Origin of the sequence: Lelliottia sp. RWM.1 (assembly GCF_016859735.1) — a bacterium.
Lineage (GTDB): Bacteria > Pseudomonadota > Gammaproteobacteria > Enterobacterales > Enterobacteriaceae > Enterobacter.
In genome coordinates this window covers 1-56,428 of the sequence record NZ_WLVC01000011.1, presented here as the reverse complement: position 1 = coordinate 56,428, position 56,428 = coordinate 1, and the positions used below count along the sequence as shown (strand labels likewise).

At 51.0% G+C, this 56,428-nt stretch carries 59 protein-coding genes and 2 pseudogenes; 32 read left to right on the top strand and 29 right to left on the bottom strand.

The genetic code is table 11. The features are described from left to right. Positions 1-29 precede the first annotated feature (29 nt). The 3 genes from ycfP to GF617_RS10970 all read left to right on the top strand — a co-directional run bounded on the left by ycfP (position 30) and on the right by GF617_RS10970 (position 2,843). Positions 30-572: an alpha/beta hydrolase YcfP gene (gene ycfP / locus GF617_RS10980; protein WP_181623083.1), complete on the top strand. Its 543-nt coding sequence runs from the start codon at positions 30-32 to the stop codon at positions 570-572. 237 nt (positions 573-809) lie between these two features. After that, positions 810-2,114 (top strand): NAD(P)/FAD-dependent oxidoreductase, encoded by a 1,305-nt coding sequence (locus GF617_RS10975; RefSeq protein WP_181623084.1) that lies wholly within the window; start codon positions 810-812, stop codon positions 2,112-2,114. A gap of 189 nt (positions 2,115-2,303) precedes the next feature. Then, positions 2,304-2,843: a glycine zipper 2TM domain-containing protein gene (locus GF617_RS10970; RefSeq protein WP_181623085.1), complete on the top strand. Its 540-nt coding sequence runs from the start codon at positions 2,304-2,306 to the stop codon at positions 2,841-2,843. Positions 2,844-2,904: 61 nt separating this feature from the next. Here GF617_RS10970 and GF617_RS10965 read toward each other — a convergent pair whose 3' ends face one another. Both GF617_RS10965 and comR read right to left on the bottom strand, forming a co-directional pair. Continuing rightward, positions 2,905-5,106, bottom strand: coding sequence for a TonB-dependent receptor (locus GF617_RS10965; RefSeq protein ID WP_203451673.1), 2,202 nt, complete (start codon positions 5,104-5,106; stop codon positions 2,905-2,907). Positions 5,107-5,309: 203 nt separating this feature from the next. Then, entirely contained in the window at positions 5,310-5,945 is a 636-nt protein-coding gene (gene comR / locus GF617_RS10960; protein ID WP_181623086.1) for a TetR family copper-responsive transcriptional repressor ComR, read from the bottom strand. Positions 5,946-6,190: 245 nt separating this feature from the next. On the opposite strand from comR, the gene bhsA reads away from it, so the two are divergent. After that, positions 6,191-6,448 carry a multiple stress resistance protein BhsA gene (bhsA, locus tag GF617_RS10955; RefSeq protein ID WP_181623087.1) on the top strand — a complete coding sequence of 86 codons (258 nt, stop codon included), beginning with the start codon at positions 6,191-6,193 and terminating at the stop codon, positions 6,446-6,448. A 77-nt stretch (positions 6,449-6,525) separates the two neighbouring features. On the opposite strand, the gene GF617_RS10950 is transcribed toward bhsA, so the two are convergent. The 3 genes from GF617_RS10950 to GF617_RS10940 form a co-directional block, all read right to left on the bottom strand. Beyond that, positions 6,526-7,491 carry a L,D-transpeptidase family protein gene (locus GF617_RS10950; RefSeq protein WP_203451672.1) on the bottom strand — a complete coding sequence of 322 codons (966 nt, stop codon included), beginning with the start codon at positions 7,489-7,491 and terminating at the stop codon, positions 6,526-6,528. Positions 7,492-7,648: 157 nt separating this feature from the next. After that, positions 7,649-11,095, bottom strand: a complete 3,447-nt coding sequence (mfd, locus tag GF617_RS10945; RefSeq protein ID WP_203451671.1) for a transcription-repair coupling factor — start codon at positions 11,093-11,095, stop codon at positions 7,649-7,651. A 151-nt stretch (positions 11,096-11,246) separates the two neighbouring features. Next, positions 11,247-12,317 carry an acyltransferase family protein gene (locus tag GF617_RS10940; RefSeq protein ID WP_203451670.1) on the bottom strand — a complete coding sequence of 357 codons (1,071 nt, stop codon included), beginning with the start codon at positions 12,315-12,317 and terminating at the stop codon, positions 11,247-11,249. A gap of 257 nt (positions 12,318-12,574) precedes the next feature. Between GF617_RS10940 and lolC the strand changes: the two genes are divergently transcribed. Genes lolC through cobB form a run of 5 tightly spaced genes read left to right on the top strand, consistent with a single transcriptional unit; the run spans position 12,575 to position 17,514 of the window. After that, a complete protein-coding gene (gene lolC / locus GF617_RS10935; RefSeq protein ID WP_203451669.1) occupies positions 12,575-13,774 on the top strand; it encodes a lipoprotein-releasing ABC transporter permease subunit LolC in 1,200 nt (399 codons plus the stop codon). Further along, positions 13,767-14,468, top strand: a complete 702-nt coding sequence (gene lolD / locus GF617_RS10930; RefSeq protein WP_181623092.1) for a lipoprotein-releasing ABC transporter ATP-binding protein LolD — start codon at positions 13,767-13,769, stop codon at positions 14,466-14,468. The genes lolC and lolD overlap by 8 nt, the downstream gene beginning before the upstream one ends. Further along, positions 14,468-15,712 carry a lipoprotein-releasing ABC transporter permease subunit LolE gene (lolE, locus tag GF617_RS10925; RefSeq protein WP_203451668.1) on the top strand — a complete coding sequence of 415 codons (1,245 nt, stop codon included), beginning with the start codon at positions 14,468-14,470 and terminating at the stop codon, positions 15,710-15,712. The genes lolD and lolE overlap by 1 nt, the downstream gene beginning before the upstream one ends. A gap of 54 nt (positions 15,713-15,766) precedes the next feature. Continuing rightward, entirely contained in the window at positions 15,767-16,678 is a 912-nt protein-coding gene (gene nagK, locus GF617_RS10920) for an N-acetylglucosamine kinase (protein WP_203451667.1), read from the top strand. 14 nt (positions 16,679-16,692) lie between these two features. Continuing rightward, complete coding sequence (gene cobB, locus GF617_RS10915; protein ID WP_181623095.1) at positions 16,693-17,514, top strand: Sir2 family NAD+-dependent deacetylase; 822 nt, start codon at positions 16,693-16,695, stop codon at positions 17,512-17,514. A 71-nt stretch (positions 17,515-17,585) separates the two neighbouring features. Here the strand turns inward: cobB and GF617_RS10910 are convergent, their stop codons facing one another. Then, positions 17,586-19,517, bottom strand: a complete 1,932-nt coding sequence (locus tag GF617_RS10910; protein WP_181623096.1) for a methyl-accepting chemotaxis protein — start codon at positions 19,515-19,517, stop codon at positions 17,586-17,588. Between the two features lie 238 nt (positions 19,518-19,755). Between GF617_RS10910 and GF617_RS10905 the strand changes: the two genes are divergently transcribed. Next, the gene (locus tag GF617_RS10905) at positions 19,756-20,985 is read left to right on the top strand and encodes an EAL and HDOD domain-containing protein (protein ID WP_203451666.1); all 1,230 of its coding nucleotides are present in this window, start codon (positions 19,756-19,758) and stop codon (positions 20,983-20,985) included. A gap of 43 nt (positions 20,986-21,028) precedes the next feature. Here the strand turns inward: GF617_RS10905 and potD are convergent, their stop codons facing one another. From potD to potA, 4 genes are read right to left on the bottom strand one after another with little or no spacing between them, the layout of a single operon-like run. Then, positions 21,029-22,075 (bottom strand): spermidine/putrescine ABC transporter substrate-binding protein PotD, encoded by a 1,047-nt coding sequence (gene potD, locus GF617_RS10900; RefSeq protein ID WP_203451665.1) that lies wholly within the window; start codon positions 22,073-22,075, stop codon positions 21,029-21,031. Position 22,076: 1 nt separating this feature from the next. Continuing rightward, positions 22,077-22,883 carry a spermidine/putrescine ABC transporter permease PotC gene (gene potC / locus GF617_RS10895; RefSeq protein WP_181623099.1) on the bottom strand — a complete coding sequence of 269 codons (807 nt, stop codon included), beginning with the start codon at positions 22,881-22,883 and terminating at the stop codon, positions 22,077-22,079. After that, positions 22,880-23,737 carry a spermidine/putrescine ABC transporter permease PotB gene (potB, locus tag GF617_RS10890; RefSeq protein WP_181623100.1) on the bottom strand — a complete coding sequence of 286 codons (858 nt, stop codon included), beginning with the start codon at positions 23,735-23,737 and terminating at the stop codon, positions 22,880-22,882. The genes potC and potB overlap by 4 nt, the downstream gene beginning before the upstream one ends. After that, the gene (gene potA, locus GF617_RS10885) at positions 23,721-24,839 is read right to left on the bottom strand and encodes a spermidine/putrescine ABC transporter ATP-binding protein PotA (protein ID WP_181623101.1); all 1,119 of its coding nucleotides are present in this window, start codon (positions 24,837-24,839) and stop codon (positions 23,721-23,723) included. Before potA ends, potB begins: the two co-directional genes overlap by 17 nt. 266 nt (positions 24,840-25,105) lie before the next feature. Between potA and pepT the strand changes: the two genes are divergently transcribed. Further along, a complete protein-coding gene (pepT, locus tag GF617_RS10880; protein ID WP_181623102.1) occupies positions 25,106-26,329 on the top strand; it encodes a peptidase T in 1,224 nt (407 codons plus the stop codon). Between the two features lie 66 nt (positions 26,330-26,395). On the opposite strand, the gene GF617_RS10875 is transcribed toward pepT, so the two are convergent. From GF617_RS10875 to rluE, 8 genes are all read right to left on the bottom strand, one after another. Further along, positions 26,396-27,517, bottom strand: a complete 1,122-nt coding sequence (locus GF617_RS10875) for a cupin domain-containing protein (RefSeq protein ID WP_203451664.1) — start codon at positions 27,515-27,517, stop codon at positions 26,396-26,398. Between the two features lie 91 nt (positions 27,518-27,608). Further along, positions 27,609-29,072 carry a two-component system sensor histidine kinase PhoQ gene (phoQ, locus tag GF617_RS10870; RefSeq protein WP_181623104.1) on the bottom strand — a complete coding sequence of 488 codons (1,464 nt, stop codon included), beginning with the start codon at positions 29,070-29,072 and terminating at the stop codon, positions 27,609-27,611. Beyond that, positions 29,073-29,744: a two-component system response regulator PhoP gene (gene phoP / locus GF617_RS10865; protein ID WP_181623728.1), complete on the bottom strand. Its 672-nt coding sequence runs from the start codon at positions 29,742-29,744 to the stop codon at positions 29,073-29,075. A 124-nt stretch (positions 29,745-29,868) separates the two neighbouring features. Then, the gene (gene purB, locus GF617_RS10860) at positions 29,869-31,239 is read right to left on the bottom strand and encodes an adenylosuccinate lyase (protein WP_203451663.1); all 1,371 of its coding nucleotides are present in this window, start codon (positions 31,237-31,239) and stop codon (positions 29,869-29,871) included. 19 nt (positions 31,240-31,258) lie between these two features. Then, positions 31,259-31,888: a high frequency lysogenization protein HflD gene (gene hflD, locus GF617_RS10855; protein WP_181623106.1), complete on the bottom strand. Its 630-nt coding sequence runs from the start codon at positions 31,886-31,888 to the stop codon at positions 31,259-31,261. A gap of 27 nt (positions 31,889-31,915) precedes the next feature. Then, on the bottom strand, positions 31,916-33,028 hold the full coding sequence (gene mnmA / locus GF617_RS10850) for a tRNA 2-thiouridine(34) synthase MnmA (RefSeq protein ID WP_181623107.1): 1,113 nt from the start codon (positions 33,026-33,028) through the stop codon (positions 31,916-31,918). A gap of 40 nt (positions 33,029-33,068) precedes the next feature. Next, entirely contained in the window at positions 33,069-33,542 is a 474-nt protein-coding gene (locus tag GF617_RS10845) for an NUDIX hydrolase (RefSeq protein WP_203451662.1), read from the bottom strand. A gap of 10 nt (positions 33,543-33,552) precedes the next feature. After that, positions 33,553-34,206 (bottom strand): 23S rRNA pseudouridine(2457) synthase RluE, encoded by a 654-nt coding sequence (gene rluE / locus GF617_RS10840; RefSeq protein WP_203451661.1) that lies wholly within the window; start codon positions 34,204-34,206, stop codon positions 33,553-33,555. Positions 34,207-34,323: 117 nt separating this feature from the next. Here rluE and icd point away from each other — a divergent pair, with 117 nt between their 5' ends. Next, positions 34,324-35,574: an NADP-dependent isocitrate dehydrogenase gene (gene icd / locus GF617_RS10835; protein WP_181623110.1), complete on the top strand. Its 1,251-nt coding sequence runs from the start codon at positions 34,324-34,326 to the stop codon at positions 35,572-35,574. A gap of 110 nt (positions 35,575-35,684) precedes the next feature. On the opposite strand, the gene GF617_RS10830 is transcribed toward icd, so the two are convergent. The 7 genes from GF617_RS10830 to GF617_RS10805 form a co-directional block, all read right to left on the bottom strand. Further along, positions 35,685-36,812, bottom strand: coding sequence for a site-specific integrase (locus GF617_RS10830; RefSeq protein ID WP_203451660.1), 1,128 nt, complete (start codon positions 36,810-36,812; stop codon positions 35,685-35,687). After that, positions 36,793-37,038, bottom strand: coding sequence for an excisionase (locus GF617_RS10825; RefSeq protein WP_203451659.1), 246 nt, complete (start codon positions 37,036-37,038; stop codon positions 36,793-36,795). The genes GF617_RS10830 and GF617_RS10825 overlap by 20 nt, the downstream gene beginning before the upstream one ends. 52 nt (positions 37,039-37,090) lie before the next feature. Continuing rightward, complete coding sequence (locus tag GF617_RS10820; protein WP_203451658.1) at positions 37,091-39,565, bottom strand: exonuclease; 2,475 nt, start codon at positions 39,563-39,565, stop codon at positions 37,091-37,093. Between the two features lie 139 nt (positions 39,566-39,704). Continuing rightward, entirely contained in the window at positions 39,705-40,046 is a 342-nt protein-coding gene (locus tag GF617_RS10815; protein WP_181619925.1) for an Rrf2 family transcriptional regulator, read from the bottom strand. Positions 40,047-40,132: 86 nt separating this feature from the next. Continuing rightward, entirely contained in the window at positions 40,133-40,315 is a 183-nt protein-coding gene (locus tag GF617_RS10810) for a DUF1482 family protein (RefSeq protein WP_203451657.1), read from the bottom strand. Beyond that, positions 40,312-40,434 (bottom strand): hypothetical protein, encoded by a 123-nt coding sequence (locus tag GF617_RS27370; protein ID WP_255547645.1) that lies wholly within the window; start codon positions 40,432-40,434, stop codon positions 40,312-40,314. Before GF617_RS27370 ends, GF617_RS10810 begins: the two co-directional genes overlap by 4 nt. Positions 40,435-40,719: 285 nt before the next feature. Then, entirely contained in the window at positions 40,720-41,127 is a 408-nt protein-coding gene (locus tag GF617_RS10805) for a helix-turn-helix domain-containing protein (protein WP_203451656.1), read from the bottom strand. Positions 41,128-41,230: 103 nt separating this feature from the next. Between GF617_RS10805 and GF617_RS10800 the strand changes: the two genes are divergently transcribed. From GF617_RS10800 to GF617_RS10735, 15 genes and pseudogenes are all read left to right on the top strand, one after another. Beyond that, on the top strand, positions 41,231-41,443 hold the full coding sequence (locus GF617_RS10800; protein WP_203451655.1) for a helix-turn-helix transcriptional regulator: 213 nt from the start codon (positions 41,231-41,233) through the stop codon (positions 41,441-41,443). Positions 41,444-41,452: 9 nt separating this feature from the next. Continuing rightward, on the top strand, positions 41,453-42,007 hold the full coding sequence (locus GF617_RS10795; RefSeq protein ID WP_203451654.1) for a toxin YdaT family protein: 555 nt from the start codon (positions 41,453-41,455) through the stop codon (positions 42,005-42,007). A gap of 49 nt (positions 42,008-42,056) precedes the next feature. Then, positions 42,057-43,010: a DnaT-like ssDNA-binding domain-containing protein gene (locus GF617_RS10790; protein WP_239006423.1), complete on the top strand. Its 954-nt coding sequence runs from the start codon at positions 42,057-42,059 to the stop codon at positions 43,008-43,010. Next, on the top strand, positions 42,922-43,467 hold the full coding sequence (locus GF617_RS10785) for a replication protein P (protein WP_239006422.1): 546 nt from the start codon (positions 42,922-42,924) through the stop codon (positions 43,465-43,467). Before GF617_RS10790 ends, GF617_RS10785 begins: the two co-directional genes overlap by 89 nt. A 14-nt stretch (positions 43,468-43,481) precedes the next feature. Then, the gene (locus tag GF617_RS10780; protein WP_181619919.1) at positions 43,482-43,901 is read left to right on the top strand and encodes a PerC family transcriptional regulator; all 420 of its coding nucleotides are present in this window, start codon (positions 43,482-43,484) and stop codon (positions 43,899-43,901) included. Next, a pseudogene (locus GF617_RS27105) lies at positions 43,874-44,041 on the top strand (DUF977 family protein); the annotation flags it as partial. The gene GF617_RS10780 and the pseudogene GF617_RS27105, both read left to right, overlap by 28 nt. A gap of 21 nt (positions 44,042-44,062) precedes the next feature. Next, positions 44,063-44,311: pseudogene (locus GF617_RS27100) on the top strand (SAM-dependent methyltransferase); the annotation flags it as partial. 272 nt (positions 44,312-44,583) lie between these two features. Then, complete coding sequence (locus GF617_RS10770) at positions 44,584-46,521, top strand: DNA cytosine methyltransferase (RefSeq protein ID WP_203451651.1); 1,938 nt, start codon at positions 44,584-44,586, stop codon at positions 46,519-46,521. Between the two features lie 532 nt (positions 46,522-47,053). Beyond that, on the top strand, positions 47,054-47,287 hold the full coding sequence (locus GF617_RS10765) for a DinI-like family protein (RefSeq protein WP_181619913.1): 234 nt from the start codon (positions 47,054-47,056) through the stop codon (positions 47,285-47,287). Between the two features lie 40 nt (positions 47,288-47,327). Beyond that, positions 47,328-47,573, top strand: coding sequence for a hypothetical protein (locus GF617_RS10760; RefSeq protein ID WP_181619912.1), 246 nt, complete (start codon positions 47,328-47,330; stop codon positions 47,571-47,573). Between the two features lie 142 nt (positions 47,574-47,715). Further along, positions 47,716-47,916, top strand: a complete 201-nt coding sequence (locus tag GF617_RS10755) for a hypothetical protein (RefSeq protein WP_181619911.1) — start codon at positions 47,716-47,718, stop codon at positions 47,914-47,916. Beyond that, positions 47,907-48,275 (top strand): RusA family crossover junction endodeoxyribonuclease, encoded by a 369-nt coding sequence (locus GF617_RS10750; RefSeq protein WP_181619910.1) that lies wholly within the window; start codon positions 47,907-47,909, stop codon positions 48,273-48,275. Before GF617_RS10755 ends, GF617_RS10750 begins: the two co-directional genes overlap by 10 nt. Continuing rightward, a complete protein-coding gene (locus tag GF617_RS10745; RefSeq protein WP_203451693.1) occupies positions 48,275-49,294 on the top strand; it encodes a DUF968 domain-containing protein in 1,020 nt (339 codons plus the stop codon). Before GF617_RS10750 ends, GF617_RS10745 begins: the two co-directional genes overlap by 1 nt. A 14-nt stretch (positions 49,295-49,308) precedes the next feature. Beyond that, the gene (locus tag GF617_RS10740; protein ID WP_203451650.1) at positions 49,309-49,887 is read left to right on the top strand and encodes a DUF1133 family protein; all 579 of its coding nucleotides are present in this window, start codon (positions 49,309-49,311) and stop codon (positions 49,885-49,887) included. A 150-nt stretch (positions 49,888-50,037) separates the two neighbouring features. Continuing rightward, complete coding sequence (locus GF617_RS10735; protein WP_203451649.1) at positions 50,038-50,403, top strand: hypothetical protein; 366 nt, start codon at positions 50,038-50,040, stop codon at positions 50,401-50,403. Positions 50,404-51,203: 800 nt separating this feature from the next. Here GF617_RS10735 and GF617_RS10730 read toward each other — a convergent pair. From GF617_RS10730 to GF617_RS10720, 3 genes are read right to left on the bottom strand one after another with little or no spacing between them, the layout of a single operon-like run. Then, positions 51,204-52,796: an IS66-like element ISKox1 family transposase gene (locus GF617_RS10730; protein ID WP_023307215.1), complete on the bottom strand. Its 1,593-nt coding sequence runs from the start codon at positions 52,794-52,796 to the stop codon at positions 51,204-51,206. Positions 52,797-52,826: 30 nt separating this feature from the next. Continuing rightward, the gene (tnpB, locus tag GF617_RS10725; protein WP_004189161.1) at positions 52,827-53,177 is read right to left on the bottom strand and encodes an IS66 family insertion sequence element accessory protein TnpB; all 351 of its coding nucleotides are present in this window, start codon (positions 53,175-53,177) and stop codon (positions 52,827-52,829) included. After that, positions 53,174-53,614, bottom strand: coding sequence for a transposase (locus GF617_RS10720; protein WP_023307217.1), 441 nt, complete (start codon positions 53,612-53,614; stop codon positions 53,174-53,176). The genes tnpB and GF617_RS10720 overlap by 4 nt, the downstream gene beginning before the upstream one ends. Before the next feature lie 151 nt (positions 53,615-53,765). Here GF617_RS10720 and GF617_RS10715 point away from each other — a divergent pair, with 151 nt between their 5' ends. The 4 genes from GF617_RS10715 to GF617_RS10700 all read left to right on the top strand — a co-directional run bounded on the left by GF617_RS10715 (position 53,766) and on the right by GF617_RS10700 (position 55,355). Next, positions 53,766-53,942: a hypothetical protein gene (locus tag GF617_RS10715; RefSeq protein WP_203451648.1), complete on the top strand. Its 177-nt coding sequence runs from the start codon at positions 53,766-53,768 to the stop codon at positions 53,940-53,942. 90 nt (positions 53,943-54,032) lie between these two features. Continuing rightward, positions 54,033-54,374, top strand: coding sequence for a phage holin, lambda family (locus GF617_RS10710; protein WP_203451647.1), 342 nt, complete (start codon positions 54,033-54,035; stop codon positions 54,372-54,374). Continuing rightward, on the top strand, positions 54,361-54,801 hold the full coding sequence (locus GF617_RS10705) for a lysozyme (RefSeq protein WP_203451646.1): 441 nt from the start codon (positions 54,361-54,363) through the stop codon (positions 54,799-54,801). Before GF617_RS10710 ends, GF617_RS10705 begins: the two co-directional genes overlap by 14 nt. After that, on the top strand, positions 54,798-55,355 hold the full coding sequence (locus GF617_RS10700) for a hypothetical protein (protein WP_203451645.1): 558 nt from the start codon (positions 54,798-54,800) through the stop codon (positions 55,353-55,355). Before GF617_RS10705 ends, GF617_RS10700 begins: the two co-directional genes overlap by 4 nt. A gap of 27 nt (positions 55,356-55,382) precedes the next feature. On the opposite strand, the gene GF617_RS10695 is transcribed toward GF617_RS10700, so the two are convergent. Next, positions 55,383-55,595 carry a hypothetical protein gene (locus tag GF617_RS10695; protein ID WP_203451644.1) on the bottom strand — a complete coding sequence of 71 codons (213 nt, stop codon included), beginning with the start codon at positions 55,593-55,595 and terminating at the stop codon, positions 55,383-55,385. A 293-nt stretch (positions 55,596-55,888) separates the two neighbouring features. Between GF617_RS10695 and GF617_RS10690 the strand changes: the two genes are divergently transcribed. Then, positions 55,889-56,152 (top strand): hypothetical protein, encoded by a 264-nt coding sequence (locus GF617_RS10690; protein WP_239006420.1) that lies wholly within the window; start codon positions 55,889-55,891, stop codon positions 56,150-56,152. Positions 56,153-56,428: the final 276 nt, after the last annotated feature.

The following is a 56,428-nucleotide window of genomic DNA, read 5'->3' as shown; positions in this document are numbered from 1 at the left end:
CCCGGAGGGTGTAGCGTGGTGAGAAGACGATGATCATCTATTTACACGGTTTTGACTCAAATAGCCCTGGTAATCATGAGAAGGTGCTGCAACTGCAATTTATCGATCCGGACGTACGGCTGATTAGTTACAGCACGCGTCATCCGAAGCATGATATGCAGCATTTACTTAAGGAAGTCGACAAAATGCTGCAGCTCAATGTTGACGAGCGCCCGCTGATTTGTGGCGTTGGGCTGGGCGGGTATTGGGCAGAACGTATCGGATTCTTGTGTGATATGCGTCAGGTGGTATTCAATCCTAATCTGTTCCCGTACGAGAACATGGAAGGAAAGATAGATCGACCTGAAGAATATGAGGACATCGCGACAAAATGCGTCAGCAACTTCCGTGAGAAGAATCGCGATCGTTGTCTGGTGATATTATCGCGCAATGATGAAGCGCTTAGCAGCACGCGTGCTGCGGAACTGTTACATCATTACTATGAAATCGTCTGGGACGAAGAACAGACGCATAAGTTCAAGAATATCTCCCCGCACCTGCAACGCATCAAAGCCTTTAAAACGCTAGGCTGAGCAATCCTTGCGACCTTATCAGGCCCGGTAAGTTTTACTTACCGGGCCTTCTTTTTTCTGAAGCTGTATGATTTTTAGACATCAAAACTTGATGCATATCAATTTTGGTATGACCAATGCGCCTGACGTGTTATTCTCAATGCACCTGAATGGTTTCAGTGCTGTAACTTGTTGTTAATTAAGGGTTATGTTTATAACTTTTAATTAACAATTGGTTAATAATTTGAGGGGGTCACGTTGACTACGCCATTGAAAAAGATAGTGATTGTGGGTGGTGGTGCTGGCGGGCTGGAGCTGGCTACACAACTGGGTAAAAAGCTGGGTCGCGGCAAAAAAGCCAAAATTACGCTGGTGGATCGTAACCACAGTCACCTGTGGAAACCGCTGTTGCACGAAGTGGCTACAGGATCGCTGGATGAAGGCGTTGACGCGCTGAGCTATCTGGCGCATGCGCGTAATCATCATTTCCAGTTCCAGTTGGGTTCGGTTGTTGATATCAATCGCGAAAGCAAAACCATTACGCTTGCGGAACTGCGCGACGAAAAAGGTGATCTGCTCGTACCGGAACGCAAGCTGCCTTACGATACGCTGGTGATGGCATTGGGAAGTACGTCAAATGACTTCAACACCCCGGGCGTAAAAGATCATTGTATCTTCCTCGATAACCCACATCAGGCGCGTCGCTTCCATCAGGAGATGTTGAATCTGTTTCTGAAGTACACCAGTAATATGGGTGCGAATGGCAAGGTGAATATTGCCATTGTTGGTGGTGGCGCAACGGGCGTTGAACTCTCAGCAGAACTGCATAATGCGGTGAAGCAGTTGCATAGCTACGGATACAAAGGGCTGACTAACGAAGCGCTGAATGTGACGCTGGTTGAAGCCGGTGAGCGCATTTTGCCTGCGTTGCCTCCACGTATTTCTGGCGCAGCACATAACGAACTGACCAAGTTGGGTGTACGCGTGCTGACTCAAACTATGGTGACCAGTGCTGATGCCGGTGGTCTGCATACCAAAGATGGTGAGTACATTGAAGCGGACCTGATGGTCTGGGCTGCAGGCATTAAAGCGCCTGATTTCATGAAAGATATCGGCGGCCTGGAGACTAACCGTATCAACCAGTTGGTGACGGAACCGACACTGCAAACCACGCGTGATCCTGAGATCTACGCGATTGGTGACTGCGCGTCCTGTGCCCGCCCGGAAGGGGGATTTGTCCCTCCGCGCGCTCAGGCTGCACACCAGATGGCAAGCCTCGTGCTGCACAATATTCTGGCGCAAACCAAAGGCAAACCGATGAAATCCTACGTCTACAAAGACCACGGCTCTCTGGTTTCGCTTTCCAACTTCTCCACGGTTGGCAGCCTGATGGGTAACCTGATGCGTGGCTCCATGATGGTGGAAGGGCGTATCGCGCGCTTTGTGTACATCTCGTTGTATCGCATGCACCAGATCGCGCTACACGGTTACTTTAAAACCGGGCTGATGATGCTGGTGGGCAGAATTAACCGCGTGATCCGCCCGCGTCTGAAGCTGCACTAATCTCTTCGCCCCACCGGCTTCTGGTGGGGCTTTTAGCATATCATGCTGGTTTTCCCTGTTAGCGTGCTTAAGAGTTCTCTTAAATACGATATATTCCCGAAATCACCCGTATTTTGATCCTTATTCTGATTGGCGAAATCTGTCCTGACTTGCAGAATTGTTACCAATAGCAACAAAGGAGGAAGTCCCGTGAATAAATCAATGTTGGCGGGTATAGGGATTGGCGTAGCTGCCGCGTTAGGTGTGGCTGCGGTTGCCAGTCTCAACGTACTTGATCGTGGTCCGCAGTATGCGCAGGTTGTTTCGGCAACCCCCATTAAAGAAACCGTCAAAACGCCTCGTCAGGAATGTCGTAACGTCTCTGTTACACATCGCCGTCCTGTACAGGATGAAAACCGTATCGCCGGGTCTGTTCTCGGCGCAGTTGCGGGTGGTGTGATTGGTCACCAGTTTGGCGGTGGACGAGGCAAAGACGTCGCTACCGTTGTGGGGGCGTTGGGCGGCGGTTATGCTGGTAATCAGGTGCAGGGCGCGATGCAGGATAATGACACTTACACCACGACTCAGCAGCGTTGCAAAACGGTATACGACAAATCAGACAAAATGTTGGGTTACGACGTAACCTACAAAATTGGCGACCAGCAGGGCAAAATCCGCATGGACAAAGACCCTGGCACACAAATTCCGTTGGACGGGAATGGCCAGTTGATACTGAATAACAAAGTGTAAAAAAGCGGTTCTCTGAACTTAGCTCCTCAGGCGCTCAGGCTGAGGAGCTTTTTTTATGGATTCAGAAGGTCAGGGCGTAGTTCAGACCGAAGGTACGGCCTCGGCCCTTATACTCGTAAAGTGCTGCATTGCCATAGGTTGGGCTGTACAGCAGCGGAGCGCGTTGTCCCCAGACGGTGGTGTATTGTTTATCCAGCAGGTTTTCGATGCTGAAGGATAATTTACCCAGCGGTAATTGGTAGCTGCTGAGGAAATCGAGGGTGTTATAGCCGTCAATTTTATTCCCTGCGGCATCGCTCAGGTCGAACGTTTGTTGCGTCTGAAGACGCAACGTCCAGGGTTCAGGCGACCAGCCAACATACGCAGTGGCTTTAGACGGTGATGCCTGCGTGACATCCCATTTCTCCCATGCCCCCTTAGTTTTGATCTCGGATTTCAGGACGTTGAAATTCCCGCCAATGCTCCAGGTGCTATCCGGGATGAAGTAATCCACTGCACCTTCCACGCCATAGATACGCCGCTCCTGCGGATTAACATCGATAGTCATATCACTGCGGTTGATATCAATAGATTTGTCTGACAACGAGTAGTAAGCCGCAATTTGGGTTCGCAGGTTGTTTCCTGTGTAACGCCAACCCAGCTCATAGGAGTCAACCTTGATACCCTCAAGTTTTGCGTCATTCGGGTTTACACTTTTGCCGAGCGCCAGGTGGCCCTGCGCATCTGCGGCTTTATAGGCCCCATTGCCGTAATATTTTCCTGGGTCGGGAAGTTCAACCCCCTGAGAGAAGTTAAACCAGACTTGCTGACGCTCTGTCAGATGCGCAAGGATCCCGGCGTTAAACAGCAGATTGTCGTAATCCGTTTTACCACCAGGAATGGCATCAGCGGAGGATGCTTTACCATTGGCGATTGCCTGCTGCTGGGCATAGCCAATAAAGTCATCGACGCGGTTTTCTGTCCACTGGTAGCGAACACCGCCGCTCAGGGTGAAAATGTCATTGATGTCATAGCTGTTTTGCAGGAATGGCGCGATGTTAGTGATGCTATACCCCGGATAACGGCCGGTAGTGTAGACAGAGCGGTTCGTCATACCGCCAGAAGGGACGGAGTTGGCAAGGTCAAAGAACATCTGGTTTGAATCAAATGTCTCGTGATCGGCATCAAGACCCCAGGTAACCTGCCAGCCATTCAGCGGTGTACTGTTCAGTGTCAGCTTGGCTCCGTATTGATCGGTATTTTGTTCAGAGGCCGCGAAACTGGTGATGTTTTTATTTTTATCGACGGTCGGGAATGGATAGAAACGTAAGGATTCATCGCGGTAGTAAACTTGCCCAACCAGCTCCTGTCCCCAGAAATCGGCATCAGAATATTGCAGGCTGATCAGATGGCGCTCTGTCCCGGGAATACGGTCTGAACTGAAACCATTGCGAGTACGGGCTGTTCCAGTCCCTGTAACTGCACTCATATTTTTATCGAGATAAAGCCCGTAGTCATCATCGCCCTGGCTTTTATAATACTGGGTCACAACCTGCAACTGGCGAGTATCGTCGATTTCAATTGTACCTGTTCCCATCACATCAAGACGATCCGAATGCTGCAAACCCGTCTGGGTGTTATCAAAGGTTAAGGCATCACCGTTGCCATCGTACCAGCCCCCGAAGCGTTGATACGCAACAGAAAGTCGGCCAGAAGCATGGTCGTTACCGCCGCTGACGGCTGTGGCAACGCGTTCATCGTGATCGTTGCTATTGTTGAACCCCGTTTTGCTTCCCAACTCAAGATCGACCTGAGTCTCAGGTTGACCCTTTTTCGTGACGATGTTGATCAATCCTCCTGTACTGCCTCCGCCATATAACGCGGTCGAGCCCGAAATGACTTCAATGTGATCGACGTTAAACGGATCAATAGAGTCAAGCTGACGGCTGTCAGTGCGAGAAGAGTTGAGGCGCACGCCATCAATCAATACCACGATAGAACGGCCACGCATGTTCATTCCATAGTTGGTACGTCCCTGGCTACTCACATCCATTCCGGGAATCAATTGTCCCAGAACATCCTTGAACTCTTTTCCGCCCTGAACCTGTTGTTCAATTTCCTGGCGTTCAATGATCCACGTTGTCTGTGCCATTTCGGCAACGGTACGGTGACTGCGGTTGGCACTGACGACCAGGTTATCTTCATTGGTCTGGTCGGCGTAAAGCGGCATGGCGATTGCCAGCAATACAGGATTGAGCACCCAGAGGCTCTTCTTTTTCATCATCATTCCTTGTTGAGCATTCGCTCTTTTTTATGGGCAGGTCAAAACACCACGTGGTGCAGTGTGAAATAGATGTAAAACGCAAATGCGAATACTGCCGATAAAGAATCTCATTATCAACCCAGAGAAATGAGGGGGTTAGAGAGGGAAGAGACTTAACAATGGCGAGGAAGAAAAGGGGGAAGGGCGGCGAACCGCCCTGATTATCATGCTTTAAGCAATTCTGGCCACAGTCGAAGTGTGGTATGCGTGATGTTTTGCAGTTTTTCCAGGCTAGCTCCTTCACGGGCACTGATTGACATGCCCTGTAAGATGCAGCTCAGGTACTGCGCCAGCTCCTGAGGATGACAGTGCGCAGGTATTTCACCGCGCTGTTGACGCTGGGTCAGAAACGAACTCAGCGTCTCTTCTTGCATGGCATGGCGCGATTTCACCGTATTGGCGATGTCTCTGGATGATGCCGCAAGGGTGGCCGACGTGTTGATCATAAAACATCCGGCCGGTGTCTCTTTGCTGGTAAAGCAGGTGGCGACGGCGGTGAAATAGTCACGCAGGGCCTGCTCAACGGTTTTCTCTTCACAGAAGAGCTGGGCTTCGTGTTTTGCGGCAAAGCGCGAGATATAGCGGTCCAGAACAGCCCTGAACAGCCCTTCTTTATTTGTGAACTCTGCGTACAACGTGGGAGCTTTCGCGCCAGTGGCTTCCACCAGATCGGAAAGTGATGTCGCTTCGTACCCATGTTGCCAGAAGAGTGTCATGGCCTTATCGAGCGCCGCTTCCCTGTCGAACACTTTTGGTCGGCCACGGCTTTTTTTTGCGCAACTCGTCATATCGGTTGTCATTTGCCGTTGGTCCTCTGTTGGTTTGTTGAACGACCATTATAAAAATATTCCTGAGCCACGACCAGCGCTGATTGCTTAAAAATAAATTAATCATATGGGTATGAAAATTAACGGAATTAAAATTAATTTAACGGTCGTTATAAAAAGATATTGACGCGTGACGTGGATCACACTTATTATTTATCTATCGATCGTTAAGTAAATAACTTACGACCTTCAAAATCATCTGCCTAAAGGTAAAAATCATGAAAAACGTAAAAACCCTGATCGCTGCTGCTGTGCTTAGCTCACTCTCTTTTGCAAGCTTTGCTGCTGTTGAAGTGCAATCCACTCCTGCAGACCAACACAAAGTAGGAACAATTTCTGCCAACGCAGGGACTAATCTCAGCTCGCTGGAAGATCAACTGGCACAAAAAGCAGAAGCTATGGGCGCAAAATCTTTCCGCATTACGTCTGTGACAGGTCCTAACACCCTGCACGGTACTGCTGTGATCTACAAATAAGCACGGCTAAACCCTCATTTATGCCACTGCAATAAAAAAGGCCCTGCTTGCGCGGGGCCTTTTTTTATCGTCGTGCCTTACAGGGATTGCTGAGCAATATCATGATGCCGGGTCACATCCACTGGCATACCAGAACGCGCTTCCATTGCTCGCTCCATCACGTCACCTTCTGTACCGGCGCTGTTTTTAAAGCGGTACATCGCGTCATTCAGGGTAATCGGCAGGGTTTGCGGATCGTCACCGATGTTTTTCGACAATGGTTGGTGGATCTCGACCAACCGCGTGCCATCAGGTTCTTCAGACACCTTGATCGGCGTATTCACAATATTCACTTTTGTCCCTGGTGTGATCACGCTGTAGAGCGTTTTGATATCGTCATCACGCAGGCGAATACAGCCAGAACTTACGCGCATACCGATACCAAAATCGGCATTCGTGCCGTGCAGCAGGTACACGCCTCCGAAGGCGGCGAGGCGAATAGCATGATGCCCCATTGGGTTATCCGGGCCTGCGGGAACAACCGCCGGTAGGTCAATACCCTGCGCTTTGTAACGGGCGCGGATGTTCGCTGTTGGTGTCCATGTTGGATTAGCCCGTTTATCCGAGACCGTTGTGATCATTGTTGGCGTCAGCGTATCGCCACCCAACTGGCCAATACCTATTGGGTAGACGGTGACTTCATTCTTGCCCGGCGGATAATAATAAAGGCGCAGTTCAGCAAGGTTGATCACAATGCCTTCGCGTGGCGCATCAGGAAGCAACGTTTGCAGCGGAATGGTCAGCACGCTTCCTGCGCGGGGAACATAGGGATCAACGCCCGGGTTTGCCTGCAGTAACGCCAGGAATCCGACGTTATATTTTTTTGCAATCGCTTCGAGTGAACCACCATTGTTTTCAACGACGTGAAAACGGTTTTCGCCCACCATCCGACTCCCCGACGGGGGAAGTGGCCAGGTGTTAGCGCGTGCAGGAAGCGCAATCGCCACCGTAGCGGCCAGCGCAAACAAGGTTATCCAGCGAGTAAAACGTGAAGGTGTCATCATCACCATAATCAATATAAATAATAAGGTTATTGTTATCTAAGGGGGGTAATGATAATTATGGCGAATGGGAGTGTCGGGAAATCCAGGTGGATTGCAAAGAGTTTGTAAATTGTAACCCCCGGTATCACTGTGTTACCGGGGGCATAGGCTGAGCCGGTTAAGCGATGGCGTTCTCTTCCAGTTGACGCATAAAGTGGCGAACCCATTCCATGCGGGTTTTGCGCTCTGCCAGTTCCTGGGTGAACTTCAGACGGGTTGGTCCGTCCAGCCGGAAATGTTGAGGTTGTTTCTGGAGCAGGCCAATCAACCACATTGGATTGACGTGGTTTTTCTCGGCAAACTCAATCACACCGCCTTTTTCATTCCCTTCGAGTTTACAGATCCCCAGTTTTTGTGCCTGCTGGCGAAGACGGGCGATATCCAGCAGGTTTCGGGCGGCATCTGGCAGCAGACCAAAGCGGTCAATTAACTCCACTTTGATCTCCTCCAGCTCGCTTTCGTTTTTCGCGCTGGCGATCCGTTTGTAGAACGAAAGACGCGTGTTGACATCCGGAATGAAATCATCCGGAAGCAGGGAAGGCATCCGCAACTCGACTTCGGTCTGCTGGCTGGTCAGATCTTCCAGCGACGGTTCACGTCCGTCTTTAAGGGCATCAACGGCATTTTCCAGAAGCTCCATATAGAGCGAGAAGCCGATGGTTTCCATTGAGCCGCTTTGATCTTCGCCCAGCAATTCACCTGCACCGCGGATCTCAAGGTCGTGCGTAGCCAGCGCAAAGCCTGCGCCCAGATCCTCCAGCGAGGCGATGGCTTCCAGACGTTTTTGGGCGTCGGTGGTCATTGCTTTTGGATGTGGCGTCAGCAGCCAGGCGTAGGCCTGGTGGTGCGAACGCCCGACGCGGCCGCGCAGCTGGTGGAGCTGTGCCAGACCAAAGTGATCGGCCCGTTCAATAATGATGGTATTGGCCGTCGGAATATCGATACCGGTTTCAATAATGGTGGTACAGACCAGCACGTTAAACCGCTGGTGATGGAAATCGTTCATCACCCGCTCCAGTTCGCGCTCGCGCATTTGCCCGTGACCAATGGCGATGCGGGCCTCAGGAACCAGCTCTGCCAGCTTGTCGGCCGCTTTCTGGATGTTTTCTACGTCGTTGAACAGGTAATACACCTGTCCCCCACGCAGCACTTCACGCAGAATGGTTTCGCGTACGACCAGGCTGTCGTACTCGCGAACAAAGGTTTTAACGGCCAGACGACGTGCCGGAGGCGTGGCGATAATTGACAGATCGCGCATTCCGCTCATCGCCATATTCAGCGTACGTGGGATCGGTGTTGCGGTTAACGTCAGGATGTCGACGTCAGCGCGCATCGCTTTAATCCGCTCTTTATGACGCACCCCGAAACGGTGTTCTTCATCGACAATTAGCAGCCCCAGATCTTTCCACTTCACGTCGCTTTGCAGCAGCTTGTGTGTGCCGATCAGAATATCAATTTTCCCTTCGCTGGCCTGTTCCAGGATTTGCGTCTGCTCTTTGGCACTGCGAAAACGTGACAGCATTTCAATCCGTACGGGCCAGTTGGCAAAACGGTCGCGGAAGTTGTCGTAGTGCTGTTGGGCAAGCAGCGTCGTTGGCACAAGAACCGCAACCTGTTTGTTATTCTCAACGGCCAGGAAGGTAGCACGCATCGCCACTTCGGTTTTACCAAAGCCAACATCACCGCACACCAGCCTGTCCATAGCCAGGGGCTGGCACATATCACTCAATACGGCATTAATGGCCTGTGCCTGATCCGGTGTGGTCTCAAATGGGAAGCTGTCGCAGAACAACTGGTATTGCTCTTTATCATGCTTAAAGGCATATCCCTCTTTCGCGGCTCGCTGGGCATAAATATCCAGCAGTTCCGCTGCCACATCACGGACTTTTTCCGCCGCTTTTTGCCGCGCGCGCGCCCAGGCATCGCCGCCCAGTTTATGCAAGGGGGCGTTATCTTCTGCACCGCCTGCGTAGCGGCTAATCAGGTGTAGCGATGACACTGGAACATACAGTTTGGCGTCGTTGGCATAGGTGAGCATCAGGTATTCGCCTTTGATGCCTCCGGCTTCAAGGGTTGTCATGCCAGCGTAACGCCCTACGCCGTGTTCGAGGTGAACAATTGGCTGGCCCGGATGAAGCTCAGCGAGGTTACGGATCAGCGTGTCCGGGTTGATAGTGCGGCGACTGTCCTGGCGGCGGCGTGCTACCCGTTCGCCGAGCAGATCGCTTTCACAAATCAGCGCCCGGTTGTTCAGCGTATCGATAAAGCCATGTTCAGCCGAACCTATCATCAGGTAGCGACCATTATCGGTGGCTTCGCTCAGGCGTAAAATCCGCTTCGGGGCGAGCTTAATGCGACCAAGCAGTTCACCCAACGCTTCACGCCGGCCTTCGCTTTCAACAGAAAAAATCACCGGCCCGGTAAAGGCTTCAAGGAATTTTCTCAGGTTATCCAGCGGGGATTTCTGCTGTGCCTGAACCGCCAAATCGGGAAGCTTCTGGAACGCCAGATTGGTGTTGGCGGCTTTATCTGCAAGGGTTTCGGTTTTGAGCTGGATACGCGGCCAGCGTTTGAGTTCAGTATTAAGCTCATCACTACGCAACCACAGTTGTTCTGGTGGCAACAACGGGCGCATAGGATCCACGCCACGGTTCTCAAAACGTGCGCGGGTTTCGCTTTCAAAGCGGCTGGCGCTGTTGTCCACATCTCCGGTGTTTACAATCAGCGTATTGGCCGGGAAATAACTGAACAGGGCTGGCAGTGGCTCGTTAAAGAACAGCGGCTGCCAGTATTCAATACCGGCAGGCAGAGTGCCTTTGCTGACCTGCTGATAAATATGTTCTGCATCACGCTTCACATCGAATTTGTCGCGCCACTGGCTACGGAACAACTCGATGGCGGTTTTGTCTGTCGGAAACTCATGAGCCGGCAGCAAGTTGATGGATCCCACTTCTTCGAGCGTGCGTTGCGTGTCGGCGTCAAATACACGCAGACTGTCGATTTCATCATCGAAGAAATCCAGACGGTAGGGCTGATCGCTCCCCATCGGATAAAGATCCAGCAATGCGCCGCGGGTGGCATATTCACCGTGCTCCATCACCTGGTCGACGTGACGATAACCGGCACTGTCGAGTTGCGCGCGCAGAGCGTCGCGGGACAGGCGTTGGCCTTTTTTCATCACCAGGGCGTGTCCATGCAGATAACTGTGCGGACAGACGCGCTGCATCAGAGTATTCACCGGAACAATCAATACACCACGCTGCATGGTCGGAAGCTGATACAGCGTGGAGAGGCGCGAGGAGATGATCTCCTGATGCGGGGAGAAGCTGTCGTATGGGAGTGTTTCCCAGTCGGCCAGGCTGAACACCAGATTATCTGTGAACTGGCGGATTTCATCGTGCAGGCGTAATGCATTTTGCATATCCGGGGTGACCAGCACCACGGGACCTGGATGCCGCTCCGCGATTTCGGCAACGAGCGTGGCACAGGCCGCACCGGTGAGTTCTCCCAACTGGCGTTGGTCACCCGCTTTGCCGGGCAAGGAATAACGATAGTGTTCAGGCATGGCTATGTCAGAATCTCTTATGGGTATACCACAGTATTGGGGCATATCACTGATACGCAATGTCTTTATTATCCTCGATCGTTTTACATTAGCAAACCACAACCGCACGAGAGGCAAACACGCCCTCGCTAGAGGGCGAAAGGCTGGATTATCAGGAAGCCTGTGCCGGGGAGAGGCGGGCGGGGGGTGAGAAGAAAACATCGCCAAACAGGGTCGTGGAGAGCTTGCGCGCGCCGAGCCCGACAAGGGTGCAAATCAGAAGACTGGCAAAAGGATAGAGAACAATCAGCGTCAGCTCTGCCCAAATGGGCCAGGAGGCTGCATTCAATTCACCGATCAGGATGAGACTAAATGCCTCAATTAAAATTCGATGGGTGGTGTAAATGGCGATGGTGTTCGAGCCGATGACATTGAACAGATTATTGGGCCGTACAGCATAATGCAGCTCAACGGTGTAGAAGAGTTTCATGGTCAGTACGATTGACAGCAGAGAGAGCAGGATCGGGATGTTTGCAAACCAAAGCATTACCGATGCTGACGCGAAAAGGGTAATAGGCAGCCTGCGTTGGCGCAGCGACATGTTCTTCATCCAGGTCATAAGCTGTGCGCCATACCACGCGCCAAGACTGTAATAGATCATGTTACGCACCACGCTGTTTATTCCCCACCAGGGAAGGGGCAGGATGTTAATCGCAATACTTGCCAGGGCCAGAATTCCCAGCAGCGGCAACTTCCAGCGGCTCAGCATTTTGCACAACAGGAAATAGACCACCAGGGCGTACAGATACCACAGGCTGGTACTGGCGGTGAGCATGCCCAAAAGAAAACCGCTCACTGAGTCGGCATAGGCCGCGTTGGATGAGGTGGCCAGTTGGCGGGCAGGGGCCAGCCAGTCATTCAGGTGACTCAGCGCCTGCCACTGCAAGACTCCCCACAGTGCCAGTACCCAGACAATGCTCCAGATCCGCTTATCTAGGCTGATTCGCCAGCCTACGTCATCAATATAGCGGCGTATCAGATATCCGGAGATAAAGAAAAACACTGGCATGCGGAATGGGGCGAGATAGAGGTTAAAGTAGATCCAGCATTTGGCGAGGAGGCCGGACATCGGGTGTTGTAACCCGCTAAGGTGAGGATAAAAGGTGATCACTGAGTGATAAACTACCACAAGGCAGATGCACAGCCCTTTTATCTGATTAATCCATAATGCTTTTTGTTTCATCGGGAACCGATACCTGTATTGCCATAAACGAACCGTTAATCCTGGGTGAAGGGGGAGGGGTTGTAATGGGTAACAGTCTGTATCAGCACGATTTTCAGAAAAGGTGGAGGTTATGTGTCGCGGAATCTGCAGATAGCACTATGATTTATCTGGTTTTTTCGACGAGATGATTACCAAAGCTTACGGTTTCAGTCATTTACGCTTCATAGATTCGCTTATATAATCGTGGGTCTGCTATCAGCAAACAGACGGATTTCATGTATCAACCTGTCGCACTCTTCATAGGCTTACGTTATATGCGTGGGCGCGCAGCGGACCGTTTCGGTCGCTTTGTCTCCTGGCTTTCGACCATCGGCATTACGCTTGGCGTGATGGCTCTGGTGACGGTTCTCTCCGTCATGAATGGCTTCGAGCGCGAGCTGCAAAACAATATCCTGGGGCTAATGCCGCAGGCCGTTCTCTCGTCCTCCTCCGGTTCCGTTAACCCGCAGCAACTGCCTGAAAACGCAGTAAAATTGCAAGGGGTTACGCGTGTTGCGCCGTTAACAACAGGTGATGTGGTGCTGCAAAGCGCGCGCAGTGTTGCGGTGGGCGTAATGCTGGGTATCGATCCTGCTCAAAAGGACCCACTGACGCCGTATCTGGTTAACGTTAAACAAACGGACCTGGAAACGGGTAAGTACAACGTCATTCTGGGCGAGCAGCTTGCCGGGCAGCTGGGAGTTAATCGTGGCGATCAATTGCGTGTGATGGTTCCGTCGGCCAGCCAGTTTACCCCGATGGGACGGATCCCAAGCCAGCGTCTGTTTAACGTCATTGGCACGTTCGCGGCTAACAGTGAAGTCGATGGCTATCAGATGCTGGTCAACATTCAGGATGCGTCGCGCCTGATGCGCTATCCGGCTGGAAACATTACCGGCTGGCGGCTATGGCTCGATGCACCGCTCAAGGTGGATGTGCTTAGCCAGCAGACGCTGCCTGAAGGGACGAAATGGCAGGACTGGCGTGAGCGTAAAGGCGAGCTTTTCCAGGCCGTACGTATGGAAAAAAACATGATGGGGCTGCTGTTGAGCCTGATCGTCGCGGTGGCGGCCTTCAATATCATCACGTCGCTGGGGCTGATGGTGATGGAAAAACAGGGCGAAGTTGCGATTCTGCAAACCCAGGGGCTAACGCCTCGCCAGATCATGGCCGTGTTTATGGTGCAGGGGGCGAGCGCAGGTATCATTGGTGCACTGCTCGGTGCTGTTCTGGGGGCGCTGCTTGCCAGTCAGCTTAATAATTTAATGCCGATCATTGGCGCATTGCTTGATGGCGCGGCATTGCCGGTTGCTATCGAACCGTTGCAGGTGATCGGGATCGCACTGGCTGCGATGGCCATTGCGCTGCTTTCAACGCTTTATCCTTCCTGGCGCGCTGCCGCCACTCAACCCGCTGAGGCTTTACGTTATGAATAAGATCCTGTTGCAATGCGACAACCTGTCCAAACGCTATCAGGAAGGCAATGTGCAGACTGATGTTTTGCATAATGTCAGTTTCAGCGTGGGGGAAGGGGAGATGATGGCGATTGTCGGCAGCTCAGGGTCCGGCAAAAGTACTTTACTGCACCTGCTGGGCGGGCTGGATACGCCGACTTCCGGTGATGTTATTTTCTCTGGTCAGCCGATGAGCAAAATGTCCTCGACGGCGAAGGCCGAGTTACGTAACCGCGAGCTGGGTTTTATCTATCAGTTCCACCATTTATTACCCGATTTCACCGCGCTTGAAAACGTGGCAATGCCGTTGTTGATTGGCAAAAAGAAACCAGCAGAAATTAACGCCCGTGCCAGCGATATGCTGAAAGCTGTGGGGCTTGGGCATCGTGGAAATCACCGTCCATCCGAGCTGTCAGGGGGCGAACGCCAGCGTGTCGCCATTGCTCGTGCGCTGGTGAATACTCCGCGCCTGGTGCTGGCAGATGAACCTACGGGTAATCTGGATGCGCGCAATGCGGACAGTATTTTCCAGCTTCTGGGCGAGCTGAACGCTTCGCAAGGAACGGCATTCCTGGTGGTGACGCACGATCTGCAACTGGCAAAACGAATGGGACGTCAGCTTGAGATGCGTGATGGCCATCTGAATGCGGAACTGACGCTGATGGGAGCGGAGTAATGGCTTCACCGTTATCGTTACTCATCGGCCTGCGTTTTAGCCGTGGCCGTCGTCGTGGCGGCATGGTCTCGCTGATCTCCGTCATTTCAACCGTCGGGATCGCGCTAGGCGTGGCGGTGTTAATCATGGGACTGAGTGCCATGAACGGCTTCGAGCGTGAGCTCAATAACCGTATTCTCGCGGTTGTAGCACACGGTGAAATCGAGCCGGTGAACCAGCCCTGGACAAACTGGAGTGAGGCTCTGGCGAAGGTGGAAAAAGTGCCCGGCATTGCTGCGGCCGCTCCTTATATCAATTTTACCGGGCTGGTGGAGAGCGGTGTAAACCTGCGTGCCATTCAGGTGAAAGGGGTTAATCCACAACAGGAAGAACGTTTAAGCGCATTACCAAAATATGTTCAGAATGACGCGTGGGCGAATTTTAAGCCTGGTGAGCAACAGATCATTATGGGCAAAGGCGTGGCAGATGCCCTGAAAGTGAAGCAGGGTGACTGGGTATCGATCATGATCCCTAACGCCAGTGCCGACCATAAATTACAGCAGCCTAAACGTGTCCGACTCCACGTGACCGGTATTTTGCAACTCAGCGGTCAGCTCGATCACAGTTTTGCCATGGTTCCGCTGGAGGACGCGCGCCAGTATCTGGACATGGGCGATAGCGTGACGGGGATTGCCATCAAGGTGAATGATGTCTTTAACGCCAATAAACTGGTGCGGGATGCGGGCGGCGTGACGAATAACTACGTCTACATCAAGAGCTGGATCGGGACATATGGTTATATGTACCGTGATATCCAGATGATCCGCGCCATCATGTATCTGGCGATGGTGCTGGTGATCGGCGTAGCATGCTTCAATATCGTGTCGACGCTGGTGATGGCGGTCAAAGACAAGAGTGGCGATATTGCCGTGTTGCGTACCTTAGGGGCGAAAGACGGTCTTATTCGCGCCATTTTCGTCTGGTATGGTTTGCTGGCGGGGCTGTTTGGCAGCCTTTGCGGCGTGGTGATTGGCGTGGTGGTATCGCTACAGCTTACCCCGATCATCAACGGTATTGAAAAGCTCATCGGCCATCAGTTCCTGTCGGGTGATATCTATTTTATTGACTTCCTGCCATCAGAATTACACTGGCTGGACGTTATTTATGTGCTGGTTACAGCACTTTTACTGAGTCTGCTGGCAAGCTGGTATCCAGCGCGTCGCGCAAGCCGGATTGATCCGGCGAGGGTGCTAAGTGGCCAGTAATTACGTCATGGTTTAGCGGTTTTCGGGCCGCTAAATCAGAAAGAGGAATGCGTTATGTATTATGGATTTGATATTGGCGGCACTAAAATTGCGTTGGGCGTATTTGATGACGACCTCAAATTACAGTGGGAAACCCGCGTTCCCACTCCGCGCGAAAGCTATGATGCGTTTTTGACAGCCATTGCGACGCTGGTGGCGCAAGCCGATTCGCGCTTTGGCGTGAAAGGCTCTGTCGGCATTGGCATTCCTGGGATGCCAGAAACAGACGACGGAACACTTTACGCCGCCAACGTTCCGGCGGCCAGCGGCAAACCCTTGCGTGCCGATCTCTCCGCCCTTCTTGAACGCGATGTCCGTTTAGATAACGATGCCAACTGTTTTGCCCTCTCTGAAGCCTGGGATGATGAGTTTCGCCAGTATCCTCTGGTGATGGGGCTGATCCTCGGTACGGGCGTTGGGGGAGGCATTGTTTTTAACGGCAAACCGATTACCGGGCGCAGTTACATTACCGGTGAATTTGGCCATATCCGCCTGCCAGTGGATGCGCTGGAGGTGGTCGGGCGTGATTTTCCGCTCACACGCTGTGGCTGTGGCCAGCATGGCTGTATTGAGAATTATCTCTCTGGTCGTGGGTTTGCATGGCTATACGAACACTTCTATCATCAGAAACTTGACGCGCCACAAATCATCACGTTGTGGGAGCAAGGCGATGAGCAGGCGTGCGAACATGTTGAGCGTTATCTCGATCTGCTGGCGGTCTGTCTGGGCAATATCCTGACCATCGTCGACCCTCATTTACTGGTTATTGGGGGCGGGTTGTCAAACTTTACAGCGATCACGGAACAGTTGTCCGGGCGTCTGCCCCGACATTTATTGCCGGTCGCCCGCGTGCCGCGTATTGAACGAGCGCGACACGGGGATGCGGGAGGAATGCGTGGAGCCGCGTTCCTTCATCTCACCGATTAGTCTACGAGGTTACTATGCTGTCGCGTCGGTTAGGTCGACTCAGCCGTTTTCGTAAAAATAAACGCCGTTTGCGTGAGCGCTTGCGTCAGCGGATTTTTTTCAGAGACAGGACGATGCCAGAATCAATGGACAAACCAAGAGTCGTGGTGCTGACGGGGGCAGGGATCTCCGCAGAATCAGGTATTCGAACGTTTCGTGCGGCCGATGGCTTGTGGGAAGAACACCGCGTTGAAGATGTCGCGACGCCGGAAGGGTTTGCCCGCGATCCTGAGCTGGTTCAGGCGTTTTATAATGCGCGACGTCGTCAGCTTCAACAGCCGGAAATCGCCCCTAATGCGGCTCATCTGGCACTCGCCAGGCTGGAAGAGGCGCTGGGTGATCGTTTTCTGCTGGTGACACAAAATATCGACAACCTGCATGAACGCGCCGGAAACCGCAACATCATCCATATGCACGGTGAACTGCTGAAGGTACGCTGTTCCTGGAGCGGCCAGGTTCTGGACTGGACTGATGACGTCCTGACCGATGATAAATGCCACTGCTGTCAGTTTCCCGCGCGACTGCGCCCGCATGTGGTGTGGTTCGGTGAAATGCCGCTGGGAATGGATGAAATTTACAGTGCACTGGCAATGGCGGATGTATTTATCGCCATTGGTACGTCAGGGCATGTCTATCCGGCGGCCGGTTTTGTTCATGAAGCGCGATTACAGGGCGCACATACCGTGGAGCTGAATCTGGAACCCAGCCAGGTTGGCAGTGAGTTTGAAGAGAAGCACTACGGTCTGGCAAGTGACGTCGTCCCGGCGTTTGTGGACAAACTTCTGAAAGGGCTGTGACGGTTTATTTGTCTGACACCTGTTGAAAGCAAAAGCACCCAAAAGTCGGGTGCTTTTTTTTATCTCACTGCTTACGAATTAAAGAATGCCAGCGTTTTCTCCAGTGATTTTGCCTGTTCCTCCAGCGACATCGCGGCAGCCGAAATCTGCTGTACTAGCGAGGCATTCTGCTGTGTGGTGCTGTCCATCTGATTAACCGCAGTGCTGACCTGATTAATCCCTCGGGTCTGTTCATCCAGCGCCTGTACGATCTCATTGATCACCAGATGCACGTGCGACACCGCCTCGATGATCTGTTTCATCATCCCGCCAGTCTCATTGACCAGTTCAACGCCCTTACTGACACGACCGGATGACTCTGCGATGAGATGTGAGATCTCTTTTGCCGCATCGGCGCTACGCTGCGCAAGGTTGCGAACTTCACCAGCCACAACGGCAAAGCCCCGGCCTTGTTCTCCGGCTCTTGCGGCTTCAACGGCGGCATTGAGCGCCAGGATATTGGTCTGAAACGCAATCCCATCCACAATGCTGTTTATTTCACCAATTTTGCGCGCACTATCGTCAATTCGGGCAATGACATCCACCACTTCATTGACCAGTGTTTCACCATGACCGGCAATAGATGCGGCTTTATCCGTCAGGCGTGTCGCCTTGTGCGCGTTGTCGGCATTATTTTTCACCGTAACGGAAATCTCTTCCATGCTTGCGGCCGTTTGGACAATAGCGGCGGCTTGCTCTTCTGTACGGGAAGCGAGGTCGAGATTGCCCGCTGCAATTTCACTGGTTCCACCATGTACGGAATGGCTGGCGTCATTAATGCTATCGACAATACGTTTTAACTGGGCCTGCATGGTATGCAGAGCATAGAAAATACTGCTGTTATCGCCGCGTCGAACGGGGATCGTGTTATTGAGATCGCCTCTGGCCACTGCCAGAGCGATCTCTGAGGCCTCCGATGGTTCTCCGCCAACGGGACGGTCAACCTTACGGGTGAAGATCTGGGCCATCACCAGGCTTACCGCCAGGATGCTCAATATCATCAGGCCGATGGCCTTCATCAGGAATTGTCTGGCTTCAGCCATCACTTCACTGACTGGTGTGATAATTGCCAGTTTCCACGGAGTCTGGCTATTGCCAATGTTGATGGATTGCCAGGTAATAAACGCGTCTTCTTTTAGCAGTGGGTCGGTGTAACGTAAGACCTCGCTCCCTGAAACTGTGCCGCGATAAGGTTTGGCAATGTCGTTCTTCTCCGGGCTGAAGACAACGTTATGTCCGGCCGACAGGAGCAAGGCATAACCTGTTCCGTTCCAGGGTTTAATGGCGCTAATCATTTTTTGCAGCGTCGCCAGAGAGAAGTCTGATGTCACGGACCCGAGAAATTGTCCCTCACGCATGATGGGAGCTGCAATCGATGTGAGCATTACATCCACGCCATTGTAGGGATAAATATAAGGCTCGATGATGACATCTTTTTGTCGTTGTTTTGGCAGCAGATAGTAATCGCCACTGCCGGGTGTTTCGTAGTCGGTTAGCAGGTGGAGTGCGGGTTTGCCTGCACCGTCCCGGTCAACGTATCGCGCATAGCGTCCCGCGGGATCTTCGCCACTCTGGCCGGCAAAAGAGGCGTCGTTATTATCAAAAGCGTTAGGTTCGAAGGCCATCGACATCGACAAAAAATGAGGGTGCGCCGCCAGATAATGGGTGAGCAGGTGATTTAGCCCCTGACGGTCAACTATTCCGGCATCATGCAGTGCAAGGGCGCTGTTCCCGATATCCTGAGCAGCCGCCAGAGCTGAATCCATCTGTTTGCTGACTTCTAAAGACTGGACCTGGGCAATCTGCTGGACATGTTTTTTTGCCAGCACCTCTTGCTGCGACATCCACTGCCACATCATAAAACCGATCGTCGCGGTGAACCCCAGCGTGACGGTGATAAAAATAGACAACAGCATCAATGTCTTAACTTTTATTTTCTTTTTGCGAACCATGACATCTTTCATACCCTTCTCCCATAATGTCGTCCATGCCTGGCATGTACAGATCATTTATCGGATAATGGGCCGAGTTTCTGTATAGCGTCGCGATTATTTAATCTAAATTTCTTAAATCCATTACCCGGTTAATAAGTGTGGTTGTTATTTTTTTTGTGCATCATATCAAAATAGCAGCCAAAGTTGCTCGTTATACTTTTGAAGAAAGAAGATGCTAATAATTAAAAATCAATAAGGGGGCCGGTATATGTATGCATTTATCGCGAGGCAACCCATTTTTGACAGGGATATGAATACGGTTGCGTATGAGTTACTTTTCAGGGATGGAATGAATAATCGTTTTCCGGATGTATCTGCGGAGTATGCAACATCCAGGATGATTTCTGATCAGTTCTTATGTGTTCCGGCGGCCCGGATCGCCGGAACACATACCTCATTTATCAATTTCCCTTCCCAGATGGTGATTAATCACTGCGCCGAAGCGTTAGACAAAGACAGTGTTGTTATTGAAATCCTTGAAGATGCTGAGCCGGGAGAGGCGCTTCTTCAGGCAGTTAAAGCGATGAGTGCTCGTGGATATCGCTTTGCACTGGATGATTTCACCCTGGCTCCAGAATGGGACATCTTTTTACCGTATATTTCCATTCTGAAATTTGACGTAAGGAATAATACGCTTGAACAAATTAAAGATTATCTAAGTCAACGTGAAAACATGATGGGGGATATTAAGTATCTCGCTGAAAAAGTTGAGACTAAAGAGGAATTTAATAAGTACCGTGATGCAGGATTTTCTCTCTTTCAGGGATACTTTTTTTGCCGACCAGAGATAATAAAATACAGGCGATTATCACAAAATCAGCTGGCGATTTTTCGTTTGCAGATGGAAGTGGGACGCAATAAACCCGATTTTCGCATTATCGAGTCATTGATTAAAACCGATCTGACATTGTCCTACAAAATCATGCGTTATATGAAACATACTGCATTTAAACACACTGGCATCTATAACTTCAGCAAGTTAACGTTGAGTGAAGTGCTCATGTATCTCGGAGAGAATCAGCTTCGGCGCTTTGTTGCGGTCGTGGTGCTGGCTTCGGCAGGTAATGACAAAGTGAGCGAGCTTTATCCGCTGAGTATGATGCGAGGGAAATTCTGCGAGCTGATTGCCGGGAAGATGAATGAGCCGTCTCTGGCTGAGAACGCGTTCCTGTGTGGGCTGTTCTCTCTGCTTGATACTATCCTTGAGCTACCCATTGAAGAGCTGATGAAGCAAATTGCGGTTCCACAGAGCGTGAGTGAAGCGCTGTGTCAGCAGAAAGGACGGTTGGCTGATATCGTGACGCTGTGTCGCGATTATGAACAGCAACACTGGGATAAAACCGCTCAAATGTGTGCCGTGCTGGGGCTGACGGATGATGATGTTGTTGAGGCTATGCGTACAGCAACGATCTGGGCCGGAGAGAATACCGTCAACTAACCTGGCCTCACCCCTGGGGGGGGTGAGGCGCAAGGGAAGCGGATTAGCGGCCCGCTTTCAATTTCTGGTAATACTCTTCATAGATACGGCTTGCATCGCCAACATCATTTTGCCATTCACCGTTCTTGATGGTGTCGGCATCCGGATAGAGCGATTTGTCGTTTGCGACGTCCGGGCTTAGTAGCTTACGTGCGGCCAGATTCGGTGTTGGGTAGCCGATGGTTTCAGCCACCTGCTTAGCAATTTCCGGACGCAGCAGGAAGTTGATCAACTTCAGTGCACCCTCAACGTTTTTCGCATTTGCCGGAATAGAGAGGCTGTCCATCCAGAAAATCCCGCCTTCTTTCGGCCACACCACTTCCAGCGGTGTACCCGCCTGACGCGCGACGTATGCAGACCCGTTCCAGACCATACCCAGATTCACTTCGCCTTCCATGTAGGGGTTTGCCGGGTTATCGGAGTTAAAGGCTGCTACGTTTGGCATCAGTTTTTTCAGCTCGTTATACGCCGCTTCAATCTCTTTTAGGTCCGTTGTATTACCGGAATAACCGAGTTTGCGCAGCGCCATCTGGAACACTTCGCGGGCGTCATCGGTCAATAACAGGCTGCCTTTGTATTCTGGCTTCCACAGATCGGCCCACCGGGTGACGGTTTTCGGATCAATGACATCGCTGTTAATGCCAATGGCTGTCGCACCCCAGATGTAAGGAATGGAATAGTCGTTATTGGGATCAAACGGTTTGTTGAGCATCTCGGGATCGAGATTGTTGAAGTGGGTCAGCTTCGTTTTGTCGATCTTCTGAATCATGCCCTCTTTGCGCATCTTGTCGACGAAGTAGGTCGACGGGACGACCAGGTCGTAAGCGCCATCTTTGTAGGTTTTGAGCTTGGCGTACATGGTTTCATTCGACTCGTAAGTGGAATAGATAACCTTAATGCCCGTCTCTTTGGTGAACTGTTCCAGCAGACCTGGCGGCACATACTCGGTCCAGTTGTAGAAATAGAGTGTTTTACTGTCGTCCGCGTGTGCAGCACTCATACCCAGTGCGAGCGCGCCTGCCGCGAGCAGGTGGCGTGACCATTTTTTCATTTTAACGTCCCCTGAGAGTAGCCTGTTTTACCTGGCTTTTAGTTTTATCACGAGCAATAAGCTGGCTGGCGATGACCAGAACCAACGATAACACCAACAGAATTGTCGCCAGTGCGTTCACCTCGGGTGAGACACCGACTTTCACCATCGAATAGATTTTCAACGGTAGAATTTCATAACTCGGACCGGTGACGAAGGAAGAGACGACTACGTCATCCATTGACAGGGTAAAGCTCAGCAGCCACCCAGCGGCGACGGCAGGCATCGCCAGCGGCAGAATGATTTTTCGCAGGATCGTCATCTCGCTAGCACCGAGATCTTTTGCCGCTTCCAGCATGCGTACATCAAAACCTTTCAGACGTGAAAAGACGGTGACGACCACAAAAGGCAGGCAGAACGTGATATGGGAAAACAGCAGCGACCAGAACCCCAGTTGTACGCCCAGCAGCATAAACAGCACCAGAAGCGAAATCGCCATCACGATATCGGGCGACATCATCACCACAAATAACATCCCACTGACGAACGGTTTACCACGAAAACGGTAGCGATAGAGCGCCACAGCGGTTAACGAACCAATCAGAGTAGCAAAGGTTGCCGAGAAGATCGCCATCGTCAGCGAGTGTTGGGCTGCCTGTAACAGACTGTCATTGTTCATCAGCAGGCTGTACCAGCTCGTGGTAAAGCCTTGCCAGTTGATTCCGAACCGCGAGCTGTTGAACGAGTTCACAATCAGAATGATGATTGGAATATACAGGTAGGCGTAAATGGCGGTCATAAAACCGCCGCGAAGCAGTCGACCAATCATTCGAGTTCCACCTTCTTATTAAGCAGTCGCGAGGCGCGCCAGTACACCAGCAGCATCAGACCCATCACCAGGGTCAGCGTAATGCTGGTGGCGGAGCCGAATGGCCAGTCGCGAATATTCAGGAACTGACTCTTAATGACGTTGCCGATGAGCAAGTTTTTCGCCCCTCCCATCAGATCCGAGACGTAAAACAGCCCCATAGCGGGCAACATCACCAACAAGCAGCCTGCAATAATGCCTGGCATTGTCAGTGGAACGATGATGCGGATAAAGGTCTGTAGCTTGTTCGCGCCCAAATCTTTTGCGGCTTCCAGCAAGGGTTTATCGAGTTTTTCAATGCTGGAGTAGAGTGGCATCACCATAAACGGTAGCAGGATATAGACCAGACCAATAATCACTGCTCCCGGTGTGAACATGATGCGGATCGGCGTATCAATCACACCCAGCCACAGCAGAAACGCGTTCAGATAGCCTTTGGTGCTGAGGAATATTTTCAGACCATAAATGCGAATTAATGAGTTGGTCCAGAAGGGAACAATCAGTAAAAACAGCAACAGTGGGCGCACCTTTTGCGGCAGGCGCGCCAGGAACCACGCGAAAGGATAGCCCAGCACCAGACAGGCGACGGTCGCTATCAGCGCCATATTGAGTGAATGCAACAGCACGTCAAAATAGAGCGGATCGAGCAGGCGTGAGTAGTTATCCAGCGTAAAGACCAGCTTAACGAAGTTCGTATCATCGCGGGTCAGGAAGCTGGTGGCGATGATCATCAGGTTGGGGAGAAAAACAAACAACACAAGCCAACCGACGATCGTGGCAATCACCACATTCTGGAATTTACTTGTGTTCTTCATCAGCCAGTACAACCTCCCAGCTTTCTACCCAGTTGATAACCATTTTCTGATTGAGTGAGTGGTCAAAGTCGGGGTCGTCCTCATTGAAGAACTCGCTGACCATCACCATTTTGCCATTTTTCAGCTCAACCACGGATTCCAGAGTCATCCCTTTGTAGTTGCGCTCACGGATATAACCGATGAGTCCTTCGGCTTCGGCATGTTCGTGGATCTCATCTACGCGCAGGTCTTCAGGGCGCAGCAGGACGTTGAGTTTTTGTCCTGGTTCAACATCAAAGTTGACTGTGATATTACACTCGCGGCCTTCCACGTTCGCCCGCACCCGCTGATCGTCCAGACGTTCAATGACCGTGGCATCGAAGATGTTGATCTCGCCAATAAAGCTGGCGACAAACAGGTTTTTTGGCTCTTCGTAGATTTCACGTGGCGTACCATCCTGTTCGATTTTGCCATCGCGCATGACCACGATACGATCTGACATGGTGAGCGCCTCTTCCTGGTCGTGGGTCACGAAAACAAAGGTGATGCCAAGCTTGCGTTGCAGTGCCTTAAGCTCGTTTTGCATCTGCTTGCGCAGTTTGTAATCCAGGGCTGATAAAGATTCATCCAGCAGGAGCAGACGAGGTTTATTCACCACGGCGCGAGCGATGGCAACGCGCTGTTGTTGACCACCGGAAAGCTGATGAGGTTTACGCTGGGCAAACTCTTCGAGTTGTACCATCCGCAGGGCGTCGGTCACTCGCGGTGCGATATCACTGGCGGGCGTTTTTTGCATTCGCAGGCCAAATGCCACATTCTCGAAAACCGTCATATGCGGAAACAGGGCGTAACTCTGGAAGACGGTGTTAACGTGACGCTCTTCAGCGGGAACCTGAGTAATGTTATGATTTTCAAGATGGATTTGGCCATTGTCGACGCTTTCCAGCCCGGCGATAAGGCGCAGTACGGTCGTTTTGCCGCAGCCAGAAGGGCCGAGCAGCGTGAGAAACTCACCATCATTGATGGTCAAACTGAGATCCGAAATGACGGTTTTACCATCAAAACTTTTACGAATACGTTCCAGTTGCACCAGCGGTGACAAGGAACGGGATTGTGTATTCAATTTTGGCGCTGTCCCATATAGACGCTCCGGGTGGCATACCGAAGCGGGGTTTGTGTGTAACCACCTTGGTGACTCGTAATGAGGGCGGACATTCTACGGCAAACCCCCTCAATCGCCAATCCTTGTGACTGATTCATAAGCTACATTTATTAACGCATGACGACATAAACGAAAATATTCTCGTTTACGGGATAAAAGTGACCTGACGCAATATTTGCGTTTTGATGCTTACTGATAATGTTGTCACGAAAAGTGAGGGTGACTGCATGGATAAATTACTTGAGCGTTTTTTACAGTACGTTTCGCTGGATACCCAATCTAAACCGGGTGTCAGACAGGTTCCGAGCACCGAAGGGCAGTGGAAGTTATTAAACCTGCTCAAAGATCAACTGGAAGAGCTCGGTCTGGTCAATGTCACGCTAAGCGATAAAGGCACTGTGATGGGAACGCTGCCTGCCAATGTGAGCGGTACTATCCCGGCGATTGGTTTTATCTCCCACGTCGATACCTCACCGGACTTTAGCGGTAAACATGTTAACCCGCAGATTGTTGAAAACTATCGTGGCGGTGATATCGCGCTGGGCATTGGTGATGAAGTGCTGTCGCCGGTGATGTTCCCGGTGTTGCATCAGTTGCTGGGGCAGACGCTGATTACCACTGATGGTAAAACCCTGCTGGGGGCGGATGACAAAGCGGGCGTGGCCGAAATTATGACGGCTCTTGCGGTATTAAAAGGCAAGGATATTCCGCATGGCGACATCCGCGTCGCCTTTACACCGGACGAAGAGGTCGGTAAAGGCGCGAAACATTTTGACGTTGAAGCCTTTAACGCGAAGTGGGCCTACACCGTGGACGGCGGCGGCGTCGGAGAACTGGAGTTTGAAAACTTCAATGCGGCATCGATCACCATTAAAATCGTCGGCAACAACGTTCACCCAGGTTCCGCCAAAGGCGTGATGGTGAATGCGCTGTCACTGGCATCCCGTATTCATGCGGAAGTGCCGGCTGAAGAGAGCCCGGAGATGACGGAAGGGTATGAAGGTTTCTATCATCTGACCAGCATCAAAGGGACGGTGGATAGCGCCCAGATGCACTACATCGTCCGAGACTTTGACCGTAAAGCCTTTGAAGCGCGTAAGCGTAAAATGATGGAGATCGCCAAGAAGGTGGGCAAAGGTCTACACCCGGATTGCTATATTGAGCTGATCATTGAAGACAGCTATTACAATATGCGCGAGAAGGTGATGGAACATCCGCATATCCTCGACATTGCCCAGCAAGCGATGCGCGATTGCGATATCGAACCGCTTCTGAAACCGATTCGTGGTGGTACAGACGGCTCACAACTATCCTTTATGGGATTACCGTGTCCAAACCTGTTTACGGGTGGGTATAACTACCACGGCAAGCATGAGTTTGTGACGCTGGAAGGGATGGAAAAAGCGGTGAAGGTGATTGTGCGTATCGCAGAGTTGACAGCGAAACGATAATCAAGCGCCGCTGTTAGCGGTTGTAGGCCGGGTAAGGCGCTGCCTCTACCCGGCAAAATACACAACTTAGTCTTCGAAGAACCAGTATCCGCTGTTGACCAGTGCTGAAAGCATCGCGAGGAAGGAAGGATCCTCCTGCGCATCACCAAAGGTGTCAGCCGTTAACACCAAATGACTGGCGATAGCGTCCAGTGCCGGTCGGTGAGGAGAGTCGAGTTTTTCGCCATTGACGAACACCTCTTCCCCAATACGCAGTACGCGTAATCCACCCAGGCGCACCAGTTTATCACCCTGTTGCAGTGCATCGTAAATCTCGTCCGCCTGGTACGGCGGCTCTGGCGGAGCGACGTCCAGTTCGTGACGTGACTGGCTCACAAACTCGCCGAACCACTGTTTGAAATGTTCTGGCTCGTTAATCAAACCCAACATCATCTCGCGAAGCTTATCCAGTTCCTGCGGCAGAATATCGGCAGGGTGCTCACGCGCAGGCACATCCGGATCGCTATAGCGATAGCTGCCCAGTTCGCGTTGCAGAACGTAGTCTGCAAAACTGCTGATCATTTCACGGCCGCTTGGCGCGCGGAAGCCAACGGAATAGTTCAGCGAATTTTCCAGCGAGTAACCTTCGTGCGGGAAACCCGGTGGAATATAAAGAATATCGCCCGGCTCCAGTTCTTCATCGATGATCCCTTCAAAGGGATCGACCTGAAGCAGGTCCGGATGCGGACAATGTTGTTTCATCGGCACTTTTTCGCCCACGCGCCAGCGACGGCGTCCCGTACCCTGAATGATAAACACATCATATTGATCAAGATGCGGGCCGACACCACCGCCAGGCACGGAGAAGGAGATCATCAGATCGTCCATTCGCCAGTCGGGCAGGGCGCGGAAAGGGCGCATTAAGGCGGCAGTTGGCTCATGCCAGTGGTTGACGGCCTGAACCAGGAGAGACCAGTTGTTTTCACCCAGGTGATCATAGCTTTCGAATGGACCGTGGCTGACTTGCCACTTGCCGTCCTGGTGGCTGACGAGGCGACTGTCGACTTCGTTTTCCATTGCCAGTCCGGCCAGTTCATCGGGGGAGAGTGGGTCGACAAAATTGCTGATGCCACGTTTCAGAACGACCGGACGTTTCTGCCAGTAACGTTCAATAAATTCGGGCCAGTTAAGTGTTAATTGATAATCCATATTTTTTTATTCCGCAGGCTCTTACTGAAACGGATTATAACGGAAGCACAGAAGCCTGCGTGTGAGATTCTCGCATTTTTCACATCACGGGTTAACTGTCGCTGGATGTTGGCTGTTGACGGCCAAAAATCGCTTCCATTCGCGCGCCACCCAGCAAGCTGTCGCTGGTTTCAATTCTTCCATCGTACTGATCAACAATTTCGAGCGCGACGGAGAGTCCAACGCCCTGGCCCGGCCTCAGCGTATCTGCACGTTGACCACGGTCAAACACCACATCACGTTTGTTTTGCGGAATGCCAGGACCATCATCCTCGACAATAATATGCAGCTCATTTTCTGTCAGACGCGCGGAGACTTCGACAAATTCCAGGCAGTATTTGCAGGCGTTATCGAGCAGGTTTCCCATTACCTCCATGAAGTCGTTCTTCTCGCCAACAAAGCTGATTTCCGGCGAGATATCGAGGCTGATGTTTACCCCTTTGCGTTGATAGACTTTATTGAGTGCGGAGGTGAGGTTATCCAGTAATGGTGCAACCGGATGTAATTCACGGCTTAATAACGCGCTCCCGGAACGCATACTGGCACGGTGCAGGTAATAGCCAATTTGTTGCGAAATGCGGCTGATTTGCTCCAGCATCACGGGTTCAGCATCGTCGACGCTCAGTGTTGAACTGCGCATTGAACGTAACGTACTTTGCATCACGGCAAGTGGTGTTTTAAGACTGTGAGTGAGGTCAGTGAGCGTTGTTCGGTATTTATCATAGCGTTCACGTTCACTTTTCAGCAGGCGATTGAGGTTACGTACCAGGCTGGTCAGTTCGCGCGTGGTCTCCGGATTGAGCTTCTCACGATGATGCTCTTCCAGCTCGCGAACCTCTTTGGCCAGCGATTCAATCGGCCGCAGGCTCCACCATGCCGCAACCCAGAGCAACGGAATCACGAGAAGCAGGTTGGCTGCCAGAACGTAAACGAACCAACTCCAGACCATATAAGAACGTTTAAGCTCAACCGGGATTGTGTCGATCACCACAATGGTCAATTGCGGCATTCCCAGTGTGGCGGGATAGAGGTTAATGGCAACGGAGTGCGTCATCTCCGTTTCGTTGTCATCTGCCCGTATTTCATCAAGTTTCTGCTGCAGAGAGAGATCGTTACGGAGCAGCATGCTGGTCGCGTCCAGGTCGGCTTCTATTTCATGAAAACCGTTCGTTTTGAGCCACTCAGGGCGTATACGTTTTACCAGCCAGGGAACGTCGCGCTGTGCCCACAATAATTGCCCTTTTTCATTATAAATGAGGGCCATTGTCGGGCTTTGCTGGTTCAGGTTATCCGGCATTTCCACACTGATATGATTATTTTCCCACCTGGCAAGGGTATAAAACAGATTACTTTCGCCACGTAAGAGTCGAAAGGTTGTTTTATCAAAACTCACGCTATACCCAACCAGTGCCACCATGCCATAGGAGAGCGATAACACCAGTACAACGGCTGCGGTTGCCAGTAAAAAGCGAACCCGTAGAGAGAGGGGTAAAATGTGGCGCAGGATCCTTTTCATTTAGCGTAATTCGAACAGATAACCCTGACCACGCACGGTGGTGATCACATCCTGCGGGTGCTGCGCCTGGATTTTTTTGCGCAAACGTCCCATCAGCACATCAATGGTGTGGCTTTCACGCAGTTCAGCATCAGGGTAAAGCTGTAGCATCAATGAGTCTTTACTCACAACCTTACCTCTGTTGCGAATTAACGTTTCCATAATGGTGTATTCAAAGGCTGTCAACTTGATGACGTCATCATTAATGGAGAATTCGCGACGGGAGAGGTCCACCTGAAAAGGGGGGATAGAGATAATCTGTGAGGCCAGTCCGCTGTTGCGACGCAATAGTGCCTGCATGCGTGCAGCCACTTCTTCAATATGAAACGGCTTGGTGACGTAATCATCTGCACCCGCACTAAGGACTTCAACTTTATCCTGCCAGCCTTCGCGGGCGGTTAAAACCAGAACGGGCAGGGAGACATCATGGCTACGCCAGCGACGAATCAATGACAGACCGTCTTCATCAGGGAGCCCTAGATCGACAATGGCGATATCAGGCAAATGTTCATTGAGATAATAGTCGGCTTCTTTTGCGTCTTCGGCATCGTCCACCTGGTGTCCCATCTCCTGAAGCTGTACTTTCAGGTGATGGCGTAACAATGCATTATCCTCAACAACCAATACGCGCATCATCTCTTCTCCCTAAATTAATGGTATGAATAGTTTAACGCTGATTATGTTGTTGTGGGGATAAACATTTATTAAACCGAGGGAAAGCAGCCTCTTTTCCGGGCGGAAAAGAGGCTGAGGGGCATCACTTCAGTTCATCAACCATTGTGATAGCACGACCAATATAATTGGCTGGTGTCATGGCTTTCAGACGTGTTTTCTCGTCTTCAGGCAGTGCAAGGCCATCAATAAACTGCTTCATACCTTCGGCATCAACGCGTTTTCCGCGGGTCAGTTCTTTCAGTTTTTCGTACGGTTTTTCGATGCCATAACGACGCATTACCGTCTGGATAGGTTCAGCCAGTACTTCCCAGTTGTGATCCAGCTCATCCAGCAGACGATCGCGGTTCACTTCCAGTTTACTTACACCTTTCAGGGTGGATTGATAAGCGATCAGCGCATAGCCAATACCCACGCCCAGGTTACGCAAAACGGTGGAGTCTGTCAGGTCACGCTGCCAGCGTGAAACCGGGAGCTTGCTGGCCATATGTTGCAGGAGGGCGTTAGCCAGACCCAGGTTGCCTTCGGAGTTTTCGAAATCAATTGGGTTCACTTTATGCGGCATCGTTGAAGATCCGATTTCACCGGCGATCGTTTTCTGTTTGAAGTGATTCAGTGCAACATAACCCCAGATATCGCGATCGAAATCGATCAGGATGGTGTTGAAGCGGGCGATGCAATCAAACAGTTCAGCGATGTAGTCATGCGGCTCGATCTGCGTGGTGTACGGGTTCCACTGAATACCCAGAGAGGTCACAAACTCTTCGCTGAACTGATGCCAGTCCACTTCAGGATAGGCTGCAATATGAGCGTTATAGTTACCGACTGCACCGTTGATTTTACCCAGGATCTCAACCTGCGCCAGCTGGCGATACTGGCGCTCCATACGGTACGCAACGTTCGCCATCTCTTTACCCATGGTGGATGGCGTGGCTGGTTGACCGTGAGTACGGGAAAGCAGTGGAATATCGCGATACTGAACGGACAGGTCTTTTACGGCATCAATAATTTTGCGCCAATAAGGCAGCACCACATCCTGACGCGCGGTGGAAAGCATCAACGCGTGGGAGAGGTTGTTAATATCTTCTGATGTGCAGCCGAAGTGGATAAACTCAGAAACAGCATGCAGCGCCGGAACACTTGCCACTTTTTCTTTCAGGAAGTATTCAACCGCTTTCACGTCATGGTTAGTGGTGCGTTCAATGGTTTTAATGCATGCAGCATCTTCTTCGTTGAACTCGGCAACGATTTTATCAAGGTAATCGTTTGCCTGGCTGTCAAAAGCAGGAACTTCCTTGATTGCTGCCTGAGTGGCCAGCTTTTGCAGCCAGCGCACTTCAACCTGTACACGGAACTTCAGCAAACCATATTCGCTGAAGATCTCGCGCAGCGCGCTGACTTTATCGCCGTAGCGTCCGTCGACAGGGGAAACGGCGGTCAGTGAGGATAATTCCATAATTCGCAACTCCGGGAGGTTAACAATGAGCAAGAATTTGTTTTGCCTGAGTGGTCAGGCGATTACGAGAAAACATTAACTGCAGGCGGCCACCGCCAACCTGATGCCACAGTACGGCTGCACGAATACCTGCCAGCAGCGAGGCACGAACCTTCGCCTGCACCTGTGGGCTTTGCAGCACAGCAGGGGAGCCAGTAACCTGAATGCGTGGCCCCAGTGGGCTGATGACGTCGACATAAATGCCAGCCATTGCGCTGAGCAGCGTTTCTGATTGCAGATCAAAATGGTCAAGCTGACGCTGCAAGCCGGCAATACGGTTACCGAGGGTATCGAGCGCCCCTTTTGCAGCCGTCAGCTTACGTTCCAGTACCATCAAACTCAGGGTGTAGCGAGTGAGTTCCGCATTCAAACCCTGACGATTGCTGGCGTTAAGTACACCGAGCAGAGTTTCAAGACCGAGGCGAAGATTCGTTTCACTTCCACCGAAGACACCCAGCGTGGAGCCAGGGTTAAGATCGATAACGCTGTTAAGTGAAACGTGCAGCGCGTCAGCATCGCAATGACCCTGATGCGCCAGCTGTTGCACCAGACGGGCTGACTGGCAAATTCCCGCCAGCGCCAGGGTGATGTCATAATAATTCTTCGCCACACGTTCTCCTTTATGTGTGCAATCGTGTTAGGCAGCAGTCAGTGGCAGACGCTGTTCAATGATCCCGCCGCCCAGGCAAATTTCACCGTGATAGAAGACGGCTGACTGGCCTGGGGTGACAGCAGCAACAGGCTCATCGAAATGGACTTCAATACGGTCATCGTCAAGCGCCGTGACAGTACAAGGAATATCCGTCTGACGATAGCGTGTTTTTACCGTACAACGCAGCGTACCTTTAACCGGTTCACGATCAACCCAATGCAGTTGCTGGGCGATCAGACCCACCGACATCAGTCGTGGATGGTCGTGTCCCTGAGCAACGATCAGAATGTTGTTTTCAACATCTTTGTCGACGACATACCACGGATCTTCGCTGCCTTCTTTCGTACCACCAATACCCAGACCTTTACGCTGGCCGAGAGTGTGGTACATCAGACCCTGATGTTGACCAATTTCGTCACCGTCAACGGTCACTATTTTCCCCGGCTGCGCTGGCAGGTAGCGACCCAGGAATTCACGGAATTTGCGTTCACCGATAAAACAGATACCGGTGGAGTCTTTTTTCTTCGCGGTGATCAGATCCAGCTCTTCCGCGATTTTGCGCACTTCAGGTTTTTCCAGTTCACCAACCGGGAACAGGCTTTGTGCGATCTGCTCATGGCTCAGTGTGTACAGGAAGTAGCTTTGATCTTTGTTGCCATCCAGACCACGCAGCAGCTGGCTTTTGCCATTCACATCTGCACGACGAACATAGTGGCCGGTTGCAATATAATCAGCGCCCAGGTCTTCCGCGGCAAATTCAAGGAAGGCTTTAAATTTGATCTCTTTGTTGCACAGAATATCCGGGTTTGGGGTTCGGCCCGCTTTGTACTCTTCAAGGAAAAGCTCGAATACGTTGTCCCAGTATTCTGCAGCAAAGTTAACGGTGTGCAGTTCGATACCGAGTTTATCGCATACGGCCTGCGCATCGGCGAGATCGGCTGCGGCAGTGCAGTATTCCTCGCCATCGTCTTCCTCCCAGTTCTTCATGAACAGGCCTTCTACCTTATAGCCCTGCTGTTGCAGCAGGTAGGCGGAAACGGAGGAATCGACACCGCCGGACATGCCGACGATTACTTTTTTCTGGCTGTTATCTGACATGGAATACTCACGACATTGAACTTCAAGGCGGCGTATTCTATCACGCGCCCCCACCATTGACACCCTCTGTAAACGGCCAGTTAAATTCTCCGATAACATCAAGCGGTAAGCGCCCCGTTGAGTGCCAGCAGCGGATACTTTCGGCAACCAACGGAGAACGCAGGTTTGGTGCATTCAGGATCTCATCAGCAGTCAGCCACAGGCAGCGATCGATATCGTCATCATGTGGTTCAGTGGCGCACGTTTCGCTAAGTTCGATGGCAAATAAAAAGCGCAAAAACGGGGTGCGGTCAGGCGCGATCCATTGATGTAAACGAATGAAGTGCTGCGGTACGGCATGGATGCCCGTCTCTTCCCACAGTTCACGCGTTGCGGCCTGCACCAGTGTTTCATTCTCTTCAAGATGTCCGGCCGGTTGATTCCACAACGCTTTACCGTTGATGGTCTCTTCCACTACCAGAAATTTACCCTGCGCGTGAACGACGCAGGCAACCGTCACATGAGGTTTGAACATTATTTCTCCTTTAAGGGGCAACGTCTCGCCATTCACCGTTTGCCAGTGAATCCAGGGTGTAACTGCCCATGCTGTAGCGGATAAGTCGCAGGGTAGGGAATCCTACATGCGCGGTCATCCGGCGAACCTGGCGGTTACGACCTTCGTAAAGGGTGATTTTTAGCCAGGCGGTTGGAATAGATTTACGTTCACGAATAGGGGGATTGCGCGGCCATAACCAGTCCGGTTCACCTACTCTTTCAATGCCTGCCGGCAAGGTTGGACCATCATTGAGCGTTACGCCTTTGCGCAAGGCTTCAAGTGTCTCTTCATCCGGTTCGCCTTCAACTTGCACGAAGTAAACCTTACCTGTCCGTTTGCCCGGTTGGGTGAGTTTTGCCTGTAACGCCCCATCGTTGGTTAATACCAGCAAGCCCTCGCTATCCCGATCCAGGCGGCCTGCAGCGTACACGCCTTGTACAGGAATGTAATCTTTAAGGGTGCTACGCCCGGCTTCATCCGTAAATTGTGGCAAAACATCGTAGGGTTTATTGAACAAAATGACCCGCTTTGGCTGGTTTTCTGGCGCTCTTCTGGTGGCTTGTCGTGAGCTGAATCGCTCAACCCGGTGATTTCTAAAAGAAGTTTTCTTCATGGTATTTTCAGACTTTATCAATTGCCGCATTATAGCCTAATAACGAAGACCTTTCATGGCGCCGGACATTCGGGTACTATCGGGAGGCTCATTACAAATTATTAACATAAGATCAGTAACAACCAGAAGCGCTCGAAGGAGAGGTTAATGGAAAGCAAAGTAGTTGTTCCGGCGGAAGGTAAAAAGATCACCCTGCAAAATGGCAAAATTAACGTTCCTCACAATCCGATTATTCCGTTCATTGAAGGTGATGGTATCGGTGTAGACGTTACTCCAGCAATGCTGAAAGTGGTTGATGCCGCTGTTGAGAAAGCCTACAAAGGCGAGCGTAAAATTTCCTGGATGGAAATTTACACCGGTGAAAAATCGACCCAAGTTTATGGCCAGGATGTCTGGCTGCCAGCGGAAACGCTGGACCTGATCCGCGACTACCGTGTTGCCATCAAAGGCCCACTGACGACCCCTGTTGGCGGCGGTATCCGTTCCCTGAACGTTGCTCTGCGTCAGGAGCTTGACCTGTACGTGTGTCTGCGTCCGGTTCGTTACTACCAGGGCACGCCAAGCCCGGTTAAACGTCCAGAGCTGACCGACATGGTGATCTTCCGTGAAAACTCTGAAGACATCTATGCAGGTATCGAGTGGAAAGCGGACTCTGCTGATGCAGAAAAAGTGATTAAATTCCTGCGTGAAGAGATGGGCGTGAAGAAAATTCGCTTCCCGGAACATTGCGGTATCGGCATCAAGCCGTGCTCTGAAGACGGAACCAAACGTCTGGTGCGTGCAGCGATTGAATATGCTATCACCAACGATCGTGATTCTGTGACGCTGGTTCACAAAGGCAACATCATGAAGTTCACCGAAGGCGCGTTCAAAGACTGGGGCTACCAGTTGGCGACCGAAGAGTTCGGTGGTGAACTGATCGATGGCGGACCATGGCAGAAGATCAAGAACCCGAACACGGGCAAAGAGATTATTATTAAAGACGTGATCGCCGATGCGTTCCTGCAGCAGATCTTGCTGCGTCCTGCTGAATACGACGTGATCGCCTGTATGAACCTGAACGGTGACTACATCTCCGATGCGCTGGCTGCCCAGGTTGGTGGTATCGGTATCGCCCCAGGCGCGAATATCGGTGACGAATGCGCTCTGTTTGAAGCAACCCACGGTACTGCGCCGAAGTATGCCGGCCAGGACAAAGTGAACCCAGGTTCTATTATCCTGTCTGCAGAAATGATGCTGCGTCATATGGAATGGTTCGAAGCGGCCGACCTGATCGTGAAAGGTATGGAAGGCGCAATCAACGCGAAAACCGTAACTTATGACTTCGAACGTCTGATGGAAGGCGCTAAGCTGCTGAAATGTTCAGAGTTTGGCGACGCGATTATCGCGAACATGTAATCCAGACTCTGGGTTAAACAAGAACGGGAGCCGATGGGTTCCCGTTTTTATTGTTAGTTTTCGAACGGTTATCAAAAAATTATCAAAACAAATTATCAAAACCCCCTCCTTTAAACTGCTATTGTCACCCACCCTTTACCGCGATCATCGTGATATCGAGCTGTCTGATTTGGTGATTTGTGTCCTAGCAATTTTTGAGTATCAATACCCTGTGCTTCGTAAAGACGTTCAGCCAGAGAGCGTTGCTCGTGGAAAGTAGCAGGCGTGCCATCTCCCCAATCTATTTCCGCTTTATCCCGCGCTTTACTGAAGTTCATTGTTATGGTGTTCGACTTCACTTGTGAGCCACGCTCAGCCTGTGAAGTCGACCGGAAAAAATGGATCAGATACGGACTCACGGCATAATCGCGGCAACGCACCACAACATCCCTAAGGCTCCAGTTGATAGCGTTCAATCTCAGTGAAAGAGGTATTGCCAGCTTGCTTCCTGTTTTCTCCTGAATAACATGAAGCTGGTCGTCCCAGATATCGCTGAATTTCATGTTAGAAATATCGCCCAGGCGCTGCCCAGTAACGAGAGCCAGTAGCATCGCATTACCCATATACTGATGGTTGGCGTCAGCTATATTGAAAATTTTTTGCCACTCATCAAGATTCAGGCGCTGCCGGGTAATGCGCCGGCGCGGTTGTTTCGTCGCCAGAGCAGGGTTGTATCCTGGAGGAACCTCACCATAGTGCTGTGCTTCTTTGAATACGTCGATTAACACGGAACGGATAACCTGCGCCATTCTCGGCTGCCCGTCCGATATGTATGACTCAAGTATTTGTGCAATATCCCGGACATCAACGGCAGAAATTAGCTTCATTCCGGCGCTTGCCCGAAGGAGGGCTACAGGTTTAGCCTTTTGCTTGTGGGTATTTGGCCTGATGTCACCGTTCTCCAGTCTTTCATCCTGAATTTTCCAGTAACGATCAAGCCATGTATTGGCGGTGATCGCTTTCCCTTTGCTGGTGGCAATTTTGTCACTAATTGCAAGCACCTGTCTGGTTCGTTGCTCGGCCAGTCGGGCATTCGCTTCAATGGCTATTGCTGTAGCCTCAGCCTCATCAGTGCCGAGGCTGTGAAATTTTCCTGTGACAGGATGCTTATAACGCCAATAAATTTTATTTACCTTCCTGCTAAATAGCGGATAGAGGTTAGGGACTTTGACATTATTCTTACGTGGGCGAGCAGCCATCAGACAGTATCCTTTGAAGCGCTGGCGAATCAGATTTTTTAATCATGGGCTTAGCAATATTTCCGGTAATTTCGGCATCTTCTCTTACCCGCCAATATCTGCCTTCTTTGCTGGCTGGTGGGGTGAACATGCTTTCTTTGGCGTACCGACGTAAAGTATTTAAACTTGGTGGGTTACTCCGGTATTTTGCCTCGGCCCATTCTTCTAAAGTCAGCATTTGAAGCATGTGCTTTACCTCATCATGGCCCATTTCAGGGCCATTTTCTGAATCCAAAAAATCAATTTGCTGTCAGGCGTTGCCAGATGGCTGACACGTATTTCACCTGATGATGGGCGTCTGCAATAGCTTTGTGCGCTTCGCCCTCAAATGGGATTTCGTATCGGGGAGTGAAGCCAACCGCTTTACCGAGCTCTACGATGGTTCTCACGTCCCGGTCGTTCCAGTGAACCCACGGACAGTGAATCCCGGTTCTGTCATATGAGCTTTTGAGAATGACGTTATCGAATGAAGCGCCATTTCCCCAGACCTGAACAGACGCAGAACCATTAGCAGCGTTTTCTGCGATAAACTCATTGAACTGAAGAAGGGCATCGTCGAGCGGGATAGCATCGTCGGCCACGATTTCAGCACGCGCCTCCGGAGATTTTTTTAACCACCAGATAATGGTTGAAGCGTCAGGAATTCCGCCGGAGGACATAGCAGACTCAAGGCTGATTATCTTGTAAAACTCTGCGCCTGCAGTCCCGGTATCCGGGTCGAAAAACACTGCGCCAATCGAAACGATCGGGGCATTGGCTTTGTTTCCCATGGTTTCAAGATCAACCATCAGATGCGAAAAGAGCGTGATGCCGGCGCTGTTGTTTTGATGTCCGGTATCGATATTCAGGGGAGTTGTGTCGTCACCAGTTTCAGCAACGCCTTCAACTGGGATAATTTCTGTCTGGCCTTTTGATAACGGAGAACTGTTCTCGGTTTCATTACTGTCTGTTTTTTCCATCTGCACATTGCTGGTGGTCTCCGTTTTAAGCGATGAACGGTCATCATTTTCTGGTTGTTTTTCGTTCATCAGGCCATCGACGGAGAATACGCCTCTGCCCAGATTTTCTACATGTGGTTGTTTTGTTGCGTCTTCTGCGCGGCGGCGGGCTCCTTCTTCACGCACGCGCTGTAGGTTCTCCTCATGAGTGCAGAGGGGGTTACGTGGAGATTGATCACTTTCAGCAACGGTGTTAACAACCAACTCCATAGCTGTGTCTGGCAGTGGCAGTAATTCAACCGCTGAATTAAACGCTGCTGTCATCGTCTGGTTAACGAATTCAAGGTGAGCAACAGGAGTCAGATGGATGTTTTCTGGCGCGATGCGCATCAGGTTAAAGATAGCTGCACGATTCACGGCCAGAATACCAGGCTGATTTCGCAGGATCTTGCTCCACGATTTCCATGGTTCCTCTTTTTTGCCGATAACTTCTTTTGCGCGGCGCAGCACGCTGCCAGGGATTTCATGAGGATTAAAGTCCATCGGCAGGGTTGCGCAGGCGATTTCCAGATCAAGAGAATCAAGAGTGTGGTGCGCGGCTTCACCGCGATCAGTGACGTAACCACCGTCGGCATTGGTCCCTGAGTCAGTACGCTGTACACAGCCGATGCGGTTACCCGCAGCCCATTCGCGCACAAGGATGCCGCGATCGATATGTTCAGTGCCGAACCAGGTCTTAAAGAACTGGATGACAAGGGACAGCTCTACGCGTTTACCGTCAATCGGGAAAACGGATTTCAGCGCAGTGATTACCCTGAAAATGTCGATCTCAGATGCTTTCTTGAATGGCTCTACGTTCTCAGCCGCCAGCAGCATGTTTTGCACATAGCTGTTATCAACATCCAGTTCGAGCGCAAGAATAGTTTTCTTCTGCTCCGCATCAATGTGATAGGCATATTCGTTGGCAATGAACTGAACCAGAATGCGCTGGCGAAGCGGCAGGGTTACGACAGTGGTAAGCACAGGAGTGCCAGATGAAGGCTCAATTTCATTCTTCACTGTTTCCGGGAGTTCGTCATAAAGCCATTTATGAACAGTGAGCGTGCGGGATTCCGGGTTTTCAATCCATTCATTCATAAATTCACCGAATGAACTGACGGCATGCTCCTCCTGGTCTCGTTCGAAAACCAATTTCAGTGCACTGACAAGGTTCCATTCGACATGAGCCGAAAGCGCTTTAATGCCCGGAACATTAGGTATGGCCAGCAGAAGATTTTGAATGTAGCGGTCGTTGTCGTCGCTTTCCATTTCGCCGATCTGGACATGCTGCTCTTCGGTGATCTCCTTCACTTCAGTGTCATTAATCAGATGAGCAATCAGGCGCTGCGAAAGGCGCAGGCGTGATACCGGGCGGAGCAGGGCGGCTTTTTCCGTGGAGGAATCGCTAACTCCGGCAGGTAAATTATCAGCCTGCTTGTTTTCAACCTCAGGTTCAGACTTGATGATCGGATACCAGGTGCGGTTGTCTTCTCCAAGCTCATAGCGTTTGCACCATTCGAAATCAATGGTGCTTTCCTCTGGCAGGTCGTTGAATACCGGGAAGTCGGTACGAACCGGCTTGAGGTAATCGCGTCCACGCCCGGTTTCGATTTCAGCATCTTCGAGAGCGACATCGAGCGCCAGACTGGCGCGCGCTTCGGTTTTTTGGGATTGCCAGAAAATAGCGTCAGGCTTGCCTGACTTCTGGGTTGCTTTGATTAAATGAAAGAATTCCATATCGGGTCCTTAATTTTGGTTGTAAGATACCCGCAGCTAGTGATTGCTGCCCTGGGTAGTGGTCATTGGTCAAAACTCGATTCCGGAAAGCTTTGGTCGGCTGACCGGGTACTCAACCCGCCTTGCGCGGGTTTTGTGCTTATTGGGGGCTGTCACTTCTCTTTAGCTGAGAGACCAGGACTGAGTCGAGCGCCACCAGAACGGGATCAAAGGCGGTATTTGCCGGAACCTTACTGACAGCCCGGATCACTTCTGAAACTGAAATATCACCTTCGCGGGGTACATATCCGCCACCGGGGCCTTTGTGAGAGGTCACAAGTTTACCGCGGCGCAATTGTTTGAAGATTTGCTCCAGGTAAGAGACCGAAAGCTTTGATTCTTTGCTCACTGCCGCGAGGGTGACTGGCGCACCGCTGTAGATGGTGTCCAGAACTGCAATGGCCTGGACGGATGCCATAACGCGCTTCATTCCAAATTCCATAATCTAGCCTTTCACAGGTTTACGGCCGTAGCCTGGGTTTTCTTCGATGGCATCAGGCTGGCAACAGCCATTGGTCAAAACTCGATTTAAAACTTCACTGCAGGCTGTTGGTCGTCAGCCGACTTAAACGGAAGGCACTGGCCTTTAACGTGCTGCTCGACGGTAGCTGCATCACAAATAGCTTCAGTCTTATAAACACCGAGCATGATGTCTGAGCATTCCCCGGTGAGGGCGCAGACGGAAATAACCAGGGCAAAAAGGGTGCTCATGCGTTTAACTCTGGATTGCCTTTCTGGGCCAGGAAGTAGCAGAACTGACGAATCAGGACTTCTGCCAGGTTAAGGCGAATGGCCTGGCGGCCAACTTTTTTACGTGCGAAGTCGATCATGGGTATCTCCTGTTTGCTGTTTGCCTTTTGCGTCTGGCCGACGGAACGGTAAACCTGCTGCGCGATTGCTTTGTCATCTCATCCCGTGTTTCGTATGCCGCCGGCAGCTACTTCGTGGGCGTCCTGCCTTGATGACTAATTTCTTGCTTGGTGTGTTTGAAGTTTCACATGGCGTGAATGTATCGTCAATACGAAATGTGAATTTAATTTTTCACAATGCGTGGAATTAAAATGATAGGAGCAAAAAAAAACCAGCTCGTAGGCTGGTTTCTTTAGATTTGGGAGTTAACTTTCAGGTCCGTTTTGTTCATCTGCAGGTTTGAATCTTCCACGAAGATATTTTTCTACGTAGTCGTCGATTTCTTTCAGCCTTAGCTGGAACAAATCGATCATTCGGTCCTGTTCGGCATCAGGGAGCTGCTTGAACAGATCGAGCATCGTCCGTTGCTTTTCGCTCAGCCACTTATCTTCATCACCTCGTTCACCGAACAAAAGTGCGCTTGGTGTCGTCCCTAATATTTTGGAAAGGGCTATTGCATCATCAGCACCGACATTCCTGGTGCCAGCTTCGTAATTAGCAAGGCGAGACGCGCCAGACCAACCGCAAGACTTTGCGACCTGACCTTGGCTTAAGCCCTTTTGAATGCGTAACGCTTTAATGCGTTCGCCGATCTGTTCAGCAATGGTCTTCATAGCCTGATGTTATCACGGAAAGTGAATGTCATTCGATTCACGTTTTGTATTGACTTGGGCTTCACAGTATGTGAATAATGCATTCATCTTACAGGAGAGGCAGATGAATTTAATTCCACACTACCGTAAACAGGGGCGCGTTTCCCAGCTTGCACTTGCACAACAAATTGGCTGGAACCAACCGCGTTTGGCGAATTACGAATCGAACCTGAGAACACCAAGTCTTGAGGATTCTCGTCGAATTGTTGGTGCGCTGAATTCATTAGGGGTGAGTTGTTCATTGGATGATGTTTTCCCGCCGCAAGATGAAGTTTAAGGAGTCAATATGCAAACAATCACTTATGGGCATCTTATACGCAAAAAAACTACAGCCCTGAAATCTCAAAATCAGTTTGAGCTACGTCGCCGCGATTCTATTCGTCACAGGAATATTTACGGCGCTGTTCGTGAGTGGGAATCAACGTTACCCGGTCAGGCGCAGGAACGCATTGCCCTGCTAGTGGCTGAGCGCTGGGCCGAACAAGGAGGGCGCGGAATAAGCGTTAACAAGCAGAACTTATTCCGCTACCTGAAAAACGAGGCGGGATCAGCGAAATATACCAGTTACGTGATCCAGCTTGCTGGCGCAATCACTTCTGCAATGCCCGTAGAGATAGCGCGCAAACATGGCCTCAGCAATCAGAAAACAGAATCTGAGCTGGTGGCCAGCGCAATCAAGGAGTGTAGCGAAGCACACCAGGCGAAGTTACTCGGTGCGCCCCTGCAAAAACTTGAGAAAGAGATCCGCGAGGCGGCGATCGCATTATTCAACATGCTACCCGCAGATGCGGCGGGACCACTACTGGCGAGTATTAGCGCCGTAGCGCCGCAGTTTTTGTAATCGAGTTTTGACCAATGAACATTAATACATCCACGGCAGGAGAGCGGTAATGGCTGGAGACTGGATCAAGATGCGTGCGGATTTGCACACACACCCAAAAGTCGTCCGCATTGCGTCCGCTTTGGATGCGGACAGATTGCGCGTAGTCGGCGCACTACATGCAACTTGGTGTCTGTTTGACGCTCATTCAGTTGACGGTGAGCTTGAGGGGTACTCCTCAAAAACACTTAACGACATGATCGGATTTGAAGGGTTTGCCCAGGCGTTAATCGCTGTTGGCTGGTTAGAAGAAACAGCCTCAAGCCTAAGCATGCCAAGGTTTGCAGAGCATAACGGGCAGTCTGCAAAACGCCGGGCGCAGGAGGCAGACAGGAAACGAAATATCCGCAAAGCGTCCGCAACTGATGCGGACAAAAAGCGGACCAGAGAAGAGAAGAGAAGAGAAGATCTAAACCCCTCTCTTAGCGCGGGTGCGAATGAAAACTCAGGTGATGTTGCTCCACCAGTTGAGCCGACCCCTCCGCGCTATCTGGATGGGCTGGAAGAACCGATCGGTAAATTCACGATGACGAGCAACTGGCTTCCGTCCCGTGATTTCCGCCAGCGTGCTGCGCAGTGGGGTGTACAGCTCCCTGACCCTGACTATCTGGACCCGGAACTGGCTGAGTTTGCCGCGTACTGGAACTCAGAAGGGAAAGTTTTCACCCAAATCCAGTGGGAGCAGAAGTTTGCCAGGCACATCGTGCTGGTGAGATCGAAACAGAAACCTGACGCCGGAGGTAACGACAATGCGGGAGTTCGACCAGAACCAACAGCATCCAGAGCTGTTCAGCAAATTCAGTCAGCACACGCAGAGTGGCGACGTCGGAACGGGATTGATAGCGGCGGAAACAGCGTGGAGGCTATGGCAGGTCATGGGGGAAATATTCTCGAACCGCTGGACACAGAAGAATGGGGCAGAACCTACGGCTCTCTGGATAGCTCAGATAGGTTCGATGACTGAAGCCCAGATCAAGCTGGTCTGCCAGCAGTGCATGGATCGTTGCGCCGTTGGTAACACCTGGCCTCCTGATCTTGCAGAGTTCGTGTCTCTGGTTTCTGAAAGCGGGGCCAATCCGTTTGGGCTGAAGTCTGAGAACGTTATGGAGCAATACCGCAGGTGGCGTAACGAATCATATCGGTACTCCGGAAGTGACAAATATCCGTGGCCGCAGCCAGTTCTGTATCACATCTGCATCGAGATGCGCAGAACGGGAGTAGAGCGGCAGATGACTGAGGGGGAACTAAAAAAACTGGCTGAGAAGCTGTTAACCAAATGGACGAAGCACGTCAGCAACGGGCTATCGGTTCCACCAATCCGTCGCCAGCTGGCTGCACCGCAGCATCCGGCAGGGCCAACTCCGGCACAGCTGCTGATGGAAGAGTACAAGCGCCGCAAAGCGGCAGGTTTAATCAACTAATCGAGTATTGACCAATGACCAAAGCATTAACCCAAAAAGACCAGGTGGCGGTATTTGTCCGTTACCAGCCGAACTGCGCTGTTGGCGATGTTTCCGAAGCGCTGGATATGTCAGGTGCAACTGTAGGGAAGTTATTACGCGAACTGAGTGATGAGGGAGTTATTCTGCGCTCCCGTAACAGCGTCCAGTTCATCTACACCGCCGTGGATGGTGCGCCTATTCCCGACGTGATTCTTCCCTGCATGGTGGAGAAAAGTGATCCGGTACTGACGCAGGCTGCCGAAGCGAAGGCAAAAGCGCTGGAAGAAAAGGGGCTCTGGCGTCGTGCAGCTGCAGTCTACTCCGACATGCTGGGAATAGCGTGCACTGCGGTTGAAGTTTCCCGCATTGCCAAACGTCGCAGCGAATGTCTTCGCATGGCAAAGAGGGCGTAACGATGCCGAGACCAAAAACGCACAACGAACGCGCCCTGATAATCACCTGGATTATCGAGCTGGTTAAACAGTATGGGCACGCGACGACGAAAGAAATCGCCGCCATGTTCGGTATCCATCGCACTACGGCGGAAAAATACATCCGTGTGGCAATGAAACGCGGTGAATCGGCATGGATGGGCAAGAAATACGGAAGACTTAATAAAAAAACATGGCGTGCAGATATTCGCGCCGGGTTTAAAGAGGCGTTTCGCGTATTGCGGCCACACGGCGTACTCATCTTTAAATGGAACGAAACTCAGATACCAGTTAGCCAGATTTTGGCACTCACCGATGCGAAACCTGCAATTGGACAGCGTACTGGTAAGAACGACAAAACCCACTGGATTAGCTTCGTAAAAAGTGGATCTGAACCAGAACATATTGAGCATGACACCCTAATGCAGTACGCCACAAAACGTATCGTTGAACTGGAAAATCTGCTGCTGGTGGATGTTCAGGAAACAGTATGGCCTGCCGAAGTTGGCGTGGTCTTTTCTCAGGTTGAGAGCGTCGGTGATCTGCCGGCGCACCACCAGCGCCGACTGAAACACCATATTAACCGCATGCTGCTGGAAAGAATGCCAGTACCTGCTGTGGTTACTGCTGCCTGTTCGCTGGCACATGCCATGGGGAAACACGAGTGAGAGAAATCATTGTTGATAATTTTGCTGGTGGTGGTGGGGCCAGTACCGGCATTGAAATGGCTACTGGCCGTAGTGTTGATATTGCTATCAACCACGATCCGAATGCAGTGGCAATGCATACAACAAACCACCCTGATACGTTGCATTACTGCGAGTCTGTATATGAGGTTCGACCAAAGATAGCTACTGCAGGTCGTCCGGTGGCACTGGCATGGTTTTCTCCCGATTGCCGACACTTCTCTAAAGCTAAAGGCGCTAAACCTGTCGAGAAAGCGATCCGTGCGCTGGCTTGGGTGGTATTGCGCTGGGGGCTGGACGTTGAACCTCGCGTCATGAAGCTGGAGAACGTGGAGGAGTTCAAAACGTGGGGGCCATTATTACGTGAGATGCCATTTATCAGTCACGCTGATCGTTTCCTTGATGAATTTATCGGGCCACCGGAACCTGTTGAACAGCGTCCTGACCCAACGCGAATCGGTGAGACCTTTAACGCCTTTGTCGCAATGTTGACGACAGGTATTTCTGCATCACATCCAGCGCTTGCTGAATGCTGTGAGTTTCTGAATATTTCGCTTGATAGCGACGATGCTGCTCGACTGGTAAAAGGACTGGGGTACACCGTTGAGTATCGCGAACTGCGCGCCTGCGACTATGGCGCACCGACAATCAGAAAGCGTTTCTTCATGGTCATGCGCCGCGATGGGAAGCCGATTGTGTGGCCGGAACCAACACATGCAGATCCGAAATCTCCGTTGGTCCTGGCTGGCAAGCTGGCTCCATGGCGTACCGCTGCCGAGTGTATTGACTGGTCAATCGTTGCACCGTCAATATTCGACCGCAAAAAGCCGTTGGCAGAAAACACCCTGAAACGTATTGCTCGCGGCATTCAGCGCTTTGTCATCAATAGCGCAACGCCGTTCATCGTGAAATGTAACCACACAACAACGAAAGGGAAGTATGACTGTTTCCGTGGTCAGTCACTGCATGAGCCGCTACAGACAATCACGAAGACGCATGGTTACGCAGTTGCTGTGCCACACCTGACCAAATTCAGAACGGGAGCAACCGGGCAGCCAGTTACCGAGCCTGTACCGACAATTACTGCCGGCACGTCTAAGCGACCGGGTGGAAATGGTCATGCGCTTGGCATGGTTGAAGCACAGTTAGCTCCATTCATCGCAAGGCAGTTTGGCTCTGGTGTAGGGCACAGAGTAGACGAACCGAGCGCCACTATTAATGCTGGCGGCGGCGGTAAATCGCAACTGGTGACGCCAACTCTCATCCAGATGGGTTATGGCGAACGTGAAGGGCAGGAGCCGCGTGTGCTGAAACTGGATAGCCCGTTGGGAACTGTCACCGCAGGGGGAAACAAGTTCGCAACGGTAAGCGCATTCCTGGCGAAGCACTACGGTGGCAACTATACCGGGCCGGGGGTGGGATTGGACGAACCAGCACATTCAGTAACGACTGTCGATCACCACGCTGTAGTAGCGTCCCATCTTGTTAAATTGCGCGGAACCTGCCGTGACGGTCAGCGCACTGATGACCCAATGCCAACGGTAACAGCTGGTGGACTGCATGTAGGAGAAGTAAAAACAACTCTTGCCGCTGGCGGGTACGATGAGCATCGTGCGCAGCAGACGCTGGAATTTCTGCGGAAATACTGCAGCGCAGATTGCGATGGGCTGGTGGAGATAGATGGCATCACCTACCGCATCGTTGATATTGGCATGCGAATGCTGCAACCGCATGAACTGTACCGCGCCCAGGGCTTCCCGGATTGGTACATCATCGATCGGGATTATACAGGCACGAAGTACGCGAAGGATAAGCAGGTGGCGCGCTGCGGTAACGCCGTTCCGCCGCCGTTCGCCGAAGCTCTGGTGCGGGCTAATCTATCGGAAATGTGTCACCGAACATCCATTGTAGCCTGACCTATAATCACTTCAGTAACAGGATCATATTTTTATGCTAGGCGAGTATATGAAGTAAATTCCGATATTATTGAGCAATGGGAGTGTTATGAGCGTTGGAAATGCAGAACCAAAGAACCCGGACGCAGCGGATTACAAAATTTATGCACGTCTTGATGCCGGAGAATCTCTGGATAGCATAATTGCTGACCCACCGACGACTAAGTACGGGCGGACCACCTGCGAGAGCAATATCAGGCAGGAGTATGGGTTTTGGAAGCGATGGCGAGAAAAGACCCCGAAGAAGTAAACCAGCACGCTTCGGCGGGTTTGCTGCCTATACGGCGACGGCAAATCAGTGCCAGTTAATCTGGCAGGGTTTTGTCAGCAGAAACAAATAGCGGCGTAATAAAACATTGCAAATACAACCCGCTACGGCGGGTTTTCTTTTTCTATTACTGACAGAAAATTAACAATATGTGCTCTTAAAGCGTTGATCAATCCACTGTATGGGTATACTGTATAAATATACAGTTATGCAATGGAGTCAATAATGAAAGTCGAATTAACCATTGATCGTACTAAAGAACTTCCGAAGGGCGCTGTCCCTGCACTGGAAAAAGAATTACTGAAAAGGCTCCAGGAACAGTTTGATGACTGCTCGCTGGTTATACGCCGCACTGGTTCAGATGGCTTAAGTGTTTTCGGCGGTGAGAAAGAGGCCAAAAAGAAGGTTGAAGAAATCCTCCAGCAGACCTGGGAAAGCGCAGACGACTGGTTTTACTGATACAGCATGCAAAAACTTTCCTGAGTAGTAAGGGGGATTGGTGAAACAAAAAGAAGAATTACCAAAAAAGGGCTATGCAGTCATCAGATGTCACGATGGGGTCATCGTTGCACGACTGCACTCATTTCCTGAATGTGAGCGAGCGCTGATGTACAGGCGTGGTGACGAGGTGTCGTTTATGCCACTTCAGGATGATGAGATTGTAGGAACACCAACACTATTTACTCAGATGCTGGAAAAAGCGGGTGTTCGCGTTTCGCAGAACTCTGTTACACTCCCGTCATAGGCCTGAACACCCTATACCTGCTGCGCCACTGGAGAGATACCATGGCGCAAAAACCAAGACAAACCACAATTCAAAACTCCCTCTCACTGACCTGTAAAAAGGCCAGCGATTTTCTTTTGCCGTTGATCCGAAAGGTGGCGGCATGAAAAAAGGCTGGTTTACTCACACCGGGCTAACAACGGAAGAAGCTAACGATCTGGTGGCACGCTACCAGGGAAAAGGCGTCCCTGTTGAAAAGAGCCTCGATGTAGATCCTCGTTTCTGGATAGTAAGCGCATTGTTGCCTGAGCAGTCATCACCCCCAAAAACGCAGCAAAGCCTGCGCTCACGGGCATGGAGGTGATTGTGAAGGTTTATAACATTTTGCCTGTGGGCAAACCCAGAATGACGCGGGCTGATAAGTGGAAGAAGCGGCCTGAGGTTATGCGATATCGCGCGTTCTGCGATCATGTTCGCCTGCTGGGTGTCGAACTACCTGAATCAAACTCCCACATTACTTTTATTCTTCCAATGCCGCAGAGCTGGAGCAAGAAGAAGCGACTGCAGTTTGACGGCCAGCCCCATCAGTCAAAACCGGACTTTGATAACCTGGTAAAAGCGTTATCTGATGCCATTTACGCAGATGATGCGCATATCTGGGATGCACGTATTACAAAGTTATGGGGTGAGGCCGGGCAGATCATTATCAGGGAGATTGCATGATGCGCGCTCTGCTGAAACCTGTTCTGGCCCGTGAACTGGGCGTTGTCCTGTTAAAGCCTGGCAGCGAACTGATGAGCCTGTTCAGTTCAGGAAGGGTATTGATTGAGCGCCAGCCTGAAAGCATGTCGCATCTTGCTACCGGGCTCGTTCCTGATGCAAGACAACCTCTGGCCCACCGGAGTTCACTGCTTTCTTTCTTCCTGAGCGAAAAGGTGATCGACGCTGCTGGTGGCTTAAGCGGTCTGGATTACTTTTTACTGAATTACGGTGGCGGGAAATGCCAGAACGCACACAGTGATTACCATTACCACGAAATGACTGTTATGCGTCATGAGCCAGGTTCGATCCTGCTCTGCGGTCATTGTGATAACCAGTTGCGTGAGCAGCACACTGAAGCGCTGGCGGGTCTGGCCCGTCAGAACGTGGTCAACTGGGTTCTGGATATGGTCCGGCTGGCACTTGGTATCGATAAATATCGTGAGATATCGCTTGCAGAGCTGAGCTGGTGGGCATTGCGCAAGGGTGTAACAGATGTACTGCCTGAGTCTGCTGTCAGCGATGTTCTCATGTTGCCGAAGGAAAAGGAGTATGGGCGCGAAAGCGATATCACCCCTTCAGTAGCGGCCACCAGCATTCTCGCCAGTAAAGTGGCGGAATCTCGCCTGCCACCAGCAATGTCTGAACCACTGGTGGGCGTTCTGGTTGATCCGGAGCCGCCCCAGTCATTCATGCGACGCCCTAAACACCTGCGCTGGCTGAATCCCGATTATCTGGCCTGGGTAAAAACGCAACCCTGCGAATGCTGCCAGATGCCTTCAGATGATCCACATCACTTAATCGGCTGGGGGCAGGGGGGCATGGCTACAAAATCCCATGACATTTTCGCCATCCCGTTATGCCGAAAGCATCACACCGAACTTCATAACGACCGACTGGCATTCGAGCGCAAGTATGGTTCGCAGCCGGAAATGATTATTAAAGTGCTGGACCGGGCCTTTGCGCTCGGCGTTCTGGCGTAAGTGGAGAACGCTAAATGATTAATCCTTCTGAAGTTGGTAAATCCGGCGAGATGGTTCGCCTTCGCACTCTCGAAAGCATCTGGGTACAGGGTAAGCTCCGCATGTGGGGCCGCTGGTCGTATATTGGCGGCGGTTCAGGCGGAAACATGTTCAACCAGCTGCTGGCATCCGGGAAAATCACCAAGACCGCAATCAATGAAGCGCTGCGTCGCATGAAGAAAGCGGGTATCAGCAAACCTGAACTGGAAACATTCTTCAAAGAGATCCTTGAAGGGAAAAACAAAAGCGGCCTGGCGTTCTGCACCGATGAAGAGGCTCTGAAGATTGACTCAGTGCTTAGCGCTGAGCTTTTACGTGCTGACAATAAACGACTGTATGACCTGATTAAAGATCGGTATGTCTATCGGATGAGCAAAAAGGCCATGGCTAGGGATCTCAATGAAAAGCATCCTGAATGGTGTTTGAGAACATGCGAGAGTCGTATTGATGTTTGGCTAAGTATTGCGGAATCGACGCTATACAGATCAATGTGTGATGCATTCGACACAAATGGCGACAGGTTTTACTTGAATGATTGCGCGGAAAGTGCTTAAATTCTGATAAGCTCGGGACGTTAAAGCTAACAGAGCGACAGAACAAAACAGAAGCCCGCCTAAGTGCGGGTTTTTTAATGAAATTAATTCCTTTCCTCGTTGTAAGTGATAAATTTAAACCCTATAAAAACTCATTTGTAAGGGTTTATCGTGCGTAAGATTCTTTTCACAGCGTTGTGTTTTTTCCCCGTTGTCACCTTTGCGAAATTTATCAACCCAATGGAGTTCGATGGCTCCGAAGCTCAAAAGAGCGAAGTTATTGAATACATCAAAGAGCGCGTTCATAAAGACTATTGTGATAGCCAGTTGGACATGTGTCAGGACACGGTTCTGCGCATGATGGAGCGTGAAAATCTGGATGCGTTCAAGCAAGCTACGCAGGCAAAAGATAAAAGGATCATGGATCAAGTGATCAGTGACTATTGCGACTCGGCTTTGGATATGTGCAACTATTCAACAATTAATATGATGTACATCGAAAACCTGAAGTCCTCCAAAGAAAGCCTTGAGTGGTAATTCATAAATAGCTCAGCTTCTCACCGTCTAATTCTCCAATATGAGGCCACCGCGTGGTGGCCTTTTTCGTTCCCCTCGTTCTGAGAGGACTCACAGCAATAAGAGGGGGATTAAATGTTCGACTCAATTGCCGTTGCTGAATGCAAAAAAAAGCGAGGGACGACATCGCATCCCCCGCTCAACAGTTTTCACAGTTTCTGTCTGTGGAAGTGAAAACTGGTGCGAAATGTAGTCGAGAGTGTTTTCGATGACAACTTTTTGAAGTTAATAATTCATTAAAAAGTTAATAAAATATCAACTCTACATATTGGCGTATTGACGATGTTAATCCTGAATATGTAAATTATGCGGGTGGCGAATCCCCCTGTGCGGCGGGGCGTACAGTCAATATTCTCTGATGAGAATCGAAAACGAGATCGCGGACTTCATGACTGGAAAGTTCACCGAGAGGCACTCGGCGCCACGATTAAAAGAAAAATGATTATTTCTACCGTTGAGAACCTGCCTTAAACGACAGTTTTTTTGTTCTGTGTTCTGAATCAGTGCTATGCTCAATTCGTGAGGCGAACTTAACTGCCTGATGGTTTTCCTGAATTGGTAAACGCGCTCAATACGTTTATATGAAAGGCAGCTAATCGTTCTTGCTATTACCTTAATTGATAGTCAACTGATTAGCCCGCTTTCAGAAGTGGGCTTTTTTTTGAAAATTGATTTGAATTAATTTATCCCTCGATTTTTCCCTTTTACCAGGTCTAAAAAACTATATGTTTGTAAGCGTTAAGTGAGCGCCGTATTGACGGTTATTTATCGGTAAGAACCACGTTCCATGGCAGCAGTTCGGCCACTTTGTTGCTGGGCCACTCCGGCAGTACGCTCAGGATATGGCGAAGGTAGGCTTCCGGATCGATACCATTCAGCCTGCACGTCCCGATCAGTCCGTACAGCAGGGCTCCGCGCTCACCACCGTGGTCGCTGCCGAAGAAGATAAAATTCTTTTTCCCAAGACAGACGGCACGAAGGGCTCGTTCGGCAGCGTTGTTATCAGGCTCTGCCAGGCCATCTTCACAGTAGTAGCACAGCGCATCCCACTGGTTCAGGACATAAGCGAACGCTTCGCCCAGACGGGACTTTTTCGACAGCGTCTCATTTTTTTCTACCAGCCATTCATGCAGCGATGCCAGCAGTGGTTTGCTTTGCGATTGTCTGGCTGCCAGACGCTCTTCTGTCGTGAGGCCGCGTATTTCTTCTTCTATCGCGTACAGCTCACCGATACGTTTCAGGGCTTCTTCCGCTGTCGCTGTGTGAGTGCTTATATAGACATCATGGATTTTTCGGCGGGCATGGGCCCAACATGCGGCTTCTGTCAGCGGCCCTCCTTCACGTTCCGGACTGAACAACCGATCGTAGCCTGCGAAGGCATCCGCCTGCAGCACACCATGATAGTGGCGAAGGTGTTGCTGAGGATGTTTTCCCTGCCGGTCTGGCGAGAAGGCGAACCATGCCGCTGGCGGATCTGATGAACCTGCGCTTCTGTCGTCACGTACATACGTCCAGATACGCCCGGTTTTCGTCTTCTTTCTGCCCGGTGCAAGCACCAGAACCGGAGTGTCATCCGTATGCAGTTTGTGGCAGTCCATCACGTAGTGGTAAAGGGCCTCATCCAGCGGGGCCATTAACCGGCAACATGCATCCACCCAGTTGGAGAGCAGAGCCCGGCTCAGATCCACGCCCTGACGGGCAAAGATTTCGCACTGGCGATACAGCGGCAGGTGTTCGCAGTATTTGGCCGTTAACACGCGGGCCAGCAGACCCGGCCCGGCGATACCCCGATCGATGGGACGTGATGGCGCAGGTGCTTCAACGATACAGTCACATCGGGTGCAGGCCTTTTTCACCCTGACCGTGCGGATCACTTTCAGGGCGCTGGAGACCAGTTCCAGCTGCTCCACGCTGACTTCGCTGAGGTACGCCATACCGCTGCCGCATTCCGGACAGCTGGTTTCCGCAGGATCCAGCCGATGTATCTCGCGGGGAAGATGTGCTGGTAACGGGCGACGATGGCGGGACTGACGCAACTGGCGAGGTACCTGCGGATCGTCTTCCCGTCCGTTGTAGCGATCGCTTTGCTGCTCCTGCTGTTTCAGCAGGGCTTCGGCTTCTTCAACCTGTCGGCGAAGTTTTTCGGAGCGGGTACCGAACAACATTCGACGCAGTTTTTCTATCTGTGCCCGCAGATGCTCTATCTCGCGCTCTTCGTTCTCTATTTTCTCTTCTGCGCGGGCCAGTGCAGAACGCAGGAACGACTCAGTCTCTGCAACGAGACTGAGCTGACTGTCTTTCTGGCGAAGCGCGTCTTCCAGCGCAGCGATACGGGCGAGATAGTCGTGATTCATAACCGCTTTTATAATGCGGTTATGATTTTTTTACAACATTGTCAGTGAGTTAAGGCGGGATATTTTTGGCTGGCGCCAGTCCAGCTTATCAAGGAGCATGGCAAGTTGTGAGCGGGTGATCGCGATTTTGCCGTCGCGTACAGCAGGCCAGACGAACTGTCCCTCTTCCAGGCGTTTGATAAACAGGCACAGACCATCAGCATCAGCCCAAAGTATTTTCACGGTATCGCCACGGCGTCCCCGGAAGATAAACAGATGGCCGGAGAAGGGATCCTCATCCAGAACGTGGTGTATCTGTTCGCCCAGCCCGTTGAAGGATTTACGCATATCCGTGGCCCCGGCGACCAGCCAGATGCGGGTGCCTGACGGGAGGGATATCATGGTGTCCTCCCGGTCAATTCGCGGATCAGCACAGTCAGCAACTCTGACGACGGGTTCTCCAGCGTCATTTTGCCGTGGCGGAACTCAACATGACAGGAAGTGGCGCTGGCGTGAGCGGAGGAGAACGTACACAGAGTGTCATTCTCTGCTGCGGGCAACGGGTCGTTGATAACGTCGACGGACAACAGAGTCGGAGAAGCCGGAAGAGATTGAGGTACCACCGGCCCCACGATAGTTGCAGGCATTCGACGAGAGATTCGCCCCTCTCTCTGCCAGAGGCGTATCCACTTAAAAATGAGATTATTATCAACGCCATGTTCCCGCGCCAGTTGTGCGACGTTGGCATCTGGTCGTGAAGCCAGTTCGACCATCCGAAGTTTGAAGTCACTGGAATAGACGGTACGCGATTCAGTTCGCCAGTTGGCAGCATTTTCCATAAACAGAGCTCCTTCTAAATTAGACGGAGCTCTAAGCTAGCGATCCCGGGACTGGAATCACAGGCGGCAGTGACTTGACGCTTACATATGTTTGTGCTAATAGTTTAGATATGTAACCAGGGTGTTTGGATGGGTTGCATCTGGAGGAGGTATGAATCTTGATAAATATCATAACCTAGCACTGTATCTGCTAAGGATAGCCGAGATGCAAAAAGACGAGGGCAGGGACTATAGTCTTGTAGATTACAGGTTGCTGACTACTACAGCGGCGGCAATCGAAGAATTGTTGATGAAAGTAAAAGATAGCAGGCAAAAGCAAGAGCCTTAACACCCGTTTTATCTGAACCTCCAAAACCACCTTTAGCCGGGTGGTTTTTTTATTTCAACATACCACCCGCACTCAGCGAGGTGAGAGACCATGAAGATGCATAACGATCCCCACTCCTGGACGGAGTTTATCGATTTACTCCAAAGCTGGTGTCGTGGAGACACCCCGATGGGTGCAGTACTGCTATCGATAGTGATGGCAGTACTGCGAATTGCTTACGGTGGCGGTGGTTGGAAAAAAATGGTGCTGGAGGGGTTGATGTGCGGAGCTATGACGCTAACTGCGGTATCAGCTCTGGAATACTTCAATCTTCCTCAAAGCCTTTCAATAGCAATCGGGGGTGCTCTTGGTTTCGTCGGTGTAGAGCAGGTTCGTACAGTGGCAACACGCGTATTCAATGTCCGGTTCGGAGGTGGCGATGCAAACCAGTGAAAAAGGTATTGAGCTGATCAAAGCGTTCGAAGGCTGCAAATTAACGGCGTACCAGGACAGTGTCGGCGTATGGACCATTGGTTATGGCTGGACTCAGCCTGTCGACGGTAAAACGATACGCGCCGGAATGACCATTAAGCAGGAGACTGCAGAACGCCTGCTGAAGACTGGCCTGGTGAGTTACGAGAATGACGTGATGAAGCTGGTGCGCGTGAAGCTGACTCAGGGCCAGTTTGACGCTCTGGTGTCATTCACCTACAACCTCGGCGCTCGTTCGTTATCAACATCCACGTTGCTGAAAAAACTGAATTCAGGTGATTACGCTGATGCGGCTGATGAATTCCCGAAATGGAATAAAGCTGGTGGCAAGGTACTGAATGGGCTTGCACGTCGGCGGGAGGCAGAGCGTGCTCTGTTTCTGTCGTGATTACCCTGGCTGATATCAAATCTGCATGGCGTCTGATACTGCTGGTGTCCGTCATTGCAGTGGTTGCAGTGCTGTGCATCCTGCTGGCAAACAGTCGATCAGACCTTGCTGCTGCGAAGAGCGATAATAACGTTCTTCGCAATGACAACACTTTGCAGGGACAGGTCATCGCCACACAGATTTTTAACTTCAACCGGTTTAACCAGGTTGCAGAGAACGCCAGCCGTCTTAATTCACTTATTGATGCCAGCACCGATAAAACTGTCATCGAATACCGGGAGATCCTCCGCCGTGAAAAAACCTGTGATCTGCCTGTTCCTGCTGATGTCGCTGGTGGGCTGCTCGACTACACGCACCGTTTACGTTCCAGCGCAATGCACCCCGATACCGGGAACGCTGACGCAGCCAGTGATAGCGCCACTTCCACCAGCGGGCTGACATATTGCCAGGCTGTTCTCTGGATAAAGCCACTGCTGGCAGCTATCGAAAAAGCGAATAACCAACTGGCTGGTGTTCGTGACATTGAGCAACAGCGCCAAACGACATCTGATTGAACGAGTCAGGGTAAACTGAGTGTGATATTAAATGATCGCCTTACGTAGTTGGGTCAACTCATGCTCGCTGAGGTGCGCATATTCCTTGATTTGCAAAATAACTGACTCTTTATTGTTCGACATAATTGACGAAAGATAGTTGCCTGTAGACGTGTCGAACAGACTAACCAGGTACAGCGGCGATGATTTTGAATACTGATAGGTGATTGATATTTTGCCGCTGATTTTTAATTTATCCATGATTGCTTTGTCTTAATGCAAATTAAAAGTTAATTGTTATTCTCTGACGGCACAGCTTAATCCGCGAAAATGGTTTGTGAGATTACAATAACACCGCTAAAAATAGTAGGAATATCGTTAAGTTATTGTAACTGGTGCTACAGGCAGGGCACGAAAAACTCGGTAACACCTTTCATCTGAAACTAATAGTAAGAAGTCCCGACCAAATCGGCAGTAACCCCCTTAAATTTGGTAAGTAGGATTAATCTTGGTTAAGTGGTAATAACTCTCCAAAATAATAAGGAGACGTTATCTTGAAAATTTTAGGGTTGGATGAGTACAGAACACTGCGTGGGAGTGGTGCGTTGAAATTTTTCGAACTTGAAGGCGTGCCGAACAGTGACTGGGTAAGTATCTTTCAAAATTTATTCGCACAGGATACAGAGCAGGCATGGATCGAAGGGTATTGTATTGTGACGAACTGCCCAACAAGCGAGATTTCAACTCGTCGAATCTATCTCCAGTCCAAATGTGATGAAGCGACGGAAGCTCTCAAGAAAAAAGAGGGGATGCTTTAACTCACACTTGCTATCTTGGTCGCCGGAGAGTTGGTTTTTATTATTTTCTTGAGGTTATCTCTGAGCCTAGCCTCAGGGAATAGTGCTCATACGCATTTGGTGAGGGTTAGTAAGAAAAGGCGTACCTCTGTTACAGCGTGGTGGCCATTACGTGCGGCAGACACTGACTTACAGTTTCTTATCCGTGCATGATGTGTATTGAATCGCCACGGGTTTAACAGACACCTCAGAGTCATTTAAGATGACTTAAAGAGAGGTGCCCATGAGCGGTAAGCG

Excerpts from the sequence above, each read along its gene's own strand:
- phoP (WP_181623728.1), bottom strand. The coding sequence starts at position 29,744 with ATGCGCGTATTGGTTGTTGAGGATAATGCATTGTTACGCCATCACCTG.
- potB (WP_181623100.1), bottom strand. The coding sequence starts at position 23,737 with ATGAAGAACACAAGTAAATTCCAGAATGTGGTGATTGCCACGATCGTC.
- icd (WP_181623110.1), top strand. The coding sequence starts at position 34,324 with ATGGAAAGCAAAGTAGTTGTTCCGGCGGAAGGTAAAAAGATCACCCTG.
- cobB (WP_181623095.1), top strand. The coding sequence starts at position 16,693 with ATGCTGTCGCGTCGGTTAGGTCGACTCAGCCGTTTTCGTAAAAATAAA.
- GF617_RS10940 (WP_203451670.1), bottom strand. The coding sequence starts at position 12,317 with ATGAAACAAAAAGCATTATGGATTAATCAGATAAAAGGGCTGTGCATC.
- GF617_RS10710 (WP_203451647.1), top strand. The coding sequence starts at position 54,033 with ATGAAGATGCATAACGATCCCCACTCCTGGACGGAGTTTATCGATTTA.
- GF617_RS10950 (WP_203451672.1), bottom strand. The coding sequence starts at position 7,491 with ATGATGACACCTTCACGTTTTACTCGCTGGATAACCTTGTTTGCGCTG.
- GF617_RS10715 (WP_203451648.1), top strand. The coding sequence starts at position 53,766 with ATGAATCTTGATAAATATCATAACCTAGCACTGTATCTGCTAAGGATA.
- GF617_RS10875 (WP_203451664.1), bottom strand. The coding sequence starts at position 27,517 with ATGGATTATCAATTAACACTTAACTGGCCCGAATTTATTGAACGTTAC.
- GF617_RS10695 (WP_203451644.1), bottom strand. The coding sequence starts at position 55,595 with ATGGATAAATTAAAAATCAGCGGCAAAATATCAATCACCTATCAGTAT.
- comR (WP_181623086.1), bottom strand. The coding sequence starts at position 5,945 with ATGACAACCGATATGACGAGTTGCGCAAAAAAAAGCCGTGGCCGACCA.
- tnpB (WP_004189161.1), bottom strand. The coding sequence starts at position 53,177 with ATGATATCCCTCCCGTCAGGCACCCGCATCTGGCTGGTCGCCGGGGCC.
- GF617_RS10965 (WP_203451673.1), bottom strand. The coding sequence starts at position 5,106 with ATGATGAAAAAGAAGAGCCTCTGGGTGCTCAATCCTGTATTGCTGGCA.
- GF617_RS10795 (WP_203451654.1), top strand. The coding sequence starts at position 41,453 with ATGCAAACAATCACTTATGGGCATCTTATACGCAAAAAAACTACAGCC.
- GF617_RS10780 (WP_181619919.1), top strand. The coding sequence starts at position 43,482 with ATGACCAAAGCATTAACCCAAAAAGACCAGGTGGCGGTATTTGTCCGT.
- GF617_RS10745 (WP_203451693.1), top strand. The coding sequence starts at position 48,275 with ATGCGCGCTCTGCTGAAACCTGTTCTGGCCCGTGAACTGGGCGTTGTC.
- purB (WP_203451663.1), bottom strand. The coding sequence starts at position 31,239 with ATGGAATTATCCTCACTGACCGCCGTTTCCCCTGTCGACGGACGCTAC.
- potC (WP_181623099.1), bottom strand. The coding sequence starts at position 22,883 with ATGATTGGTCGACTGCTTCGCGGCGGTTTTATGACCGCCATTTACGCC.
- rluE (WP_203451661.1), bottom strand. The coding sequence starts at position 34,206 with ATGCGGCAATTGATAAAGTCTGAAAATACCATGAAGAAAACTTCTTTT.
- GF617_RS10800 (WP_203451655.1), top strand. The coding sequence starts at position 41,231 with ATGAATTTAATTCCACACTACCGTAAACAGGGGCGCGTTTCCCAGCTT.
- GF617_RS10910 (WP_181623096.1), bottom strand. The coding sequence starts at position 19,517 with ATGAAAGATGTCATGGTTCGCAAAAAGAAAATAAAAGTTAAGACATTG.
- GF617_RS10805 (WP_203451656.1), bottom strand. The coding sequence starts at position 41,127 with ATGAAGACCATTGCTGAACAGATCGGCGAACGCATTAAAGCGTTACGC.
- pepT (WP_181623102.1), top strand. The coding sequence starts at position 25,106 with ATGGATAAATTACTTGAGCGTTTTTTACAGTACGTTTCGCTGGATACC.
- GF617_RS10905 (WP_203451666.1), top strand. The coding sequence starts at position 19,756 with ATGTATGCATTTATCGCGAGGCAACCCATTTTTGACAGGGATATGAAT.
- GF617_RS10790 (WP_239006423.1), top strand. The coding sequence starts at position 42,057 with ATGGCTGGAGACTGGATCAAGATGCGTGCGGATTTGCACACACACCCA.
- bhsA (WP_181623087.1), top strand. The coding sequence starts at position 6,191 with ATGAAAAACGTAAAAACCCTGATCGCTGCTGCTGTGCTTAGCTCACTC.
- GF617_RS10750 (WP_181619910.1), top strand. The coding sequence starts at position 47,907 with ATGGAGGTGATTGTGAAGGTTTATAACATTTTGCCTGTGGGCAAACCC.
- mfd (WP_203451671.1), bottom strand. The coding sequence starts at position 11,095 with ATGCCTGAACACTATCGTTATTCCTTGCCCGGCAAAGCGGGTGACCAA.
- GF617_RS10740 (WP_203451650.1), top strand. The coding sequence starts at position 49,309 with ATGATTAATCCTTCTGAAGTTGGTAAATCCGGCGAGATGGTTCGCCTT.
- GF617_RS10755 (WP_181619911.1), top strand. The coding sequence starts at position 47,716 with ATGAAAAAAGGCTGGTTTACTCACACCGGGCTAACAACGGAAGAAGCT.
- GF617_RS10810 (WP_203451657.1), bottom strand. The coding sequence starts at position 40,315 with ATGAGCACCCTTTTTGCCCTGGTTATTTCCGTCTGCGCCCTCACCGGG.
- mnmA (WP_181623107.1), bottom strand. The coding sequence starts at position 33,028 with ATGTCAGATAACAGCCAGAAAAAAGTAATCGTCGGCATGTCCGGCGGT.
- GF617_RS10765 (WP_181619913.1), top strand. The coding sequence starts at position 47,054 with ATGAAAGTCGAATTAACCATTGATCGTACTAAAGAACTTCCGAAGGGC.
- GF617_RS10825 (WP_203451659.1), bottom strand. The coding sequence starts at position 37,038 with ATGCTTCAAATGCTGACTTTAGAAGAATGGGCCGAGGCAAAATACCGG.
- GF617_RS10785 (WP_239006422.1), top strand. The coding sequence starts at position 42,922 with ATGGGGGAAATATTCTCGAACCGCTGGACACAGAAGAATGGGGCAGAA.
- GF617_RS10705 (WP_203451646.1), top strand. The coding sequence starts at position 54,361 with ATGCAAACCAGTGAAAAAGGTATTGAGCTGATCAAAGCGTTCGAAGGC.
- GF617_RS10820 (WP_203451658.1), bottom strand. The coding sequence starts at position 39,565 with ATGGAATTCTTTCATTTAATCAAAGCAACCCAGAAGTCAGGCAAGCCT.
- GF617_RS10730 (WP_023307215.1), bottom strand. The coding sequence starts at position 52,796 with ATGAATCACGACTATCTCGCCCGTATCGCTGCGCTGGAAGACGCGCTT.
- GF617_RS27370 (WP_255547645.1), bottom strand. The coding sequence starts at position 40,434 with ATGATCGACTTCGCACGTAAAAAAGTTGGCCGCCAGGCCATTCGCCTT.
- lolE (WP_203451668.1), top strand. The coding sequence starts at position 14,468 with ATGGCTTCACCGTTATCGTTACTCATCGGCCTGCGTTTTAGCCGTGGC.
- lolD (WP_181623092.1), top strand. The coding sequence starts at position 13,767 with ATGAATAAGATCCTGTTGCAATGCGACAACCTGTCCAAACGCTATCAG.
- phoQ (WP_181623104.1), bottom strand. The coding sequence starts at position 29,072 with ATGAAAAGGATCCTGCGCCACATTTTACCCCTCTCTCTACGGGTTCGC.
- GF617_RS10830 (WP_203451660.1), bottom strand. The coding sequence starts at position 36,812 with ATGGCTGCTCGCCCACGTAAGAATAATGTCAAAGTCCCTAACCTCTAT.
- lolC (WP_203451669.1), top strand. The coding sequence starts at position 12,575 with ATGTATCAACCTGTCGCACTCTTCATAGGCTTACGTTATATGCGTGGG.
- ycfP (WP_181623083.1), top strand. The coding sequence starts at position 30 with ATGATCATCTATTTACACGGTTTTGACTCAAATAGCCCTGGTAATCAT.
- nagK (WP_203451667.1), top strand. The coding sequence starts at position 15,767 with ATGTATTATGGATTTGATATTGGCGGCACTAAAATTGCGTTGGGCGTA.
- GF617_RS10720 (WP_023307217.1), bottom strand. The coding sequence starts at position 53,614 with ATGGAAAATGCTGCCAACTGGCGAACTGAATCGCGTACCGTCTATTCC.
- potD (WP_203451665.1), bottom strand. The coding sequence starts at position 22,075 with ATGAAAAAATGGTCACGCCACCTGCTCGCGGCAGGCGCGCTCGCACTG.
- GF617_RS10845 (WP_203451662.1), bottom strand. The coding sequence starts at position 33,542 with ATGTTCAAACCTCATGTGACGGTTGCCTGCGTCGTTCACGCGCAGGGT.
- GF617_RS10815 (WP_181619925.1), bottom strand. The coding sequence starts at position 40,046 with ATGGAATTTGGAATGAAGCGCGTTATGGCATCCGTCCAGGCCATTGCA.